The following is a 57,671-nucleotide window of genomic DNA, read 5'->3' on the forward strand; positions in this document are numbered from 1 at the left end:
ATTTCTCCACCAGTTGCCTGTCAGCTACTAAGCGACTTGGTTCTTACTTAGATCGGACTTCCACCGACTAGCAATTAACGGCTTGCTGGGCACGCGTAGTATAAAAAATAGACCTACAAAGTAGGTCCATCTGACACTAATTCTCTGAGTAACTGTTTCATCGCTTTTCTAGCTTCGCCAACAATTTCTTCTATTTCTAATTTAGTAGGATTGTCTAGATGTATGCCAACTAAGACAGCAACAGTTTTCCCTAGAGCCTGACTTGCTAGACCTGCTAATTCGCAGGCTAACTCAGTCTCTTTATGACCGGGTAGGGTTAGAATCCTAACTGTTGGTGCTTTCTCATCTTCTATTGAGGCTAATGCCACTGCCCCGATATGTGCTGTACCTCCTGTAACCTCAAATACAACGTCTTCTCCCATATAGGATATCTTGATCTCGATAGAGCTGGTCATATTATCCTCCGATCTGAGACATTCTTCTCAGCGTAGGGGTGTGAGTCTGCCTTTCATCATTAAGGGCTTGAGCCATTTCATGATTCTTTGGTTTATCCCCTAAAGCCTTGAAGAACATTTCCTTTAGAGCTTGATCATCACCAATATATTTCCGCACATTCCGTTCATCAGACCAGTATAAGCATGATTTAATGCTTCCATCTGCCATTAGTCTTAATCGATTACAAGCTTCACAAAAATGATCACTTACAGGATGAATCAATCCAAAGCTCCCTTTGGCTCCCTTAATTCTGTAATTTTCCGCTGGACCATTACCATAAATATGCTCCGACGCTTCTACCTCCCATCCCTTTCCTTCACATTGTTCAAGGACGTGGCTTAAGGGCATGTATGAGCTTTTCCAGCTATCTGTTTGATGACCGATAGGCATATACTCAATAAACCGTATCTGAATAGCACGAGAAAGACTCATCTCCAAAAAATCTAAAATTTCATCATCATTTATTCCTTTCATCAAGACAACGTTTAGCTTAAGAGGAGTAAGGTCCAGCTTCTCACAAATATCTATGCTCTGAAGGACACGCTTTACAGTCCCCCCTCTAGTAATGAAAGAGAAGCGGTCTGCTCTAAGTGAGTCTAAGCTAATATTGACTCTGGTTAAGCCAGCTTTCTTTAAATCTGCAGCTTTTTGACCAAGAAAGATTCCATTTGTGGTCAAAGCTATGTCTTCGATACCTTGAACATCTGAGATCATTGATACGATATCCACAATATCCTTTCTTACCAGTGGTTCTCCTCCAGTAAGTCTAATCTTCCTTACACCTAACTCCGCCAGAACCCTAACCACTGAAGCAATCTCTGTAGCAGTGAGAATATTCTCTGAAGGCTCAAAAACCATCCCTTCTTCAGGCATACAGTATACACAGCGCAAATTACAGCGATCTGTTACAGAAATTCTAAGGTAGTCATGAACTCTACCGAAGGAATCTTTCAATTTGTCTTTCATCCTGCGCTCCTCCTTCTGCCTATATGTGTATCGCTTCACATATTGGAGCGTGCTTATAGATTTAACTTTTACTAAAGTAAATGCGGTAGAACAGCTTTGCCGTCACGTCATTCGATACAAAGCATTCTTCCTCGTTATCTGACTCCATGTACGTTTGCTTTTGATCAAAAATAGGGACAGAAAGGAATTGATTTGGATTTAGATAAAATTGCAAATACGTGCCCTCTGACGTCGTCTGTACTTTATGCAACGTATAATCCGCTGGCTTCGTTTGTTCTTCACCGGAATAATCCTCAATCCACACTTTCATTTGTCTACCAATGTATGCTGACAATGTGTGTACCCATTCCATAACCTACACCCCTATTTCTTCTTTTTTCTTACAATGCAGGCATTCCCCTGAATCCTCTTTCAATTCAACCTGTATACGGTATCCTTGTATCCAACTTAGAAAGAGAGATGGTGCTGAAGCTTGCAGATATTGGACAATCTCTTCTTCCCTTTGCCATTTGCCAATGCCATTTAACTCAACGATTACAATATCTACATTCTCTTTTCTTTTTAACTCTGTGCTCCAATTCACTTTGCCCGTAAATAACTGTTTAATGGTAGCTTCAATCTCTTTTTTAAATTGGCTACCTTCTTGCTGCTCACGTATAAAACATAAGTCAATAAAGAATTCAGATTTCATGGTCTCACTTCCTTTGTTGGATTTCTAAATGCCCGTTTTTATCAAACTTCAATTGTTCTTTGTTCTCATCCTTCTATGACATTTATGACTGGAGTTCAACCAAGCTATTCTTCACTCTTTGCTTTTCTTGATGCTGTAGCCACAAAACTAAAATCAGACTACCTAAAGCTAATTGTGAAAGAGCCATAAAACCAATCGCATAATGTCCTGTTATACTGTATAGCATGGATAAAATTAACGGTGGGAAAAATCCCCCAAGTCCACCCATAGCAGAAATTAATCCGTTAGCAATACCTGCTTGTTTGGAGAAATACAGAGGAACTAGCTTAAAGATAACTCCATTCCCAACCCCTGCGCAGCATGCAATAGTTAAGCAGCCTAATGTGTAAATAAAAATTGATGGAGCAAAGGAAAGTACGATAGCCGATACAGTTAGACCAGCAAAAACGATTGTTAGCAGCATGAAAGGATTCTTCTTATCTCCTAGCCATCCGCCAATAGGTCTAAATACAGTAGCTAATACAATAAATCCAGCTGTGCGCAAGCCTGCATCTACTTTTGTCAGATCAAAATGATTAACAAGAAAGTTAGGTAAGTAGACGGTAAAAGCTACAAACGCTCCGAATGTAATGAAATAGAAGAGACATAGTAGCCATAGCTTTTCGTTCCGATATACACTCTTAATTTGATCAGATAAGGAAGCGACCACCTTCGGTTCAGCTCGATCTCCCAAAATGAAATTTAGAAGGATGAAGATTCCTATCAGGACAAGGTATAGAAGAACTGTATTTTCCCAGCCGATCTGAGTAGCAATAACTGGTGCTGCAAACGCCGTAATAGCAGTACCGATATTCCCCACACCATAGATTCCATTTACAAAACCATGTCTTTCCTTAGGGTAATATTTAGGTAAGGAGGTTACCCCTACTGAAAAAATGGCACCACCAACACCAAGAAATAAACCACCTAGCATAAGATCGAAAAAGGATGATGCTACACTAATGTAGTAGATAGGAGCTAAAAGCACGATAAAGCTGATCAGAAAGATCGTTCTCGCTCCAAAGCGATTTGTCCAGTAGCCGATCGGTATCCTTAATACAGACCCAAACAACACAGGAATCGCTGTCACCCAGGCAAGCTGTACAGAAGTTAATGCAATATCCTCCTGAATAAATGGAATTAATGACGATAAGATAACCCAAACCATAAATCCTAAGCTTAAACTTAGTGTCTGTAAAGGCAGTTGAATTTTTTTAACGTCCATATCCCTTAGTTTCCTTTCTATAGATCATATATGAGACAGGAAAAAGAAGTAGGTTAAGAGCTGCAAATAAAAGAACGAGTTCGTATTTTTGATAAAAGAAATGATTGACGACATACTGTGTGCAAATAATGTTAAGAAATAGCACAACACTTAGCAGAATCACACCCCTGTAGCTACGTTTCATAGCGCTTCACCCCTGTGGCAAAGATTTCACTTCCTTCAACATCGATAGTAATCTCCGGCAAAGGTCTTCTAGGTGGTCCAGCAGTTGGTGCACCAGTTGCTACATCGAAGAAGCCATGATGACAAGGACACACAAGTTGTTGATCATTACCATCCCAGAACACAGGACATTTTAAATGTGTACACGCATTCTGATAGGCCTTGTATTTCCCTTCTCCCAAGCGTATAAGTAGTGCAGAGTCATGCTCCTTGGGGTAAGCAAATTCTATCGCTTCTCCTACCTTTAAAGACTGTACATCTGTTATCTTTTTAATCGCCTCATTTCGCTCACCTAAGCCCATAAGCTCTTTGGCAGCAAGGGCTCCCCAGGGTAGAGTAGAAACGGCAAATAATCCTGCTGCTCCAACAAGTGTTTTCATAAACCCTCGTCGATCTAAGCTACGTTCATTGTTTTTTTCTATATTATGTGTGTAATTATCTTCATCAAATGGGGGCGTGCTATTCTTTTTGTTATTCTCCATTTTAATCCCCTCACTTTCTTTTTTTAGATCCTTGTTTAAAATAGCTTCTGCTGTCCCTGTAGAATTCCAGGTAAGCTAATTTTCACATTTGTTTCTCCCTCTAAAGCATCAAAAGGCTGATGACTAGACATCCATTTTCCTAATCGATACTGCTCCTGCTTCTCTGATAGCTCGTCTTCGGTAATCCACTGTAGCGTATTTGTTGGACAAACAGAGGCACACATTGGAGGTATATTTTCCTTCGTACGGTCATAGCACAAATCACATTTGTACATCAGATTTTGTTCTTCATCAAATTTGGGTATTCCATAGGGACAAGCGATTGTACAGTTCTGACAACCAATACACTTTTCTACTAGCGCCGACAATACGGCCCCTTCCTCAGTAATTTGAATCGCTTGAGCAGGACAGCTACGCGCACAGGCTGGATTCACACAATGGAGACACATTAATGGAATCGTTTGTCTATCCACTTTTGGATTCACATCATAGACATAATTCCGGTTTCTTTCCTCATGACCTCCACACTGTGTACATGCCGCTAAACAGCTACGGCAGCCGATACAGTTCTCCATTTCAATGTACAGTAAGCTTTTCATTAGATCGTCTCCCTCTCCTGTTTATAGGACTCTTTTATAATTTGAGCGGCACACGCTTTAAATTCAGGCATTCTAGACATAGGGTCAAGAGCCGGAATGGTCAATAGGTTTATGGACTGCTCGTGACCGAAATGATAAGGAACAAAAATCGTATCCTTACGAATCGCTTCAATCACCTTAACCCTAAATTTGGCTTCTCCACGTCTTGTTAGTAAAGTAACAAATTCATCATGCTGAATATCGTACTGTTCAGCTGTCTCTGGATGTACCTCAACATATGGCTCAGGACACATATCTTTCAAAAATGGAATTCGTCTCGTCTGATTCCCTGAAAGATAATGATAGACAACCCTTCCAGTCGTTAACCTTAGAGGATATTCATCACATGGCTCCTCCGCTGGTGGTCGATAGGGCAGGGCACATATTTTAGCTTTCTGGTCGGCATGATAAAACTTTTTATCTAAGAACATGTATGGCGTTCCGGTATCATCCTCATCCTTACAAGGCCAAAATACACCATCCTGCTTGTCGATCTTATCCCATGTGGCTCCGTAATAATCAGCGTTTCCACCCTTAGTCGCTAGTCTGAACTCATCGGCAATCTGTGAAGCCGTTTTTAAGTGCCTAAAGTATTGTCCTCTCCCTAAGCGTTCTGCCAGTTCAATTTGGATTAACCAGTCTGGCTTAGATTCTCCGATTGGCTCCTGAGCTTTATTAATCTTAATAATTCTTCCCTCTAAGTTCGTTACGGTACCTTCATCCTCAGCCCAGGTTACAGAAGGTAGAATTACATCCGCAAACTCAGCCGATTCAGAAAGGTAAATATCGGCACAAACCATGAAATCTAAGTCCTTCAAAACGGAACGAACATAATTTAGATTGGGAGCTGAAACGGCAGGATTAGAGCATAACAAGTACAGCCCTCGTATGGTCTTCTTCTCCATTAGCTCAAACATTTCATAGGCAGATACACCAGCTTCAGGCATTTCCTCTGGTTCGATGCCCCAAACATCGCACACCTCGCGTACATGCTCTGGATTAGTAATTTTACGATAGCCTGGTAGAAGGTCAGATTTCTGTCCATGCTCTCTTCCTCCTTGACCATTTCCTTGACCAGTAAAGGTAGCTACTCCAGACTTAGGTCGACCAATTTTCCCTGTAACTAAACACATATTTGTGTAGCCTGAAACGTTATCTGCTCCTTTATGCTGCTGTTCAATTCCTCTAGCAAACATCACAATGGCGTTTGGTGCCTTCCCGTAAATTTCAGCTGCTTTAACTAACTTTTCAGGAGCTACACCGGTAATTTCGCTTGTATATTCAGGAGTAAATTGACTGACGACCTCCTTCGTATCCTCAAACCCACTGGTATGTTGTTGAATAAATTCCTCGTCGGTGTAGCCATTTTTGATCAGTAAATGCACCATACAGTTTGCTAACGCTAAGTCCGTACCAGGCTTTAGATCCAAATGGATGTCTGCACGCCTTGCTAAAGGTGTTTCCCTTGGATCTACGACAATCAGATAGCCACCACGATTCTGTACCTCCCACACTCGAAACATAGAGGTTGGATGACATTCTGCTGTATTACTTCCTGCAATAAACAGACAATCTGTTTGATGAACATCTGTCCATGGTAGTGTTGAACCACGATCGACACCAAAGGTACGCAAAAAGCCTGCTGCGGCACTAGACATACAGAATCTTCCGTTGTAATCGATATATCTGGTTTGGAGCCCTACTCGAGCAAACTTTCCAGTTAAGTAGCATTTTTCATTCGTCATCGATACGCCACTAAACACAGATAACGTATCCTTCCCATGCTGCTCCTGAAGCCTTTTAAATTTCCGAACAATTAAATCATACGCTTCTTCCCAGCTTGCCTCTCTAAATCCCTCTTTTGTTCCCTTTAACGAGGCATCATCTCGAATTAGTGGTCGAAGTATTCGATCCTCATGATTGGTTTGCTGGTAAGCTGTGACACCCTTTGGACACATTTTCCCTAAAGTTACTGGCCAATCATACCTAGGCTCAACACCAATGATCTTATTACTACTCGTATCAACCCGTAGATTCATTCCACACTGCATGCCACAGTAGGAGCAATGAGTTGAAATGAGCTTTTCCTTTGGATGATATTTATTTGGAACGGTTTTATAAAACTTATCCTTTAGCATTCTGGTTAGCCTCCCTATACTTGATTTCATGAGTTGGGATACCGGTAAATCGAGACATACGGTATTTACGTCGACATGGAAGACAAAGCTCAGCTAAATGAAAGCCTTCGTCCATCTTAAAGTGAATTTGATTAGCATCTAGCACCTGAATTACATCGTTTGACTGTTCTGTAGAAACAAATTCAGCTTCGCAAACCTTACAAGTCTTCATTTGTTGCTCTGCATAATGCTCGCGATAATTCTTAGCAAACACACTCATCGGTCTAAATGGAATATGAGCAAGCTTCCCAAATGGGAGATAAATCAGTGTAATAATGACAGACCACTGATGGATTAGAGTGATAACCGGATGACCATAGCCATGAAGAAAGATATTGCTTCCTGTCAGCATTAGCCCCGTTATACTTACAAAAAGTAAAAGGTATAGAGGAAGGAAATCATAAACAAAGTTCTGCTCAGCTCTAGCCTGCATATTTTTAATTCTTCTAAACAAAGCCATGAAGACTCCTGCAATAACCATAAAAGCTGTAATATTTAGAGCATTATAAAACAGATAGGCAATAAATCCGTCTGCCTTAATCCTCATAAGATCAAAGCCAAACGCCACAATGGTATACATACCGTTTTCACTCATAGTAAAATACATCCAGCCAAACACTAAAGGAAAGGTAACCATACAGGATAAAATACATCCCCATCCCAGCAAAATGTGCTGTGTCCAACGATAGATGCCCCTATTCCAAATGAAGCGATAGGTGGCTAAATGCTCTACAGTCGTTTGTGGAGTTTTTTTGCGGAACAAAAGCTTTATCCCTTTTTTTAGGATGATTTTCGCAGGAGGTCTTTCAGCCCAAGCAATAAATCGATAAAAGAATCCACCAATAAAAGCAATGGTCCCGACAATATAGCCGTAAAGCATTAAATCAATATGTGTAAAAAAACGTGATCCGATATATATAGAAATAAATAAGGCCACAAGAGTCAAACAGAACATCATAGCGAATTTTGAAGCAAAGGCTCGGTTCATAATCTACGTCTCCTTTTTTGTCGTAATTATTCTTACTTCTAATAAACCATCCAATAGATACCATCGCCGTGACAAATGTCACAGGAAATCCCTTTCCAAAAATAGCGTTCAAACAATGTCCACTTTAAATATATTTTTTGGAAATGCTATCACTTGATTTCCAGTAAAAATATTTGCTTATTTTTTGAATGTACCGCACCAATCAATTTAAAAATAGAAGAGAAAGAATCAAAAATTGAACTACACCAATAATTTCTATGATCCCGGCCCTGGATGGTTTCATAGGCTTACCACCATATACGAAAGCTTTTATTGTGCTGAAAATATAGGGGACGACCATTCCTAAAAACCCAATGAGGATAGGTACAAGTAAAATACCGATATGATAGATTTTGGAATAGATGTGCCAGCGCTTATTTTCTCTTTCTCGAAATAGTGTCTTAACAAAAAAGGCACTCCCCATAAAATGCATAAAGCTAAACAAGACTAATACAACCATTGTCTTATCCCAGCCACCTCCACCTACTAAATAAGCGGCCGCAGCCCCTAATGAAAAGATGAGGATTGCACTACAATCATTAATAAGGGATCTTTCTTTTCTACGAATGACATACGCAATATTAATAGAAAACAAAAAAATAAATACTGGGGCAAAATAAAAAAGCTCAGGAAATTGAACAAGAGGTACAATAATACATAACGCAGCAACAGAACCATATGCCATGGCCCACTTAATTAAGCTTTTACGACTTGATTTTCTTTTTACCGCCTGAAGTAGTGGATACGTAGCCAAGTAAAGAAAAAACCAAGCTAAAAACAGAGGTATATGAACCCACCACGGATTAATTACAAACATCCCCAGTAAAAAAGGAACACTCACCATAGCCCAGCCACCATGCTCATGAGGTATGACCAATCTCTGCTTTTTCATAGCTCGACCTCATTTCTATTTTATTTGTCAGCCCTATGGTAATAAAAAGAAAAAAGGGGAACTGTGAGCCCCATCACATTTCTGCATCACGCAAGAGCGTGATTCATTAGATGTTCACAAACCATAGCTTCTTGATTTTCTACTGTGCTAAGCTATACTAGGGGAAATACTAGTCGGAGGAATGAAAATGGTTAAAAAAGATGAAATAAAGGATAAAATCATTGATATTTCATTACGCCTTTTTAATACAAAAGGAATTAACGGAACATCAATTCAAGATATTATGACAGCTACAGACTTACCTAAAGGGGCCATTTATCGCCGATTTAAAAATAAGGATGAAATTGTACTTGCTTCATTTCAAAAGGGTGGCGAAATTATTTGGGGGCAAATGCTACATGCAGTAAAAAAAGCAGACACAGCTATAGATAAACTTATTGCCGTATCTGAAATTTATCAGGATGCCGTGCACAACCCACCAATTGAAGGTGGCTGTCCATTATTAAATGTCGCCATTGAAAGTGACGGTACATTTCCAGAGCTACAAAAAAAAGCAGCTGAGGGTTATCAAGAAACCGTTGCTTTTGTCCAAACCATTATTGAAGAAGGAAAACAAAATAAAGAATTTCGTCAAGATGTTGACTCCCAGTCGCTAGCCTCTTTTATCGTCTTCTCCATGGAGGGAGCCATAATGGCTAGTCGTCTATCCTCTGATAATATCCATGTTCAACATAATATTAGTCACATGAAACAGCTCCTTACGCACTACTCTGATTAAGAATTTTATTTGATAATGCTCGCTAGCTAATCGTACGTCACTTTTTCTTCAAATATTGTTATTGAACACTACGTATCCTTACCCTATAATAAAAATAGAAATTCAGACCGAACCGTCCGGTCTGAATAAATTAAAATGTTTCATTACGTTTCGCCTTTCAATCTCACATTTACCTAAGTAAAACTATATTGATCAAATTATAAGGAGATTCTTGATGAAAAGAAAATTATTGATTTCCGCTCTACTATTCATAGCTATGATGTGGGTTATGCATACCCTTTCGAAGAATTTTATGGTTGATCCATCCTTTACTTCTTTTTTAGCCAATAAGGACGTTGCTCTTTCTAATCAATCCTTATGGACACTAATGATTCAGATTCATATTGGCCTAGCTATCATTGCCTTAATCACAGGACCACTAGGGTTAATAAAACGCTTGCGAATCAAAAATCTTACCTTTCATAAATGGAATGGCAGACTCTATGTCCTTTCTATTGTACTAAATTTTATACCAGGAGTTTATGTAGCATTCTTTGCCTCTGGCGGGTTACCTAGTACTATTGGCTTTTTAGTGTTAAATACTCTTTGGTTGGTCACTACACTTAGAGCATACATAGCCATTAGAGCTAAAAAGGTGGAGGAGCACGTTACTTGGATAATTAGGAGCTTCTTTCTTTCCTTCGCTAATATGACGATCTACATCATTCTTGCCATCACTCATCATGGCTTCGACCTTGCGTACGGATTATCTTATACGATAGCCGTATGGCTTTGCTGGATGATCAATTTACTGTTAGCAGAATGGCTGATCCGACGAAAAATAATGATTTGATGAACAAAAAGGCTGTCCAAAGTCAGTTGACTTCATGACAGCCTTTTATATGTAGAAATATTATTGCAAGCTTTTAACTAAATAGATAAGCAATTCATCATCCACCATAACCGTTTTACCTGGTTCAATGGTTTGATTATTGGATACCGCTCCTTTACCATCTAACACATAGCCTCGCTTACCATACATTAATTGGGCTGGCCCGTAATCTTTGTATAGTCCAACTCCTAATCCAATAGTTTTAGAAGTGGTCGCTGCTTTACTTTCTAGCTCATCAAATAGTAACGAAGCAATATTTTTCCTTCTATACTTTGGAAACACACATAGGTCATTAATTTCTGGTATTTTTTCATGTTGGAAATAGTGATACTTAGATTCATAAAGCAAATGACAACATCCTGCAACTTTCCCATCATAATAGGCTATCAATGTCACTCTTTTGCCCTCTTCGTTTTCCCTCAGGCACTTACCATAGTAGTTATCTTCCCTATACATGTTGTGTTTCGCAAATTCCTGTTCTAGTAATGATGCCTCTTCTAAATGTCTAAGTTGTTTAATCTCTATTTTATTTATCATAAATGATAATCACCCTTATATATTAACTCTATTTTTTAATTAATGAGTGTTATAGATCAATAAAGGTAGCCACTCTATCTAATTCCTCTACCATAGAATTACCTTCCCAGTCAGTTACTAAGCCAAATGGTTGGCATATTATTTTCTTTCCTCTATAATCCACTATCCCATAACGTTGATGAGTATGTCCGAAAATAACATATTCGATATTCTTATAGTTATCCAATAATTCTCCAATTCTCTCACTACCCATATACGCATTGCAAAAATTCAACTCTTCATTATCAGTGTGCCAGGTGATAAAATCTTTGTACGGGATAAAATGATTAATAAAAATAACTCTATCGCTTCTATGATTATCAAGTTGATGCTGCCACTGGTTCAGCATTTTATCCACCACTTCTTTATCATCCATTTCCCAGCGAGCATATATGGAGTCCTTCCGAAGATGCTTTTTTTGTTCTTTGAAGTGATTCATTGTTACATGACTGTATCCAAGCGAATAATCATACCAGCCCATACCACCAATCATTGTATAGTCACCAATTTTGATAGGACTGCTAATGCAACTCTCATTTTCATTCATTGAGTGATAGGCTTCCCACGAACTATTTGCTTCTTTAGGAACCCAAACATCATGATTACCTGCAATGAAATAAACAGCTCTTCTTGTAGTTTCTTTAATTTCTTCAATTAATTTCAGTGCTGCTGTGGCATCACCGGCTAAATCACCGGCTAAAATAAGGACGTCGTATATTTGTCTGTTTAACCATTTCAAGTAATCTGATTTCACATTTCCATTTAAAATTTCTTTATTGATGTCAAGATGTAAGTCCGACATGATAAGTGCTCTCATTGGTATCGCCTCCCTGTTGTGTTCAGTATAAGGAAGAACGATAGATAAAAAAAATATTTGTTTTTTAGCAATAGATAAATTTTATTTATACTTTCCTAACAGAAGCTTTAATTTGTTAATTCTTCTTTTACCATGGTAATGAAGTTTTTGACCATTGGAGAATTCGGATCGTTTTTCCTCATACACAGACTTATTGGTTGCTCTAGATGCATGTTTTGAATACTCACTTTTTCAATTTGCCCACTTTCTAGCAAATCTTTTACGGCAAACTCTGATACAAGGGCTACACCATACCCAGCTTTAACCGCCTCAATCGATTCGCTCAAGCCTTCTATTTCTATCCCCATTTTAGGTTCTTGAATAGATTCACGTTCACACAAGGATACCAGCTTTTTTCTTGTAGCACTTCCCTTCTCTCGAAAGACAAACGGCTCTTTCATCACAGTAGCAAGTGAGACAGATCTTCCTCCAAGATGATGCCCCCTTGAAACAATGAAAATGAGTGTATCTCTAATTAAGGGAATCACGTCTACTTTCTCTTCATATACTTCACTGCAGACAAAAGCTATGTCAACCGAATAATCTAGCAATTGGCTCATAGCTACTTGAGAGCTTCCCTTAAACATTTGCACGTTAATCATGGGGTACTTTTTTTTGTACTGAGCCAGCCAACGAGGTAGAATTTTCATAGAAGGTAACTGAGTTGAACAAACTCTCAGGCTTCCCTGATGTCCAGTCAGGATCTCACCCATCTTTTTTTCAATCTCTGCTTCTAGCGAAAACAGTCGTTTGGATTCTACCGCTAGTGTTTCACCTGCCTCGGTTAATTGAATGTTGCGTCCATTTAATGTAACCAGCTTTAAAGCTAATTCCTTTTCCAGATTTCTTAGCTGAGCTGTGACAGCAGGCTGACTAAGTAGTAAATTTTCTGCTGATCTTGTTACACTTCCTGTTTTGGCTACTTCTGTAAAGATACGTAGAGCATGTAAATTCAAGTATAATCCCCCATCCATAAATTATATTTATTGATTTCTAATTATTATTTATTGGAATTTATATATTAGATGTCTATATTCTATATATGAATGATTCATTAGTAAAGGAATCTTTCGGGGGATGAGTATGTGCCATAGGTTGAAGGATTTATTAAGTCTCCCTTACCATAGATCAACTGTGGTGGTCATGTATTGTCACTTAAGTGCATCATGGGGTAATAAGGCATGTACTCCTTTTACTCCATTCACGATTTGAGTAATTCTAAGATCAATAACAGAGCTACCTAAAGCCATCGCTTCAACACGGTTCAAGCCGTACAATTCCCCCAAAAGAGTTAACATTCCATCTAATGCCTGAACTGTCGCCTCATTTAAATCTTCAGCAAAACCGAACGTTATCCACCCAGCCGGTGTATAGGCACGAGGCTTAGTGAGTTCTATATCATCTCGAACAGTCAATGTTAGTTCAGCTTCTTCCATTGGACACTCTATGGCTTGACCGCAAACTTCGCCATCACCTTGAGTAGCATGTCCATCTCCTACTGAAAAATAAGCACCGTCAATTGAAATTGGAAGATACAATTTACTTCCGACAATAAGCTCTTTACAGTCTATATTTCCTCCACAAAATCTAGGTGGGGAAGTTGAATGGATACCCGTTTCTTCTGGAGGCATACCTAGCACTCCTAAAAAAGGATTTAATGTAACGGTGAAGCTTCTACCATTAATATCGCATATTCCTTGATTAGCAGTATGATCTAGCTTCCAGTCTAGGGTTATTTCCTTAAATTCAGTCAAATGAAGCATTTGGTTTTGCCAATTAGGATACTGTCCAGCTGATGTCCAGCCATATGATCCCGTCTTGAGGTGTTTTATTTCAACTTCTAATGTCATTCCTTTTTTAGCACTTGGAATATAGATTGGGCCAATTAAAGCATGTCCATTATCTATATCAGCTCTTCTTGTAAAGGGTCTTGTTCTCTCCTTATAAGACCCTCCGTTTCCCCAACCAGCATCCAACGTTTTAAAACGTATCGTATCCCCTGATTCAATAGACAGTATAGGCTTAATCTCAGCAGTAAATGAACCTATAACAGATTCCCTAGTTAGTTCAATATGATGAGTTGTCATTGCAATCCTCCTCAAGATATTTTTTATTCCTTACACCTTTGGAACAAATATATTCCTCAGACAAAAAACTAAATAAAACCTCCTTCGAGCTTAAAGAGTTACTATATGGAATTCGCCTTCTATTTTGATTTAAGCTTTAGTTGCTTCAAAAAGGCAGTAACTTCAGCAGGTCTTTGGAAAATAATAACGTTCTTTTCACTACTATATTTCTCTAGCTTATCTAAGATGGCTGGACGTTTATCCCTTCTAAAATTCCAAATCCACTTTAAAAATTCCAAGTCTAGCTTTTCCGGACAGCCTACAGTCATATCTGGCCTAGTTTTTCCGTGATACTTCACCCGTCGCTTTATAACACGATATATGGTCAACCATCGAGGGAAGTCAAAGAAAATGATTGTATCTGCAGCTTCCATTCTTATGTCCATCGTTCGTCCGTAATTTCCGTCAATGATCCATTCATCAAGTTGAGACAGCTCAGCTTGAATTTCATCCCATTCGATATCCTCAGTTGGAACCCAATCCGGCTTCCAAAATAAAGAATCCAAATGGTAGACTGGAAGCGTTGTAACCTCTCCTAGCCTCCGTGATAAAGTAGATTTACCAGATCCTCCTGAACCAATTAACATCACTTTTTTCAAGATATATGCTCTCCTTCTGCTTGATTCTTGCTCTGACGCTTGACCATTCTACTAAATTTTCAATTAATTAACAAGAGTTATTATTCATTTAACTCCGTAAATTACTGTATATTCTCTTCATGCGTGTTTCCTGTAACCCATAATGCATTAAATACCATGGAATAGCATCATTTTACAAGTGAAATTCTTTATTATAAACTGAATTCATAATCTACTAATTGTAATTCAACGTGAATTCTATATTCTATTAATGGATCAAAGAAATGGGGAACATTATCATGGATTTAAAATGGATCAGAAGCTTTGTAACGGCAGCTAAGTATCAGAACTTTCGCCAAGCAGCAGAGCAGTTGTACCTAGCTCAACCAACCATTTCTGTACACATCCAACATTTAGAGGAAGCGATCGGTTCTCCATTATTTGAACGAACGGGTAGAAATGTTATTCTTACCCCTACAGGGAAACGGTTTTTGCCTTATGCCGAGCAGCTTCTAGCAACATATGAAAGTGGTATTCAAGATATAGAAGGCTATAGACAAGGCTACCATCGTAAGCTGTCATTGGCTGTTTCACCGCTAATTGCTGCATCTGTCTTACCTTCCATTCTTCGGCGCTTTGTAGAACAGTACCCTACAATTGAAGTCCAGGTTCATGTCCGTGAATCGAAAGATATTGCTGACGACGTTTTTAATGGAGCTGTGGATTTAGGGCTTTCGAGAATGCAAGCCAAAGGAGCGCAGCTTCAAAGTATTCTTTTATATGAAGATCCTGTTATATTAGTAGCTGGTTACGATGGTGGGGAGTTGGAAGGAACACCACCTCTAGATGCTGATCAGCTTTTATCAGCAAGTTTGATGCTGACTTATCATCATCCTGAGTATTGGGATGGATTGCTCCTACAAATTAAAAAAACATACCCTAGGTTAAGGACTATGATTGTCTCACAAGTACACATAGCTAAAAGATTTATAGAAGAGGGACTTGGGATCTCATTCCTGCCACGATCAACGGTTAAAAGAGAGCTTTTAGAAGGAAGATTATTAGAGGTTGATTTCAAGCTGTTTGCCCCTCCAGTGGCAGCTACCTACTGGATTCAGAAATATGAAACTGAGGAGATCGCAACATTCAAATCCTTTTTAGCATACTACTATCCTTCTATTCTATAAATCAGCATAAACTAAATGTAACCATTCAGCTAATTGAATAGATCTTGGGGCAAATCCCTTGCTATGTAACTGCTCAAGAAGCTTTGGTTGACAAGCGTAGTATTTACTTTTCATCTTTTCTGCAAGATGTTCTCGTCCGCTATTTATGAGTCCTTGATATATGCTATCTTTATCCTGTTCGTCTATATACATGATATCAAGCAACACTATTCTGCCTAGTGGTTTAAGAACTCGTTTCATTTCATCCAAAGCTAAGCCCTTCTGTTCATCATTTAGATGGTGCAGAGCGTAGCTTGATACAATAAAATCGAAGGAATCATCCAAATAGGGAATAGCCAAAAAGTTACCCAGCTTCGTTTCAGCCTCTGGATTCTTTTCTCTGCATTTAGCTAGCATTTCCATGGATTGATCTATAGCACACATGCGAATGTTTTGTTGAATAAAAAGTTGAATTAAATTCCCTGTTCCAGCCCCGATATCTAAGCCTATCTCCTCAGCTTTTGGAGCGATCATGGAAATAACACTATTTAAGCCCTGCTCATAGTTAGGATGGAAATGGGCATCATGACCCGGTGTATACACAATTTCATCATGAATTTCCGCCTGCTGATCGTAATTCCATTTGTCCTGCCAGTTTTTACGTACATCTCTCAATCTTTTAGAGCCATCTGCTAGCTTAAAAATATCCTCCCACCCTAATGTGCTTTTACGCTCGAAAACATGAATCATCTGATCCATCGTTTGAATAAGCTGTTTTAGCTCTGTCCATTGAGAGTAAAGCATATATCTCTGTATATCTAAAAGGGCTAAAGCATCCTGATGAAGAGCACTATCTAATTTTTGTAGGATATGCTTAATATCCTCTACAGAAACTCCAACCTCTCTAAGAGCAATAATCATTTGAAGCCTTAAGGCATCCTGCTCATTATATTCCCTATAATCATTTTCTCTGTCTCTTAATGGCTGTATTAATCCCTTTTTTTCGTAGAAGCGTAGAGCTCTCGGAGTGATTTGTAGGGATTTGGCTATCTCATTAATTTTCATAAGCTCGTTCTTCCTTTATCGTTACTAAGGATGCTTACTATGCTTGCTATATTTTGTGTTCTCTCTTTATTTCCTCTAAAAGTACGGTACAGCTTCTATCCACCATTTCATACACTTCTTCAAAGTTACCTGTAAAATACGGATCAGGTACATCCTTCACGATTGATTGTGAATCATAGTCTAATAGTTTTATAACGGTATTGCTTTTATCTTCTCCGAACAATGCCATTAAATCTTGTTTATTTTGCTCATCCATCGCTACGATATAGGTAAATTCATTTGCGTCTGCTTTCAGTACTTGTCTAGCCTTCATGCCCTCGTAGCTTATTTTATGTATATCAAGTATGCTACGAGTGCCTTGATGAGGCGGTGCGCCAATATGCCAATCCCCTGTCCCAGCAGAATCAACTTGAATGCTGTGATCTAGTTTATGTTCCTTTACCTTTGAGCGAAAAATAGCTTCTGCCATCGGTGAACGGCATATGTTTCCAAGACATACGAATAACACTTTAATCATTGATGCCCTCTCCTACTCTATCTATTAATTTGTTCATTCCTAATATAAAGCCAATTATATCATGATAACTAAATATAAGTTTACCCTTCTCCTATTCATTTAGTCGCTGAGCAGGGTGACAGCTTTGGATCTGTGCAATCGTTTCAGGATTTTCAAGAGCAGATATATCCCCAGTATCTAGTCCTAAATAAGCACTTCGAATAACTCTACGCATGATCTTTGCATTCCTTGTCTTAGGCAGGTCTGAAACAATGTGAATGCTTTTAGGACTTAGTGCTTTTCCTAGTCTTTTCTGGACCAACTGAAATAGCTCCACCTGTAAACCATCTATTTGCTCCTTATTGGCTTGCTCTTCCTGTAGCACAACAAAACAAACAGCTGTCTCACCCTTAATTTCATCAGGAACTCCAATTGTCCCTGCTTCCTTCACTTTTGGGTGCTCAATCAAAATCGACTCCATCTCAGCTGGCCCCATCCTTTTACCTGCAATGTTTAATGTATCATCGGAACGACCGGTGATATACCAATGACCTTCTGTATCCTGGTGAACCCAGTCTCCATGAAGCCATATATTTTCCCAACGCGACCAGTATGTTTGCTCATATCTTTCTGGCTCTAACCAAAAGCCGTTCGCCATCCCTACCCATGGAGCTTTTAAGACTAATTCTCCAACCTCCTCTGGCTCTTTCATTTCTGTCCCATCCGCCTGATAAATAGCAGCAGCCATTCCTGGTAATGCTGAATTAAAGCCAGTTGGTGCAATCGGTTTTACTAGGACATTTCCGAAAATACCTCCAGATATTTCTGTGCCCCCTGAGTAATTAAAGATAGGAATCTTTTTATGACCAACTGCTTCAAAAAGCCAGAGCCAAGGCTCAGGATTCCAAGGTTCTCCTGTAGAACAAAATACCTTTAAACTAACTAGGTCAAGCTGCTCTAAGTCATCCTTTGTTACCTTACTCATCATGCTTCGAATCAATGTTGGAGAAATACCTAAGTGGCTGATTCTCTCTTCAGCAACATGTTTAAATAAAGCCGTGTTTGTTGGATAATCTGGTGATCCATCATAAAAGACCATCGTACTCCCATTCAACAAGACCCCATACACTAGGAAAGGTCCCATCATCCATCCCATATCTGTGACCCAAAGCATTTTATCCTCTTGTTTTAGATCCATACAAATCCCTGCATCAAAGGCTGCTTTAAGAGGGAAGCCTGTATGAGTATGAACAATACCTTTTGGACGGCTTGTTGTTCCAGAAGTATAGATAAGCATAAAGGGGTCCTGACTATCCATCTGCTCCGTAGCATCCAAAGCCCCAGCATTAATCAGTTCATGCCATGACATTTCACGTAATCCTTCATGTTTGGATTCCATGTCTTCGCTACTTTTCTTTGAAACTACGATTACCCTCTCAACTGTTGAGTTACTTTGAAGATGATCAAGAGCTTCGTCAACTACAGCCTTCATTTTAATAGACTTTCCTTTACGTGTGAATGTATCAGCTGTAACAATCATTTTAGGCTCTGCTGCCTCTATTCTTTTCTGGATACCATCGACAGCAAAACCGGAGAAAATAGGAGTAAAGATCGCTCCTAGCTTAGAACATGCTAACATAGTGATTAACGTTTCCGGAATCATAGGCATGTAAAGTAGAACGACATCCCCCTTTCCAAGCCCCATACTCCTCAAGCCAAAAGCCGCTCTATTCACAAGCTCTGAAAGCTCTGCATAGGTCAGCTCTATTCTTTCTCCAAGTTCATTTAACAAGATGATGGCAGGCTTATGCCATACCTGAGCATGATTACGCCACTTCTCCAGTGCATTTAAACAAACATTTGTCTTCCCCTCTTCAAACCATCGTACCCAGGGTGCTCCGTGCTGTGTGTTCATGATTTCGGTATATGGCTCATACCATCCTAATTCAATTTCTTTTTCTACCTCAGACCAGAACCAATCTGGTTCATGAACGCTTCTATTATATAACTCCTCGTAATCGGAAACACCTAGCTTTTTCATCCAGTTATACATTCTGGTTTGTTTCATTGAATTCTCTGTAGGAAACCACACAGCCTTTGTCTCCATTATTGACATCCTCCCTTGTTTTAGTTGGAATGATACGCATTGTATGCGCTTACATCATAGATTCGTTTAAAGGGGATAGAGTCATGCTTGCTCCCATCCCCCGTTATTCTACTTGGCTATCTTCAATATTATTACACACTCTTTCTAATGCTCGTACAGCATTTTACGAGTCATTCCACCGTCAACAACTACATTTGTTCCCGTAACAAAGTCATTTTCTGGATTCGTTAGATATTGGCATGCTTTAAAAATATCACTAGGCTTGCCCACACGTTGAGCAGGATGTTGAATATGATCAATCTGACGAAGCTGATCATACTCTTTGGTTTCAATCCATCCTGGACTAATAGCATTCACACGTATTCGATCTGGCCCTAAGGAGACAGCTAACGCATGAGTTAATGCCACTAATCCTCCCTTGGAAGCAGCATAAGCTTCAGAATTAGCTTCGGACATGAGAGCCCTGGTCGAAGCCATATTGACAATTGACCCACCTTGCTTGTTCCCTTTCATACGCTTAGCCACTTCTTTTGAAAACAGAAAAGCACCTCGTAAATTCACATTAAGGATATGGTCCCATTCTTCGATCTTGAGCTCATAGACATTTTTCCAGCGTGACAATCCTGCATTGTTTATGAGTACATCAATCTGACCAAAATGCTCAATCGCTTGCTCTACGGCGTGCTGAATATCCTTTTCCTTGCTTACATCACATTGGACAAATAAAGCTTTGCCCTGCTGTCCTTGAATCAAGTCACATACTCTTTGACCTTGCTCCACTTCTAAATCGAATAATACAACTTTAGCCCCTTGCTTTGCGTATTGAATAGCAAGCTCTTTTCCGATTCCTTGACTAGCTCCTGTTATAAGTACAACCTGATCCTTTGCCTGCAATGTGTGTTGTCCTCCTTAAGAAAGGTTCATTCATTATTCGTCATCTTGCTTTGTTAAAATAAGTGGGCCATCCTTTGTAATAGCTATGGTATGTTCATATTGAGCAGAAAGCTTCCCATCTGCCGTTCTAGCTGTCCAGCCATCGTCTTCGATGTAATAGTCATACGTCCCTACATTAATCATCGGCTCTATAGTTAGGACCATGCCTTCCTTTAAGCGCACTCCTCTTCCTGCTGTCCCAAAGTGTAAAACCTCAGGATCTTCGTGCATAAGTCTTCCAATACCATGACCAGTGAAATCTCTTACTACAGAATACCCTTTACCCTCAGCATAGGATTGTATAGCATGACCAACATCTCCTAAGCGATTCCCTACCACAGCTTGCTCTATTCCTAAGTACAAAGCTTCCTTAGTTACCTGAAGTAACTGAGCGGCTTCCTCAGAAATGTCACCAACGGGGTAGCTCCATGCTGAGTCGGCTAACCAGCCATTACGATTCACGACCATATCTATCGTCACAATATCACCGCTCACTAATTTATTTTTAGTTGGGAAGCCGTGACAAATCACATCATTGATCGAGGCACATGTTGCGAAGGGATATCCTCTATAGCCCTTCTGCTCTGGTGTAACTCCTTGCTTTTTCAAATAGTCATCAACAAAGTGCTCTATATCTAGAGTCGTAACATCAGGTTTAATAAAGCTTCGTAGCTCTTTATGACAGGAAGCTAAAACCTCTCCCGCCTCTTGCATAGCCTTAATTTCTTCCATTGACTTCATTGTTATCATATTTTAGATACCACCTCTCCTTCTTTTCCATCCTATTCGTTTCGCAATAGAGGTGACTCTATAACGTATCAAAAAATCCTAGTTGTCTAGGGGCCAGGCCCTCGTATTCAATTCCGAGTAACTGAATCATTTGTCTAGCATTATCTGCCGCATCGCCGCCAGAATTATTATTAAACAATACAACGACATCCTTAGATTTTTTCGCCAAGAGCAGCAAATGCTCCTTCCATTCCAAGAGCTCTTGCTCATTATAACGATAGAGGTAACGCACCTCTCGCCAATTCTGCTGACCCGACTGATTCCAACCATGTACATTTCTTCCATGGAAACGAACTAGTGTGCAGTCAGGATGGGTGGCTTCAAGAACAGTTGGCACAGAACCGCTTCCTGCCTGTGGCTCATCACATACACTATGGAACCAGCCCTCCTGCTCCATGAAGTGTAATGTTTTATCCCTCCACTTAGCCTCGAACCAGGATTGATGGCGAAATTCCAAGGCAACTGGAATATCACTCATATGTTCCTTTGTCCATCTCAATACGTCTACATGAGCTTTTTTACAGTCAAACCAAGGAGGAAATTGAAACAGTACGGCACTAAGCCTATCTTCCTTTATGACTGGCTGAATGGACGCCTTAAACACTTCAAACATCTCTTCCTTTGATGAAAAAGGGATCTCTCCTCTTTCATGTCCAGTCATCCCCTGATAAGCCTTTATGACAAAGCGAAACCCTGGTGGAGTTTCACCTATCCATTTCCTATAATTATCTACCGATTGAATCGCATAGAAAGAAGAGTCCACTTCAACTACTGGAAAATAGCCACTATACGTTTGTAGCTTATTTTTACCACCCGATCCGCCCGTATATAGTGAATCATGGTCTCCCCATCCCGTAAGTCCTATATCAATCATTTTATTCTCCTTCACACGTCTGTTCTTTCTTGCTATTGTTGAACCGTTCCGTATGATAAAATAGTACCACGTACACTAGAAATAGAAAAGAAAACGATACATGAATGGCTATGTATTTTTTCCAATTTTAATGAGGTGACATAACGTGCTAGAAGAGATTAAACAACAGCTTTCTTTACCACAAGAAATTATTCAGCATATAGATCAAACAAGAGAAGTAAGAGCAACTTACTCCAAGGAGGATGCAGAGCTCATTGGTCAGAGTGGTTACACAGCACCTCATAACGATATTCTTTATGATACGGTCGTAGCTAGCTCTCTTAACAAAAACATTCTTCTGCAAGGACCTACTGGATCTGGAAAAACGAAGCTAGCGGAGTGGATTTCACATTTATATCAGAAACCAATGCATATGATTAACTGCTCAGTAGACCTGGACGCAGAAGCGATGTTAGGCTACAAAACAATCGAATATAAAGGAGATCAGGCACACGTCGAATTTATCCCTGGTCCTGTTGTTCAAGCCATGAGAAAAGGACATCTCCTTTATATAGATGAAATCAATATGGCGCGCCCTGAGACTCTTCCTATATTAAACGGAATATTGGACTATAGACGTAGTCTGACAAACCCCTTTACGACTGAAGTCATAAAAGCTAAGGAAGGCTTCCAAGTGATTGCCTCCATAAATATTGGCTATATTGGTACTGTTCCATTAAATGAAGCTTTGAAAAATAGGTTTATTATGATCGATGTACCTTATCTACAAGGAGATCATTTGAGAAGCTTAGTTACAGCTCAATCAGGACAGAAAGATGCTAAATTGATCAATATCCTCGTACAGCTTTCAGAGGATCTAATATTTCAAGTGAAGGCAGGTCAACTTTCTGAGGAAGCTGCTTCCATTCGAGCTTTGTTAGATGCGGCTGACCTAAGCGTCTATCTTCCTTTAGGTAGAGCGATACAAAGAGCTATCATTGATAAGCTTGAGGATGAACGGGAAAAGGCTATTATTCAAAATTTAGTAGAAACCCTGATCAAATAATTAAGTAGAAGCAACGAAAGGGCGTGAAGACTTGTGAAATACCTTACATTTGTTGAAAAAGACGTGGATTCCTTTTTCATGATGCAATGTATGGATCTAGCCCGGTCTTTAACGAAGCAAAAGGAACTACAGGTAGACTATAATTATTTATCGTACTATCACCCTCAGGATCAGATGTTATATATGAGTCGATTTTGGGATCCTTTTCCTGATCAAAAAAAGAAGCTAGGTTTAAAAAGTGACTTATATATCCAAGCGTTAGGTTTTGCACAAGAAACCGATTATTTATCTATCCTTGACTATAGTCGGGCTTCAGAATCTCTATCCTTTAGCAGCTTCGCCAAACAGTTGTTAGCCATGGTCGAAGAACTCAGATTACTTGAGCCGTGTGTAAGAAAAAGACCCGGGATTGAACAAGCAATGCTTATCAGAACTCAAACGTATCGCAACTACTATCAGGAGCAGCTAACCCGCCATATTGAACGACAAAGGTGGGCAGAAGCTTTGCTGTGTGTTCTCTATATCCGTTTAACCTCTGATGGTGCTTATTCTGTGTTAGATATCCCTTTTGAACTGGATCAGATATGTGAACCATTAACTACAGAGCTTATACAGCTTTATGAGTGTGATTCGACTAATGAAGCGGCTCGATTATGTATGAAGCAGTGGCCTAGATTGGAAGCTTTTTTGAAACAGGATATGCATGTTCAATACTTCATGCTGTTTACTCATCAGCTTCAGGCAGCTTCTACGGACAATATTGATGACCTGACACGGAAAAACCAATTAAAAAATGAAGATTCCATTGAGCAGACGAATGCTGAAGAAAGTGAAGCACATGAAGATAAGCTTCCCTCCTGGCATCGCGAAACGTCAAAGCCGACAGAAAGCTTTCTACAGTTTGAGCTTGAATCGGGAACCAAAATCCATTTACTTGGTCAGGGAATAAGAGAAGCAGAGGACGGAGATCAGGCACTTGGTTCTGTACAGGCATCTTCTCGTGCATCTACGGGAAGCGATTTTACTGAGCAGGAGCTACAGCAAGCAGAAAGAGACGTTCAGGAGAAAGACCATACCCACGGTGGTAAAGCATACCCTTATGGGAAGGCAAATCAATTTGCAGTCGTTCGATATCTCTCAGCTCAAGAGCCTTCTATAGAAGATCGCCAGTTATACGCTCAATACACTCGGGAGGTTCGACCGTGGGTACGAACCCTACAAAACACGATAAACAAAACACTTGAACATAAGCAGCATGCTCCTTTTAGAGGGCTTCATGTAGGACGCCTACAGCGTAACCTACTCCCTCTCTGGACAGATAAGCAGCCACGTTTATTTTATAAAAAACAGCAACAAAGCAACGAACTAGATGCTTGCTTTGCTTTATTAGTAGATTGCTCCTCCTCTATGCTAGATAAAATGGATCAAACGAAAAAAGGAATCATTCTGTTCCATGAAGCTCTGGCAGCGTTAAAAATTAAGCATTCTATTCACGGATTCTGGGAGGAAGCAAGCCAATCTACGGATACCTACCAGCCTAATGTTTTATTTAATGCCTTGTCCTTTGAGCAATCCTGCTGGCCAAATAGTGGACCAGAAATTTTACAGCTAAGCCCTCAGGAGGATAACCGTGACGGGTATATGATTCGACTTCTTACAGAATCCCTCCTGAAACAATCAGAAAAGCATAGAATCCTTCTAGTATTTTCTGATGGAGAACCCGCTGCTACAGGATATGATGACCAGGGCATCGTGGATACGTATCAAGCTGTTCTTCACGCTAGAAAACAAGGCATAACCGTTATTGGTGTATTTTTATCGACAGAGGACATTCAGCCTCAGGAGCAGCAGGCTATGAAAAATATATACGGCAAGCAGCATCTTTTAATCAATGATGTTGCAAAACTACCTGAGCATATGGCTCCGTTACTAAAACAATTGATTCTAAAGCAGATCGTTTAGCTCAACTAGTTTATTGACAGGTAAGGCTGAATCTGAATCAAATAATATAAAAGCTTTATTAAGAAAGGCTTCTATCGAAGTCCTCTCGAGGAGGTTGCCTAGTCCAGCATTAGAAGAAGCTTTCACACATAGTGCGCAGTTGACGCTAAGCAACTAAAGTTGCAAGTCGTTCTGTGTCCTAGTCAGAATTTATAAAACTTGAAGAAACCATTGTATCAGATTTTATAATTATAAATTCTTAGACTGTTAAAAAGGACCGCCTCTAATATATAGAGACAGTCCTTTTTAGCCGTGTGTTAGACCTATTTGCGCTTAGTTGACAGTTATCTAAGGATTCGAATTGTAAATGGGTAACGATACCTTACCCCATCGTTTGCCCTTAATGAAGCAATCACAACAAATATAAAACCTATAATAGGAATTAGAAAGAGTCCAATTAAACCGATTAACACGATGATAAGCATAGCAGAAATCACCGTATAGATGAGCAAGCTAATCTGAAAATTCAAAGATTCAATCCCCTGATCTGCCACAAACGGATAATCATTTTTCTTTAGAAGATAAACAACTAATGGACCCAGAAAGTTTCCACCAAAAGGTAAGAGAAATATGGCAAAAGCTGATAAATGACATAATGTTCCCCACATCCGCTCTTCTTTAGATAATTGGCTATGACTGAAATGATCCACAATCATCTCCCCCCTTCTTCAATGAAATACTTGTGTAAGTAGTAGTATATACTAAACGGTGTGAAAAATCATTCCGCCCATTTCTTTAATCATCTTGTCCTAAATCAACTTTAATACTTAATCTATATCTATAACAACTATTATATTCCCTAATTCATTAGCTCTAAAACATAATATTTTATGAGAGTAGTTAATCCCCACTTATTACTATTATTCCAATAATGCCCTTGTAAAAATAAGATATTCATGCTAATGTAAATAAATTAATTCGTTTTTCGAAGTATCTGAGAGGGTCCTGTCACGATGAAAAATTGGAAAAAGAATTTATGGATACTTTGTGCAGGTCAATTTTTATTTATGGCCTCCATGAGTCAAATTATTCCCTTCCTCCCTTTGTATTTACAGGAGCTTGGTTTAACTGATTCAGCCGAAATTAGTAAATGGTCCGGTCTGATTTTTGGCTCACAATTTTTAACCGCCCTTATCTTCTCTCCCATTTGGGGAAAAATAGCTGACCGCTATGGCAGAAAAATGATGCTCATTCGCTCTGGTATTGGGATGGCCATCGTTACCATACTTATGGGATTCGCTACCAACCACATTCATCTCCTCATCCTTAGAATTATTAATGGGACGATTTCAGGATTTATTCCTGCCGCTATTGCATTAACAGCTACGAATACCCCGAAGGAAAGAACCGGATATGCTATTGGTATCCTTCAATCTAGTGCTGTAGCAGGATCGATTTGCGGCCCTTTGATTGGTGGAGTCATGGCTGATATCATGGGCTTCAGAGCCATTTTTATGTACACAGGCATCTTTGTTTTTCTGGCTACGTTAATTGTTATCTTTTTTGTACATGAAAAGTTTGAACGCAAGGAAAATGAAGAAAAAACGAGCTTAGTACAGGATTTTAAAGTGATTATTGCTCGAAAGCCTATTCTATCCTTCTTTTTTATCGGAACGCTTATTCAGCTTGCTATGCTAGGAACAATGCCATTGATCCCACTATTTGTACAGGAGCTTACTGATTCCTCACAATATCTTGCCTTCCTAGCCGGTCTTACAGGAGCCGTAATGGGCTTTACAAATATGCTCGCCTCTCCTCAGCTCGGGAAGCTTGGTGATCGACATGGGGCCCAGCATGTACTCTTTTACTCCTTGATTGCAGCTGCTCTAATAACCCTACCACAAGCGTTCGTTCTTGATTTATGGCAGCTAATTGCCCTGCGTTTTCTACTAGGAGTCACACTTGGTGGGATGCTACCGTCTCTCCATACACTTGTACGACATTATGCTCCAAAAGGAATGGAAAGCAGGACGTACAGCTATGCTACCTCCGCTACTTTTTTAGGAAATTTTATAGGTCCCATTGCCGCAGGGCAGCTAGCCGCTCAATTTGGTTTACGCAGTATCTTTATCTCTGCTTTTATTTTGCTTCTTTTAAGCGCTTGTTGGGTGAAATATTTGCTGAATGTACATTTTCAACAGCAAGCTAAAGAGCAGATTCATTAGTTGGTTCATTATTATTTCCATACTTGTTTTAACCAGAAATACGCCAGTCGCTTCATAAAGATGAAGCTGACTGGCGTATTTTTTTGAAATAACCATGTAAAAAAGTTAAATAAAATAAATATACTTTCTTACCATTTCGATCCTCCACCCTTTGATCCACCAGAGGATTTCGATGAACCTCCCCAGCTTGAGCTTCCTCCAGTGCTTTTTGAACCACTACTCCAGCTAGAGCCTCCACCAGAAGAGCTTGAATTATTCCAGCTAGAGCCACCTCCACTGCTTGCTCCACTTGATCGGTTTGAGCTAGAGCCTGAATTCCCCCAGAATGATGAGGTAGCAGCCGCCGCTTTATTAGCTCGGCGTAGAGCAGCCTCTTCTTCCCTGAGTCTTTGAATATTACGCTGGCGCTGACGCTCCATTTCCTGAGCATGCTCTAGATCCACCTTTTGCTGATAGTCTAACTTCATTCTATCTATCAGACCTTCTCCTTCTGCAACGAAAGACAGTGCTTTTGGATATTCGCATTCCTTCAACGCTAATTCTATTCTTCCACATAGCGTTTTAAATTCACTATTGTAATAAGATGTCTTGATTTTTGATCGATAACGCTTTACAGCTTCTGAAAAAGCTGAGGCTAGATGCTGATAGGATCTCTCAGCTTGATTTTTTTCTTGTACCGTTCTTTCAATTTGATTTTCAAAATTCTCTACCTCACGACTATATTGTTTAACAGCAGTATAAAGCTCTTCTACATGAAGTAGAGGCGCTTCAAGAATTTGGTCAATGTCCATTTTTACATCTCTTATAAACTGCTCTGCCCCTTGAAGTAATTGAACACGTTCAAGCTTATGTAGCTGAATACGTGATAACAAATGTGAAAAAGAGATATAGTGTTCTTCAAATTCCTTCTTCAGAAGTTGACTTTTTGCATCCAACTCGTATTTAAGATGCAGGATATTTAACTGGATGCTCGAATTCTCTTCTAACAACAGAATTAACTGAGTCAGATGCTTTTCTGCTCTGAAATAAAATTGAATCATAGGATCTAAACCATGTCTTACGTCTGGCAAGGTTTGCTTAATTTCTAAATGATTAGCCTTTATCGTGTGTATAGTCTCAGAAAGCTTCTTCCAATGAATCTCGTGGTATTCTCTTTGTACCTTCTGGATTTCTTCTTCTAGCTCTGTAACTCCGTATAAGTCAAATTTTTGTTTCTCCATATCAACCTGATTAAGCGTTTCTTTTCCCCAATCTCTTGAAGCAATAGTCGCCTTCACCTCATCAAATGAATGCTTAAGCCACTGATGTATGTTTTTTAACATGTGTGTAGATGCCTTGATATCTCCTTGCCTTAGAGCATTCTCTAGGTTCGTATGCTGGCTCTGAATATTTTCAAAAGCAGAGAAAGGATTAATTTCTGATAAAATCAGATTTTCTTTATTGATGATTTGTTCGAGTTCCTCTCTCTTACTTTGTAAGAAATCAGGTAGTCCTCTAAACTCCTCAGTTTGAAGACCAATAAGCAGGACTTCCTTTCTCAATACTGTAATTCTAGAAGGAACACCCTCTAATATATCCTTCGCATACAACGGATCAAGCTGAGCAGACTGACTTGCCTTTTGGACAATTCCTCTCAAATCCTCTGCTCTTTTAACAATCTGCTCCAGGGGAAACGGATTGTTCTCTAACTGCTTACGTAAAAGCTCATCTACCTGCTCCATCTCTTTAACAGATGCTTCAATCACAGGTAAGACTTCATTTTCAGTCCCTTTGTAAAGGTCAATAGCGGATTGGACAATATCAATGAATTTCCGGAACTGTACGATTTGGTCATTCAACTCTTCCAGCTGTTTTTTGGTTTTAGTGCGTGATGAGAAGAATGAAAAGCTAACGCCAGCAAGTGTTCTCGAAAATTTAGTAGCTTCTTGTAGGAGCTCATAAAAGGTATCCCTTGATTCCTTAATAAATGTCTCTGATTTACCACGTGAGAACTGAGCAAGCGGCTCGATCTCCTGCTCAAGCTGATGAATGGACACTAATATTGCCTGGTGATCACTTAAAATCTTCTTCTTTCTCTTTTTAAGCTTCAAATATTCGACTAACATTAAAATCAGCTTATAACTTACCAAAACTAGCGCAATAAGAACTAGTAAGGACAGGAGAAGACTCGACTCTGAAACATCTGGAGCATTTTCACCTGTTGCTACTTGTTCAGGTTGTACAGGTTCAGCGACTACAGGTGCTACTTCTATTTCATCGTTACTCTGATTCAAAAGAGAAAGCTCTTTTGTAACCATAATTACCCCTTGCTTAATATTTCCTTCAGCTGCATGGGGGATAAAGTGTTGGTCAAGGAACACCGTATATGGATTCCCAGCTCCAATATACCCTTCCTGCAAGGAAAGCTCCTGAAACGCCTTGTCTAACCTACTACCCTTTGCTATTTCAATATGTACTTCTCTTTCTTCAGCTGTAATGACCATTAATACATCATTTTCTGTAAGTTCCCATTTATCAAAAACAAAAGTAGACAGAGTTGATATAACACCACCATCTAGATTAGGGATTGTATACAGATATAGGTCCATTGAAGAAATATTAATTACTTTCTCAATTGCAGATCTTTGGGCTTCATTAAGCATCTGGGCGTGATCATTAATGTACCCTTGTGAATCATGAACAACTGCCGCTTGGGCTGGATTTGTAAACACTAAAATGAGAAGTACTATTGTTAGTACTCCTGAACTGAGTCTTTTCTTATGACCCATTTAAACACTTCCTCTACATTTATCCTTGTTGAATTTATTATAATCTATAAAGTAAATATTTGGTGTGGTTTTCAATAATAATTATTTTTAAAAATGTGGAAGCTTTATGTACTTTATGACAATTCTAGCTGTAGTGCTGTTAAAACTCTTTCACTAAGTAAAGGAAACAATTTAATACGGAAAAAGCTATCCTTGAGTAGGAACATCTACTTTTGGACAGCTCTCTCTTAAAGCGTCGACTGTATATCATTTTAAGTCAAAGGATTTAAATCCTCTTCCCCTGTCAAACTAGAAATCATTTCAACAAGTAGCTGAATTTCCTGCTCGATATCCTTGAGACTTGCCGTTTCAACTGGTGAATGCATTAGCGTAGCGGTAGAGATACAAGAGCAACAGGTACACCCTGCCCCGTATATCTGATTTTATCAGCGTCCGTTCCTGTACTTCTCGGTGTTAATTCATACTGAAGGTTCATATCAAGCTGTTTTGCTGTTTTCTCTAGGAGTCTGTTTATCTTTATATTAATCGGAGCTCCTTTCGCTAAAACAGGCCCACCATCTAAGCGTATATCTCCATACTTATTACGATTTACACTTGGATAATCTGTTGCAAAAGTAACATCACATGCGATTGCCATACTAGGCTGTACTCCAGCACCAGCAAAATAGGCTCCTCCCATATTTGTCTCTTCATTAACTGTACTTGCTGCAATCACACACACAGACAGCTTTCTATCAGATAGCTGTCTTAGCACCTCTGCCACAATGAAAGCACCTGTCCGGTTATCTAAACCACGCCCACTTAATCTATTATTCATTAACCATTCAGGCTCTCTTTTATAAACAATAAGATCACCTATCTGAATGTACTTTTCTATTTCTTCCCTGTTCACAGCTCCACAATCAACAAACAAGTCCTCAATGGCAAAGCCGTCCTTAATCCCTCCATGATGCTCGGCATTAGCTCCAATAACCCCAGTTATCGTTTTTTCATTGCCTAACACCGTAACATTCATTCCAACGGCAAGCTTTTGACTAATCCCTCCGACTTTGTCAAAGTATATGAAGCCTTTCTCATCAATCCGATTCACTACGAATGCTATCTCATCGGAATGGCCAGCCAACAGTACCTTAAAAGGAGCGTTTGGATTCAGAATTCCAAGCACATTACCTGCCATATCCGTCTTCACTTCATGGGCAAAGCCTTGCACATAGCTCATCCATTTCTTTTGAATCTCCATTTCCATTCCTGATGGAGAAGGAGTCTGTAAAAGTTCAACTAAAAAATCCGTTGCTTCTTTATTCATAGAGAACCTCCTATTTTCTGATCCTGCGCTATTTTGCGTTTAGCCTTTGAAATGATAATGACCGTAAGCATAATACATACTCCACCAATGGCTTGAAAAAAGCCAAAGGAAACGTTTAACCACACGACAGCAGAAATGGCTGCAGCTAAAGGCTCAGCGGATGAGAGAATACTCGTTTCAGAAGGCTGTATATACCTTAGGCTCTCCATATACATGTAAAAGGGAACCAATGTCCCAAAAATGACAACAAAAAAAACAAAACCTAGAAGAGTCATATTCCAATCAATGTTAAATATCTGCCAAGGTGGTCGTACGATAGCAAGACCAACAGCACCTATCATCATTCCCCATCCAACAACCATTGTAGATGACCATTTTCGCAGCAACGGGATTGGATAGAGTGTATAAAACGCCAAAGCAAGTGCTGAGGCTAAGCCCCATAAGACAGTTTCCTTAGAAACGGCTAATTCTGTAAACCTACCATTTGTAACGAGTAAGGCTACTCCACATAAGGCGATTCCAACAGCTAGCAGTTCATAGCCAGTAGGCCAGCGTAAAGCACGTAGAGCCACATAAATCGTAATAAATAATGGTCCTAGGAATTGTAAAAGAGTTGCTGTAGCAGCATCTCCTTCAGCAATCGCTACAAAAAAAGTATACTGGACAGCAAGCATACCTAATAGGCCAAAAATAATAAGCCTATAGTTAGAAAATCGGTCTCTCCAAACTCTCCATATACTCCCTGACCCTTCCCTCCATCTAGCTAAGAGTAAAAGCAAAATACCTGATACAAACAAGCGAATAAATACTAAGTCATCCACTTGGATGACAGTCTGTTGAAATAAAAACTGGGCAGCTGTTCCAGAAAGTCCCCACAGAACAGTTGCCGCTAAAACCATCCATATCCCCTTAACGCGAGACAACATGAACAGGATTCCCTGCAAGGAATGCTTGTACATTCTTTACAGCTATCTTTAGTAATCTTTGACGTGCTTCTAAACTAGCCCAAGCGATATGCGGTGTAATCACTACATTAGATAGGCCGATTAATTGGTGATTCTCTGTAGGTGGTTCTACAGATAACACATCTAGACCTGCTCCGGCAATTTTCCCGGACTTTAATGAATAAGCGAGCGCTTCTTCATCTATCAGCTTTCCTCGAGATGTATTAATTAAGTATGAGCTTGATTTCATTAGAGCAAGAGTTTCCTTGTTCATCAGCTTTTCCGTTTCTTGCGTTAACGGGCAATGCAAGCTGACTACGTCAGATTCTGCTAGAAGCTCTGCCAAAGGAACATAACGGAAATTCTCAAACGGAATATCCGTACTCGTAGTACGACGATAAGCTAATATCTTCATTCCAAAAGCTCTCCCTATCTCAGCAACCTTTGCTCCTATCGTACCGTAACCCACAATTCCCAATGTCTTCCCCGAAAGCTCCATTTGGGGCTGTACTGAAAAAGTGAAGTCAGGGCTACTCTGCCATCTTCCTTTATGAACCTCTAAATGATGGGCATGAACAGCATTAGTTAACTCTAGTAAAAGAGCAAATGTCACCTGAGCTACTGAATCAGTGCTATAAGCTGGAATATTGGTTACTGTAATGTTTAATTTAGCTGCTGCATCAACATCCACGTTATCATAGCCTGTAGCAAATACTCCTATATACTTTAGATTTGGTAGCTTTGAAAGAATATCCTCTCTTAACGGTGTTTTATTTGTAAAGACGATCTCTGCCTCTTTTGCTCTTTCTTCGATTAAATCAACAGGAGTACGATCAAAGACACTTAGTTCCCCAAAACTGGCTAACTCATCCCATGATAAATCCCCTGGATTTAGTGTATATCCGTCTAAAACTACTATTTTCATAGCTTCACCTCATCACTATCAATTAATATATAACTCCGTATTAATCTATTTTAGCTTGTCTTGTGAAACTACACAATCAACTTTATTTTCATTTATTTATCTCAAATTAAAGATATTGTACAAAAAAATATGGAATATTGTTTTTATTATTTCTCTATGTGAATTCACTTTCTATCTATATGTGAATTTTCTTTATTGATAGCGTAAAATATCTTGTGTAAATGAATAGATAGAAAAAGGAAGACCTTTTCTTGTAGAATTGAGTTACCACACAAAATTCACAGAAAAGAGGTCTTCCCTATGAACCAGTTTACAACAGATATCATTCAAGCTCTAGTCAAAAAAGAAGATATTAAAGAAGTTTTTCGCATTCACTTAGAAGCTGCTGTTAATACATTGCTTCAAACGGAGTTATCAGCTTTCCTAGACTATGAAAAGTACGACCGAATTGGATTTCATTCAGGTAACTCTAGAAACGGCTCCTACTCCCGTAAACTCCACACGGAGTTTGGAGACTTAGAAATCAGTATCCCTCGTGATCGTAATGGTGAGTTTAAGCAACAAACCGTTCAACCTTATAAGCGCTCAAACGACACCCTAGAGGCGTTTGTCATTCATATGTTTCAAAAGGGAGTCACGATGTCCGAAATCTCTGATTTGGTTGAAAGAATGTACGGGCATCACTACACACCACAGACCATTTCGAATATGACTAAAGCGGTCGGAGAGCAAGTAGCAGCTTTCAAATCACGTTCTTTAGCTTCTCGCTACGTATGTGTTTATCTTGATGCGACTTTTATTGCTCTGAAGCGTGACACCGTCTCTAAAGAAGCCGTGTATATCTCTGTTGGCATCCGAGAGGATGGATCCAAAGAAGTCCTTTCTTTTACGATTGCTCCGACGGAGTCAGCTTTTGTCTGGGAAGAAGTATTACAAGACCTTAAAGAACGTGGAGTTGAAGATATCCTCCTTTTTATTTCAGACGGATTAAAAGGTCTTCAGGAACGCATCTCTACAGTCTTTCCTCGTTCTAAGTATCAGTCTTGTTGTGTCCATGCCGCACGGCATATTGCTCACAAAGTTCGAGTAGCTGACCGTAAGAGCATCTGTGCAGATTTTAAGAGAGTATACCGATCTGATTCGCGTCATGAAGCGCAACAAGAACTAGAGACCTTCGTCAGCAAGTGGCAGTCAGCTTACCCTAGAGTAACAAAGGCTCTGAGTGATAACCCTTACTTGCTTACATTTTATGACTTTCCCCGTGAAATTTGGAGAAGTATTTATTCGACGAATCTTATTGAGGGATTGAATAAAAATATTAAGAGATACAGCAAAAGGAAAGAGCAGTTTCCTAACGAAGAATCTTTAGAACGCTTTCTTGTTTCCCTAGTTGAACCTTACAACCAAAAGTTCTCCGCACGATGTCATATTGGGTTTGATCAAGCACGGGCAGAGCTAAGTAGTATGTTTACTGAAGAATAAATACATAACCATTTTACAAGAAACCGAATCTTCTATTTACACAAAATTATTGACGGTACCTCTTTATTTCTCTACGTTTTATTCACTTTCTTTTCTACTCTTATACAAACTATTAAGTCATTCTATAATCAAATCAAGTATAAAAATATAGCTATGATGCCTCACTATCGTTAACGCCTTTTCCTATTTTCTTAAGTAGCTCTATTGCCAATTTCTTCTCCTCAGGATCTAGACTGGATAATAAATCATGAATGGTTTCAGTATGTTTAGGGAATATTTCGTCAAACAAGTCATTTCCTGCTTTAGTCAGTTGAGCAAAAGTCACTCGTCTATCCTCTTGGCATGGTATCCGAATTAATAGTCCTTTTCTTTCAAGCTTATCGATATTATATGTAATACTTCCACTTGTAATCAGAACCTTTTCTCCAATCTGCTGCAAGGGAATACTACCTTTTGTGTATAGGACTTCAAGAACCATAAACTCTGAAGATGACATCCCATATTTTTTCATATCCTTCATTGCTACATCTAAGATAGATTTAGCTGCCTTGGATAAAACCACAAACAACTTTAAAGAAACATTCTCTTCTCTCTCTGACATTCTCCTCACCTACCTGATTAAATTAAGTATTCTCTGGAGCTTTCTATATTTCGTATTTTTTAAATCTTAATTTAAAGATAACTATATTGTCACACTTTGTCAAGAATTTTTATTTTTCGAAGCTTTGTGTCACATCCTCTGTGGATTCTAAGAACCTTTTTCTTTGCTGTGGAGTTGGTAGCATACATTCTTCTTTTTTTCCAAACCACTTATATCGTCGCTTAGCAACCTGCTCATAGATTCCATCTCGTATCACTCGAGGAACAATGATTCCTATATACAGCAGTCTCCACCAGCCTCCAAGATCACGAAACACTCTAAGAGCTGCAGAGGATTTGATGAATGCCCTTGAATGATCAACATAAACAAACGTATCCATATCGATATGAGCTAATCCTACGCGCTCCAGTAACAGCTTGCCAGCCTCAGACTGCAAGGAAGCAAAATAGAAGATTTCCTTTTTATCATGCTTTATGACAAACTGTACGAGTGAGTTACACATATTACAAACACCATCAAAAAGCAGAATAGGCTTGTTCATGCGCTCATTCATCTCCTTCACCCTTCCTTTTCTCCTTATCTTCTATAAGCTTTATGTCATACTTGATACGTAAAAAAGGATATCCAAACAGCCACATCTGATGAGTAGCATATAATGTTCCGCTTTGTTCTACAGCACGTACAATAAACTGCTCATGAAGAGGGAGCCTAAGGATCATCCACCCGAGACTTAGGTAGATTCCTTCATCTCCACGAAAAGGCTGCCTTGGTAAACTACTTAGAACAAGTCCTAAAGATTTATTCCTTGTTCCGTCCACTTCTTTCCCTTTCTCATCCTCTACCTCTAAAGGATCTAACCGTAATATCCCTGTCATCTGACTAAATGGTAATGGTAACGCAACATTCATATATGTTTCCTTCTGGTTAATTTCTTTATAGGATGAGTAAAGAGCTACAAAGATCGTGTCTCCTGAGCTTTTATTTGTGCGAACCCATGCACGGACCTGATTTCGACCATCCATGTTGTCTTGAATGGGGACAAGCACACTATCTACGACTAATGGGTCTGCCTTGTGGGGCAGGATGTGCAATTGTCCAAGCTTTTTACTTAGCCTACTATAAAGCTTAGAAAAAGCTCTAAAACCCTTTCCCCATTCGGTTGTAGACTTGACCGTAAAGCTTAATGTGTCTTCATAAAATCTACGAATCAAAGGATGAATGTTATCAAAATGAAGGCTTCCATCTGATCTATTGTAGGTACTCATTTCATCTACAATGCCCTTCAGATTATTCCTATACGGGTCAATATACTTATTTTCTTGGAGTAACCGCTTCCCAAGCAGCTCATTTCCCCTAATCCTACTAAATGGGATTTCATAGAATGACTTTCTCGAAGGCGGGGCAATCAGTCCCCAACCTATTAAGCCTAGCAGGACAAAACCAAAGGCATTCCCAACTCCATGAATTAGGGTCATATCAGGAATGGAGATCGTCATGATGTGTTGGAGTCTTCCCCAAGCATATATCAGCGCAAAAAGCATAGTTAATACTAATGTAGCAGCCGATGAACGTATAAGAAGTGTAGCCCACCCATGTCCACGAAGAACCTTTACAGTTAAGACCAACCATACATACCACCATAGTGCCAAGACAAATAAAAGCACAAATATAAATTCAAGAACAACCGAATAAGTAATCCCCACAGCAACACCTAACGGACCTAGAACAGCAAATACAACAAGCCAAGCATATTTTCTCTGCCTTTTCTCTTGGATCGTTAAAAGCCTGCCTAATAATCCTACGAAAATAGGGACAACAAAAGCCGAATAGTGAAAATGAATAGCGGTAAGCGAAATAATTGTTGAACCGAAATCCATAACGTTTATCCCCAAATGATAAATGGCTGACCAAGCACCACCCATAAAAAGGTACAAATATCCAATATCAATAGACGATTCTTCTGAAAAAGAAAAGACACCACGCTCTGCCAAACGAATAGCCCCACAATAGGCAACAAGGCCTGTAAAAAAGAGCCAAATGATTGAAGATATAATACTTATCCAAACAACGTCAATGAAAAATGCCCATGAACCAATGACAGCAGCATATGGAGCTATACGACGCACAACATAGAGAACTCGAGCCTGATTCCCCTGGCTATGCTCTGTTTTAGTTACCTCTAACGCTAACGGAACAACAATTAAATAGGAGAAGACCAGAAGTGAATCGATTAAAGCTATAGGAAAAATAATAATTAATAAAAGCCAGTAGCTTAAAGCGAAGCAATAGTAACCCCATCCCTTCATCTTCTTTACTCCTCTCTATGAAATCGACGCGGTAGCATATAGGAAGGGATGTTAGATGAAGAAATAGATTCAGATTCTACCGTGAATTCTCCTTGGTATCGTATAATCGTTCCGAACCAAGGCTGTTGAACATGGACATCAATAAGAAATAAATCCTTTTGGTCATCATACCTCTCCTCAATAACTCCCTTACCTAGGAATGGAATTGACATAAAACGGTTTAGAAATGGGATAAAAATTCTCTGCTCCTTCGTCAGCATCCTTAGCCCTCCACACTCTGTTACCTCTAATGTAATGTTTGTTAACCAGCTCTGATCAACTCCAACATAGTCATTAATCGTCTTTTTATCTGAGTGAAGAACCATCGTTGCATCAAAGCATCTAGTGATATGTGGAAAGTAAAAGCGACGAATCCAGGCCACTGACTCTCTTCCGTATGGGTCCTTAAAGGCTACATTCTCCATTGTAAAAGGGATGTTTCTACCTCGTTCAGGAAAAGTAATATGCTTTTTTGAAAAAGCACTCATCAAAGGCTTCATAAATACCTTTCCACCTTCAATTCTATGCATAACACCTTTACTTTTAAGAATCCTCTCAGTCTGGCTTTGTAAACGGAACTTTTTTTGTAGTAAGGGATGAAGTCCGTTAAATCGGTTTCCTAGAGCTTGTTCATAAATCGACCTCATCTTAATTCTTTTCCTTCCTCTTACAATTTGAAGCCTTTGGCACAACGGGATCAATACAGATATACATAACCGAAAAGCCCAAGAGTAATAGATTTAAGGTTAAAGGGTTAAAAGGCGCGAACCATACTTCAACGTTAGCTACTCCGCTAACTATAGTTAGAAGAACTAAAGCGCCAATCTGAACAACATACATCCACCGTTTACTCCAAAACAGTAACAATAAGCCAAAAGCAATCTCTACAAGACCAAGTGCATACAAGGTTCGAAGCTCATAGCTCCCACCTAATCCTGCCTGTTGTAAAAGCTGAAGCTCCCCAAATTCAGGATACAAAATCTTTGGAATTAGACCCTGATAGAGCCAAACAAAAGCCACAATTAATCTTATCAGCCAGTGAACTAGAGTGAGACGAATTGACGATAAAGGGGGTAAGCCGCGCTCTAGCCATAAACGTAAGCAATCAAAGCTCCAAGCCGTTGCCCAGCCCATTAAAGGACGAAAAACAAAATAATCGAAGAATCCTCCTCCTATACCAAATCTAGTTTGATAATCATACTTGGTTTTAAAGAGGATGCCCTGAGACGTGGGTTTATATTGCCAATAGCCTCTTCCCACTGAAATAAGAGATAGCTTCTGGTCACTCCAAAATTTCAACGAAGACGTACGCTCTCCTTCCTTACCTTTAAGTTCCTTGATGCTTTCTCCTTCACCTGCTATTGAAGCACCAAACCCAATTTTTGTTTTGTATAAAAAGCGTTGAGGATCTTCATCATGCTTCTTAGGGAGATAATGAATCTCACTAAACCTTAAATCCCATTTCTCATGATACTCAGGTAGCTGTGTATACATCCAAAGCTTATCCATATCTGCTTTAATAAGGCTTTCTACATAGATAGATTCTCGTTTCATAGCCTTCACCTGAGCTTTCCTTCTCTTTTCTTTCATTCTCTACTATATTTGTGTCTATACATAAACATTATACCACATAAACCTTCCCCACATTTAGATAATACTTCCACAAATACAACAAACCATCCATATGTTTTTATGAATGGTTTGATCGTATATGTGTGTAGTTTGATATAACAAATGGTGTGCTATACTTCAATTTATACAGAGTGTAACTATTGACCTTGGTGGAATACTCAGTTCAACATAATTCTCGTGAACGATATATTGATCAAACTCCTTTACTGTAACAGCATTAGGTTGATCAAATGTGTTATGGGCATCTAAGCTTTCTCCAGATAAGATCGTTGCAGTTAACGCTTCAAGATCCTGATGTAACCCTTTAAACTCTAAATCCACCTTTGTTTCATTCTGGTGATGAAGATGACAAACACTAACATGAATTCGCCCATCTTCACTTTTCGACGCTGTTACACTTACCGCTTCAAGCTCAAGCTCGAACTCCTCAATCTTCTCGACAACTGACTCCACCGATAAATATGTGGCGTCCTGATGAACCTGATACATATCAAATACATGATAGGTAGGGGTGACTATCATCTTTTCACCATCCGTTAGGATCATGGCCTGTAAGACATTCACCATTTGAGCGATATTCGCCATTTGCACACGAGTACAATGCTTATGAAATATGTGAAAATGAAGCGCCGCAGTTAACGCATCACGTATTGAATTTTGCTGATAAAGGAATCCAGGATTAGTTCCGAGCTCTACATCATACCAATTACCCCATTCGTCAATGATCATTCCAACACGCTTTTCAGGATCATATTTATCCATAATCGCCGAATGCTGTGTAATCAATTCATCCATAAAAAATGTTTTGTGTAGACCAAAATACCATTCCTCCACAGAGAAATTAGTGGCTGATCCCTTCACCTTGAAGAAATCGCCTGGTGACGTATAATGATGTAAGCTCAGTCCGTCCATGTAGGAGACAGCTTCCCTCATTAATACTTCAGTCCAATGATAATCAACGGAGTTCGCTCCACCAGCAATTTTATATATCTTATTCTCCCCATACTTACGCACATAGGTCTGATACCTGCGGTACAAATCCGCATAGTACTCGGCTTTCATATTACCACCACAGCCCCAGCTTTCATTCCCTACTCCGAAATAAGGTAGCTTCCACGCTCTATCTCTACCATTTTCCTTTCTCCAATTAGCCATTGGTGATTCGCCATCCAAAGTCATATACTCAACCCACTCAGACATTTCCTGTATTGTGCCACTTCCTACATTTCCACATATATACGGCTCAGCCTCTAGAAGCTCACATAATAGCATAAACTCATGTGTACCAAAATGATTATTCTCGACCACCCCGCCCCAATGTGTATTAATCATTCTCTTTCTCGCTTCCTTTGGACCCACCCCATCCTGCCAGTGATATTCATCAGCAAAGCAGCCGCCTGGCCAACGCAAAACAGGAATATTTAACTTTTGTAGGGCCTTGAGCACATCCTGACGTATCCCTTGAATATGGGGAATAGAAGCCTCCTCCCCAACCCAGATACCTTCATATATACACCGACCTAAGTGCTCAGCAAAATGCCCATAGATATTTTTATTAATCTTCCCTTTCTCAATGTCAGTATGAACTGTAATCTTGTTATCCATGTTTCCCCTCATTTCATAAGGATAATAGATTATCTTAACGCAAACTCTAGCTTTCTTTAGTACCTTTCTCTTTCACATTAGATTTAAGAGTATACTTATTAAAGGCTATCCAATCCACATTCAATAAATTAATCTATTTTGCGTATCGGCGATCCCAGATTTTCGATAAAAATACGAATTGATCCGATCACACCATTCTTTCGCGTGCTCCGATTGCTCTATCAATCTACCTTTCACATGTTCGAAGATTACTGGTTCAATCTTGTCTTCAAGAGTCAACCACTGAACTAAGAGCTGATGAGCACATTCCGCCCCTTCAAAATGAGTATCATAGATATGCTGGATCACTGTTTTACCCGAGTGAAGAACATGCGTGTAAGACACATGATGGAAAAATAACAGCAATTCATCAGGACAGGAACCTAATGCCTCGAAGAGCTGTGCATTTTCGGTATGATACTGTTCTGTGTAACCAGTTCCATTCTTCTTTGTTCTGTTAACCCCAACTCCCTGATGATCAGCATAGTGATACGTTCCCCAGACAGAGTACTCGTATCCGTCTACATTTGGACCATAATGATGCTCTGGATTGACCATCCAACCTACACCAAGTGGAGAAGTATACTGTTCATAGATGCTCCACGAATCTAGTAGCATTTGCTTGATCAGTTGAACAGCATATTTATCAGCTGTTAGAGTTAAACGAATCCACTCATCAGCAATAGTCTCTGAAGATAAGGTCGTATTCCATATGAGCCGACCATAGCCATATAAGTTAGCTTGGGCAAGCGTATGCCCCGTCCAGTTGGAATCAGCACCAACATTAGCTACGGCTGTAATTCCACTGTACCTGTACCCATACGTGTCTCCGGACATAATATCTTGTACTAGAGTTCCCTTTCCCTTTGCATACGTATCAAAACCTAGGATTTCCTTCCACTGTGGTAGTAAATAGCAGACATGCTTTTGCTGACCCGTATATTCCTGAGTGATCTGAAATTCAAGGATCTGATTTGTGTTTGGCATCGATCCAAATAAAGGAGATACAGGCTCTCGAACCTGAAAATCCATTGGTCCATTTTTTATTTGTAGTACCACATTATCAGCAAACTGACCATCTAGTGGCTGAAAATGATCATAAGCGGCTCTCGCTCGATCTGTCCTCCGATCCCTCCAATCCTGCATACAATTGTAAACAAAGCAGCGCCACAGTACGATTCCACCGTAGGGCCTGAGGGCTTCTGCCAGCATATTAGCCCCATCCGCATGTGTCCTGTTATAGGTAAAAGGACCAGGACGATGCTCAGAATCCGCTTTAACTAAAACACCTCCGAAATCTGGAATAACATCATAAACCTCTTTTATTTTTTCCTTCCACCATAGCTTTACCCTCTCATCTAATGGATCAGCTGTGTCCAAGTCCCCAAGCTGAATGGGACTAGCATAATTGATACTTAGAAAAAGCTGAACGCCATAACGGCGAAATATGCTAGCTACCTGACCAACTTCTGCTAGATATTCGGATGTTATCAGCTTTGTTTCAACAGCATGAACATTCACATTGTTGATAGTAATAGCATTAATACCTACTGAGCTTAGCAATCTAGCATAATCCTTAATACGCCCCTTATCCGCTACAAACCGATTTCTTTCAAAAAAAATAGACTGACCAGCATATCCCCGTTCAATACTACCGTCCATATTATCCCAATGATTCAGCATTCTAAGCTGATTTTTAGGTGACTCTACAATCTTTAAGCCATCTAAGCTTTGCTCCATTTGAACTAGCCTTAACAGATGAAAAGCTGCATAGAGCAATCCACTCTCAGAGTTTGCCAATAAAAGCAACCCCTTTTTCCCTCGAAATAGAAAGCTTTCTAACACATATCCGTCTGTGCTCTTCTGTCTTTTTTTTAGCGCCTCTATTTCATCCATGGATACCCTTATATCCTGTTCGGGCACAGGATTTTGTAATTCAGTAGCCCTTGAAGCCATCCGTTCATCTGACAAAGCTGCCTCTATTTGTTCAAAGGTGGCAAGCCAAATAAAACCATCTAGCTTAACCTCTGCATCAATAGAGGGCTTAGTCCCCACCATTTGCTTAATCCCCTGCTCTAGCTCCTTAACTGCAGAGCTCAAAATAGAGGATTCATCTACTAAACCCGCAGCGCTCCCCTCTTTCATCAAGACAATCTGTGTAAACAACTGATTGTATTCCTTTAAGCGCTCCTGATCTTGGACTAAATGATAGCGAAGCCATCCTTGATCCCAGCATTTCTCAAGCTGCATATCTTTTAAGCCTCCCTCTCATGCCGACTTAAATTCATAGCCCTCATCCTTCTTCAAGCCACAAAATACTTGTTACACCACGAGGGTAATACTTGCTCCCACTAATCTCTCCACTTATAATCTGATCACTCCAGCTCCATACAGATAAAGTAGGGTGTGTAAGCCAAGCAACATGCGCTGCATCCGCTCTTACTCCTTTTTCATCCCAAGGAACCCCGAGAATTTGACGAGCAATAAATTGAGATAAATAGATTTTACTTAACCATGAGTTGTTACTCGTTGAGGAAATTTTCCAGCCTCCATCTGGAAATAAGCAAACCCTCTCCTGTAAAACAGTATGAAGATGCTTTTCAAGCACCTGTATATATGAGCCAAATTTACCCTCCCGGTGCAAAGCCTCCAAGTTATTTGTAAAATAAGGAAAAATTAATCCTTCGATAGCCGGGATGATCTTTGAATCGTTTCCTTCCCCAATAACAGCCGGAATGTACCCGTCCTCTGTCACATGAGATACGATTGTTTGGACACATTTTTCAGCCTGCTCACCTGCAAGCTTCGCCAGTTCAGGTCGATCATAATTTTTGAACAGCTTTTCCAAAGCAACATAAGCAGCCCAGCACTTTCCCGCCAAATAGATATTGTTCCTAGCTTGACCAAGAGAGACATCTAAGCTGTCATACGTTGTGATTTCTGCTCCACCCATGGTTCGGCTACTATCTAGGCCCATGATTCCATTACGATGCTCAGGCTTAGGGTGATCTCGATTAACCATACTCTCAAGACACTGTTCAAAAACGCTCATACGCTTCTCTAGCCACTCTTCATCCCTTGTTTGCTCCACATATACAGCACCACATAATACCCAATTCACAAGCTGTTCCTGTGTCATATGGGAAAAACAACCCGAAATTCCATACAGCTCATACGCTGAATAACCCGCTCTAGAAAACGTATTTGCTACACCCATATCGTGGGTAAAGCTAATTCCACCAGGATACTCCTTCTCCTCGCCAGGAAAGCGAACATGATCCGTATAGCTGTACCTTGTAACAAACAAATCTAACACATTTTTCACTGTCCAGGGGTTCATCTTCATCTCATAGAAGAGCTGATCGACCGTCAGATCAAACGTATTCATCATCCGATATTCTCCCTCATTTATCACCCATAGAGGTTGACCATCCTGTTCTAGCAACTGAGAACAACCGTAATAGCTTCGTATTGAATGGGCCAGCATAAAATGCTGATCCTCAGATAAAGCTGGAGAACTGAGCTCCTTATTGGCCCGTTCAGAAAGCCCTTTTAATTTAGCAAAATGCTCAAGAGCAAAGTCACCAACCTGTTCAATACTGCTAAAATATTTCGTATACAGATAGCGTGTACTAAGACCTACTGTTGCCGTCTCCGAGCGAAAGAAGCACAACGCAAAGCGATACGTTTTACAGCTTCCAGCTGGAGTGTCCATAATCATAGCAGCTGTCCGTCCTAAGCCAAACGTCCAATTTTCTTCAAGCTTATTTAATAGAATATCCTCTAAGCTAAAATGCAGCGCTGATTTCACATTCGTATCTAATGAAGCAATCGCTGTAAGTCCTCCTTGCCCAACTCCTCTCAAATGCTCTGAAGTATCATCAAGCCTTCTCATAGCGCTATAAGGATCTGTGCCCTCATACCCGAAAAAACCGCGCCGTGCTTCCATCCCCTCTGTATTATCTACTGTAATCTCCACTAAAACAGCAGGTACAATCGCCAGCTTAAGCTTCTCCTCATCCGCCTCCTGTGGATCTGGAATCTTCTGAACAGGTGAATAAATGGTGAAGGTTAAATCACCTGCCTTCCATGTATCAGTGGCTACATTGAACTCTCTTATTATTGAGCTGTCAGGAAAAGGAACAAGAATCTCTGGTTTATTTGGATCAGGGTCAGGATTCTCAATATCAAAGCGCTGTGCCTCATTGCCCTGTACTCCATGATAAAAAGGTAGAGTTTGATACACCCCCTTCTCCTTACTCTCCAACCCAATATACACATTCTGCTTTGGAGACCTCCCTAGCTCTAAATCAAACCCACCACCTGCGCCAGGGAATCCCAAGGTAAAGCTAGCAAATGCTCCAATAGGAGCATGATGAGCATTAAAAAACATATTTTTAGGCATTTCTCTACCCCCTCTTTTTTCCAATCCGCTTCCATTTCTCATTCCTCTATATTCATCTATCCTTACTATCCTTTGACTCCACCTAAGGTTAACCCCTTTACAAAGTACTTTTGTAAAAAAGGATAGACCATAATAATCGGAACGCTCACCACAATTGTCATAGCTGCCCGTATTGATGTTGGTGTAACGATATTAGCTCCTCCGCCCTGGCCAGAGGCAAACACATCTGCTGCTGACCTTGCAGTCAACGAAGCGTTGGAATTTTGTAGAATTTTCATCAGTTCATATTGCAGCGTACTTAAATGTGGTTGAGCAGAGTTATAAAGAAACACATCAAACCATGAATTCCATTGAAATACAGCCACAAAGAGAGATACCGTAGCAATAACGGGTAGACTTAAGGGAAGGGCAATTTTAAAAAACATCGTCCACTCACCAGCCCCATCAATTCGTGCTGATTCAAAAATACTCTCTGGTAACCCATCAATAAAGGAGCGTATTACAATTAGATTAAAAACTCCTATAATCCCGGGAATTACATAGATCCAAAATGTCCCGATTAAGTTTAATTCACGCATTAATAAATAAGTCGGTATCAAGCCACCATTAAAGTACATCGTTAACACAAAGGCAATTGTCATAAACCTACGCAGAACAAAATATTGCCTGCTAATTGTATAAGCCACCATTGCTGTACAAAACACAGAGAGTGCTGTTCCAATAACGGTCCTTAATATAGAAATCAATCCAGCTTGTAGGATAGCTGCCTCACCAAATACATGCTGATAGTTGTACCACGTAAACTCTCTTGGGATAAGCCCAATTCCGCCTCTAATCGAGTCATTAGCGTCATTAAGAGATATAGCAAGTGTATTTAACAGCGGGTAAAGCATCACCGTACAAAGGAAGATCATAAACAGAGTATTAATCGTATCGAAGATAACATCATCCCATGATTTCCGCCTTCCGAAGCGTCCTAGTAGATTTGGGCTTAGCTTCATGCTCTCCCTCCTTAGAATAATCTGGCTTGACCTAATCGCTTAGCTATTGAGTTGGCAGCGAATAGAAAGATAAAGCTAACTACAGTCTTAAAAATTCCAGCTGCTGTAGCGAGAGAAAAGTTCCCCATCGAAATCCCATATCTCAATACGAATATATCCAGGTTTTCTGCGTAATCCATATTCATAGGATTCATAAGAAGATATTGAGCCTCAAAGCCAGATTCCAGAATGTAACCCATGTTCATGATTAACAGGATGACAATAACTGGTCTCATTCCTGGTAACGTAATATACCAAATTCGCTGCAGTCTTGAAGCCCCATCAATTTCAGCCGCTTTATATTGCTCAGAATCAATCATAGCGATGGCAGCTAAATAAATAATTGTATTCCAGCCAACATTTTTCCAAACGTCTGAAACGCCTATAATCCCCCAGAAATATTCTCCTATTCCTAGCCAGACAATAGGCTCTTTAATCAGACCTAAGTTGACGAGAAGAACATTTACGATACCGTTCTCCAAGGAAAGGGCATAAGAAACAATACTTGCTGCAACCACCCAAGAGAGAAAATGAGGCATGTAGCTGATCGTCTGGACGATCTTTTTAAAACGAAGCTTCCGTATTTCATTAATTAACAGCGCTAAACCAATCGCTGTAACAAAGCCTAATACTAAATTAATCATACTCATCCCCAGAGTGTTTCGTAGCACCCGATAAAAGGAGGGATCAGTAAATAAAAATCTAAAATGCTCAAGTCCGGCCCATTCCTGCTCTAAAATAGGGCGTGCTGGACGAAAGTCCTGAAACGCCATGGACCAACCATATAGAGGTACATACTTAAACACAAACAACCAGATAAGAAATGGGACACTCATCAATAGCAGCATTTTTTGCTCCGACAGTCTTTTAAGGAAAAGCTTAAAGCCCTTTGGCCTCTGTGGAGGTATAGACTGCAAGGGTATTGGTTTTATTGTTTTTGGTGTTAGTGTTGAAGGTGTCTGATTGGACATTCCACCTCTCCTCCTATCCAGCTTGACATAGAAATGTTTGAAAAAAGAGGACGTGAGCAGCTACATCATTAGTCACGTCCCATCTTTATCTAGCTTTATTGTCCAGAAGCTTGATCAATCCTCTGTTTAACCACGTCTGTCATTAAGCTCTCAAACGCTTCAATGTCTAGCTTATTGTATTCTGTTACAAAAGCCTCCCACTCCTGTTCAAAATCGGCTGGTGAAGCAAGTACAATCCGCGGAAAATGTCTCTTCTTCAAATCATCACTACGTTGCTCAAAGATCTGAGCAGCTGAGCCTTGCTCAATATTGGCACTCCAGGCAGGGAACCAAGGACGCTCATCTGGTTCAGCAAACAAATCAGCAAACACATCAAGCCCATACATCCCAAGGATATCTAAATCTCCTTCTCTATATGCCGCTCTAGCGACCTCAGCCTGTCTTCTAGGCTCCACAGCGTTTCCGTCTGAGAATTGTCCGTTAAGACGTGGCCAATTCCATTCGAAATACCACATTCCCAGATCTTCTTTGACACTGCGATCTTCAAGTAAAGCGATTTGATCATTCGTCCGATAGAAACGTCCATCATCCCCAACCTCATAATGCTCACCTTCAAAGCCCCACATAATAAGACGTTGATTCTCTTCCTTGATCATATTGTCAAAGTATTGAATAATACGTTCAGGGTTATCGGCACTTACCGTAATTCCGACTCCACGATTACTTATAAACGCTGGTGGATCCAAATACTGATCCTTTTCCGTTTCTTCAAACACGATTGGAAGGGCCATGTAGCGATGATCATCATTCCCCGCTAACAAAAGGTTGTCGAAGGCTTGGTTGACCTGCCAGCCGTAATCGAAGAAGCCTAGGACACGACCAGATGTAAGCTTGGCTAAGTATTCATCATAGTTCGCTACGAACGCCTCACGATCGAACAATCCTTTACTATTTAACTCATTGAGCTTCTGCAAGTATCGCTTGGTATACTCTGAATTGGCGTATACTTTCGCTTCAAACGTATCCATATCGACAATGACATCCCCATCATTCGGATAGCCTGCTAAATGCATAGGTGGATTTGCTAGAGCAAAGAATCTCCAATCATACGTTAAAGCTGTAAAACCGATAGTGTTGCTTCCGTCACGTTGAGGATACAAGGCGTGATACTCCTCAATCAGGTCAAAGTACTCTTCAAATGTCGTAATTTCAGGATAACCGAACTCCTTAAGTACACTACGCTGTATCCAGAACGCCCCTTGATCAATGTTAGGGTTTGGAATATAGTCATGTGTGGCTCCAAAAGGAATGTAATAGATCTTTCCATCCTCCTGCCTCATTAAATCCAGATAAGGTCCATAGGCCTCTAAGATGTTTGGACCGTATTCTTCTAGTAGATCATCGAGGGGGATAAATGCACCAGCATCTAGAAGAATATCAATAGCTACATCAGGGCTGATCATATCTGGATACTGTCCACTAGCTACCATTGTTCCAATTCTCGTGTTCACATCACCAACGATATGTTCCACTCGAAAGTTAACACCCGTTTGCTCCTCAAATAACTTTCCAATCCTCGTTTGGTTCGTATCAATATCCTTTCCAGGTGTTTGTGCATTAAAGAAGGTATAGGTTACTGGTGAAGTATCATACTCACTAGCTTCATTTCCCTCACTCTCATCTGTTTCAGTTTCACGTACCGTCTCCTCCTGTGTACTGCTTTCATCACTTGAGCAGCCCACAAGCACTAACATAAAAACAAGTGATAGAATGAAAAACATCGTTTTTCTTTTAAACAAAGTGACATCCCCTCTCTTTATTTATTACATCCATTTTCCCTGTAAGCACTTTCAATTCATCATTCATGAAAGCACTTTCATTATAGCCCCTATACGAATCTTTGGTTACCCATTAAACTATAGCTTCAACTTAGAAAATTATAGATTTAATTTTCAGATATTATTTTCAGCTTGTCCTCCAGCTAAAATTGCTCAGATCATTAAAGCTGACTTCAAAGGAGCCTTTCGTTCCACTCACCTAGTGGTATAAAAGGCTCCTCTTTACTAATTGATCCCCTAATTCGATCTTCTGTCTAACCCTTTTCTTTGCTGCCTAGGTAGACGAATATGTATAGTCGTCCCATTTTCATTACTATCAATCCTTAGATCAAAATCATTCTGATAATAGAGCTTCAAACGATAATACACATTTTGTATCCCTATATGATCACCCATAGATTCATCGTTGTATAGGTTGTGGAGAAGCTCCTCGAGCCTTTCATTAGTCATCCCAACGCCGTTATCCTTTAATATAAATAACAGCTCCCCTTCTTTTAATTCTACTTGTATTTGAATCTTCCCATTTCCTTTTAAAGGCTCGATCCCATGTATACTCGCGTTTTCAATGAAAGGCAAGAAGGTCATATTAGGGATCATAAACGAGTACGCCTCTTCATCCACAATCATTTCATAGCTAAGCTTATCATCAAAGCGATATTGTTGAATCTCCAGGAAGCACTCAATCAAATGAAGCTCCTCTTGGACAGTCACCCAATCCTTATCCCAAGAGATAGAGTTGCGGAAGATTTTAGCCATATTATGAATAATTTTAGCTGTTTCATGCTCATCCTTAATTAGACTGCGCATCCGAATAGTCTCTAACGCATTAAATAAGAAGTGCGGTTTAATCTGACTCTTTAAGGCACTCAGCTGTGCTTGTTTCTTTTGCAAATCTAGCTCCTTTTTTTGAATGTTAGCGATATACACCTCATTAATAAGCCGATGAATCGTTTGTGACATACGATTAAATTCCTGTGTGAGTTCACCAATCTCATCTTTGTCTCCATGGTAGGGAATACTCTCAAAGCTCTGCTTTTTCATCCTTCGCATATACTCAACAATTCGAGACAAGCGGCTCGTGAGTGACCTAGAAATCCAGACTATAATAAGAGTTGGAATAAGGAAATTCAAGCTGGTTAGTAAGACCATAAATCTTCTTGACCCATGAAGCTCATCTAGAATCTCTGACTCCGTTATGACACCTTTAATCTTCCAATCCTTTAAATAGTTTTGAGCTAAATGCTTATCCTCTACTAACAAAGTATCCTCAGCAAGCGTAATATCTGACATGGGGGTAACTTCTCTTTCCCAATCCACACTCTGGTCGGTCGTATACTCGACATGTCCTTGTCCATTAATCAAATATACATTCCCTTGGAACGTTACGTTTTCAAAGATTTGCTCTAGCATATCTGGGTTAAAATCTATTTTCAAGATTTTCTGGTGACTTTGATAGGAATGGAAAAAATCAAGCTCCCACACAACACTCAAAACACCTCTCATCCCACCCGTGGATGTACGAATTACGAATGGATGTGACACTTTACTAAGCTCCTGGTACCAAGCTGTTTGCTGCACTGAATCCGTAATAGGATGTACGCCTCCAGAAAAAATCATGCTCGAATTGTCTGTATAAAACGCTATCGACTGAATCGCTGGATTAAGTGTTCGGTAACGATTTAGTGTGCGTAAATGAAGATTATACGCTTCCACATATTCAATACTGCTTTCATATTCGGTATCAAAAAAATCATAAAGCAAGCTATCAGTATAAAAAGTGGTAGACACCTCAATGGCATTCCCAACCACGTGAAGAAAATCATTTGAGATCTGATCCAAGATTAAAGAAACATCATTAATCTTTTGCTGCTTAATATCGCTTGTAGTCATGTGATAGAAGATAATATTCGTTAAAACAATAGGCAAAAAAACAGAGAGAACATACAAGATGATCAGCTTATTTCTCAATTTAACATGATTAAAGCCCAATCTAACGTCCAACATAGCTCCTTAACCCTACTCCTTGCTTTTTTGCAAAAGCTGATTTCTATACTCGGTAGGGGTAGTTTGATTTATTTTCTCAAACTGAGTGACAAAATAATCAGTACTTCCAAAGCCCACTTCCTTAGCAATCTCATAAACCCTTTTATTGGTTTGCCGCAGGAGCTTCTTTGCTTGATCTATCCGAAGGTTTAATAGGAACTCCTTAAAATACATGCCGTACGTCTTTTTGAATAACTGCCCCATATATACTGGATTCATATAAAAAGTTTGAGCAATTTTCTTTAAGCTAATATTGTGATGATAATTCATTTCTACATATTTTTTAATTTTATGGATGTCTCCCTTAAGCTTTTCCTTACGCAGCTCCTGAATAACCTCTGCTACCTCAAGAGCAAAGTTTGTAAACAGATGCTTTAGTGTCAAGGCTGTAACATTATAGCCTTCCCATTGCAGCATAACAGCTTTAGTTTTAAACAGCATTTCTTCTCCATCCATACTGCGTACTGTTTTTATCAATCCATGTATACAGCGATTAATAGATGTTTTAATAGATTTAGGAGCGAAGCTCTTTTGCTGAAATTCAATAAATATTTGCTCGATCATGCTCTTAATCTCAGCGGCATTGTTTTCTTCAATCTGCTCCATCAGACCCATAGTTAATCTATGGTCTAGCTCATTATAAATAACAGAATGCTGGTTGACCTCTGTATATAGCAGAGTATTCGACGTATCGATGTATTTGTAATCTCTAATTCGATTTACAGATTCAATAGATTCCTTCCAAACTGATAAGCTTTGTACTGGCTTTCCTACATATACCGTGCATTTTTGCTTTAGGTCTTCATCCATTCTCTGGACAATTCTAGTAGATAGTGACTCGATCCTCCCATGGTACGCTGATAAATGCTTTGAAGTGATAAGTAAACCAAAGGCATGGTCTGAAAGCTCATGTAAGGCAAAAATAGTGTGAGGAGATAGAAGTTTTTTTAAAATTGGACAGATTTGTTTCTTCCCTATGTGGTTCTTTTTCAGCTCTATATTTTGCTGATCAGGTAAAACGTCATTAAGCTCAATAAGCACATAGTACAGCTCAGAGCATTGCTTAAGATCAAGGATTTTTTCCCAATCGTCCATCTGCTTATCATCTAACGTATCTAGAACGATTTCCTTAAACAAATGCTCTGTAAATACCTCCTTCTGCGGCTGCTCCACTTGTGTACCGAAGCGTACTTTTTGCTTGTGTCGCTTTATCGTAAGCTTTGATAAACTCTTTTGCAGCTCATCCTTATCGATAGGCTTTAAAATGTAGTCTAACACACCGTACCGTACAGCCTTTTGGGCATAGGCAAAATCATTATGACCACTTACAATGATAAAATTCGTTTGCAGCTCCAAATTTTCTTTTATTTCTCGAATAAGCTCTAATCCGTCTACCACTGGCATCTTAATATCTGTGATTACTAGATCAGGAGCAGCTTGCTTGATAAAATGAATCGCTTCCTCTCCATTCGTAGCTTCCCCGCATACCTCATAGCCGCATTTCTCCCAATCAATTAAGCTGCGTAATCCCATCCGCACAAATTTTTCATCATCCACTAAAAGCACTTTATTCATAGGAAACACCTTCCCTAGCTTATTTTGCAAGCGTTTTCAGAAAAGAAGAAAATGATTATGTGCCCCGTACAGACCTCTATTAAACTAAGTATACGGACTTTTTCTAGCTTTAAAACCCAAAGTTATAAACGTGTTACCCCATAAACTATAGATGTTTTGTTGTTTTTTATCTCATCTGTCATTACGCTTAGATCCTTACAAACATTCGCTTAATTTATGTTTTGTTCCTTCATTTTTTCCTTTTTACTCTCAATATTTTTTATAGCTAATAGACCTACATGCATCAAAACAAGCCCTACCGCAGATACACTGAAGAACGGAATGAGACCTGGTATCCAGAGAAATAGAAGGACGAATAATATAAGTGCTACAAACATCGTGATCGTTAGCACTGGATTCACCACACCTATAATAAAGGCACTTTTAAAATATTGAAGGAAAGGCAGCCTGTAATGTACGTACACAGGGATAATGTAACAAAGAGTTACAGAATAAATCATACCTGCCACGAAAAGGCCGACAAGCAAAATAGTATGGATTATGCCTTCCACACTAGCTAAAAAGAGAAAGTCTACATACAAAACAAAACCTACGACAATAAACACTAGAGCAAATTTATTTGCTGTCATAAACTCTTGTTTAAAACAATCTAGAAACGTTCGAAAAATAGGGACCTCCGTCTCTCCCATTAGCCATTTGCGCACAACGGTAAATAAACCAATCGTAGCCGGCATAAAGCCGAATACACCAAGACCCGCCACTGTAAAAAGCAACCAAAGTATATTAATATATGCCATTCTCATAATCCATTCACATATGCGATAAAAGCCACTTGCCATCAACTAAACCCCTTTTCACCTATCTATTATTATTTAATTGCTCCTAGAATACGTATGACCTCATCAATATGTTGACTCCGCTGAATGACTACGGCAGCCAGTGCTTCCGTTGGTTCAATGCCGAACTCCTGTATCAGCCATGAATCCTGATGAATTGGAATAGCGTATAGGTTACGTTCGCCTGTGTCTTCATCAATCAAGATAAATGGCTCTAGTCCCTCATCTAATACATCTTCTACAGCTTGCTGGTCCAGTTCACTATGTTCCGCTTGAAGAAGGGAATTAAGTGGAGCTAGGCCGTAAGGATCAAGAACGATCGGTAATAGGGATTGATCTACAATGTACATATCCGTATCACCCGCCATAATTTCAATCGTTACTTTCTCAAAGGAAACGGGATACATTTGAACCTTGATCTCCTTTTCAAATTCGTTCCCAAGTACTTGTGTAGATCGTTGTATCATTTTTTCCTGCATGGCCCTTTCAAGCTGTGCAGGAATCTCGCTCAAAAACATGATATCTATTTGCTCCGCTTTACCGTTTCTTCCTCCGCAGGAAGCTAGTAAAAGGATTAGTATTCCTAGCAAAAGAACATAACTTAACTTTTTATACATGGTGACCTTCAGCCCCTATGTTAAGTTTGGTAGGACTATCAGACTCATTCCTTCCCTTTTCATCATACACGCAACGTCCTTGGAATTAAAGACCATAAACTATAGTTTCTGTCTAAAAGATCTAAGCATGTTTAGCATTTTTACACGCTCTGTCACAATTTCTTTATTTTTTATAGTAGGTCCTTTACTTTTCTTGATTTTAGGGAAGTTTGATTTGAGCTATAATGAAAAAAAATTTGGGGAGGAGTTTGATGGAAACAATTATAGTTGGAAAGCAAGCTCAAGGGAAGTACCGAAAGAATTGGAAGGTGTGTATAGGTACAGGGAGACTAGGTCTTGCACTGCAAAAAGAGTATCAGGATCATTTGCGTCTGCTTCAAGAACAGATAGGCTTTTCCTATATAAGAGGGCATGGACTTTTACATGATGATGTTGGTATCTATCGAGAGTTTGAAACAGCTGATGGTCATGCAAAGCCCTTCTATAACTTTACATACATTGATAGAATCTTTGATTCCTATTTAGAGCTAGGAATCCGACCATTTGTAGAGATTGGGTTTATGCCTAAGCTGCTAGCTTCTGGAGAGCAAACGATTTTCTATTGGAAGGGAAATGTCACTCCGCCAAAGGATTATAGCAAATGGAAGGACTTAGTTCAGGCTATTGTCACTCATTTTATTGCACGCTACGGAGAAGAGGAAGTCTTAAGATGGCCTTTTGAAATTTGGAACGAGCCCAATCTGATCAATTTTTGGCAGGACGCCGATCAAGCGGAATATTTTAAATTGTATCTAGTGACTGCACAGGCGATTAAAGAAGTGCATCCTAGTATACAAGTTGGTGGTCCAGCGATATGTGGTGGGTCTGATCATTGGATTACCGATTTCCTATTGTTTTGCAAAAATGAAAGCGCTCCCGTAGATTTTGTCACCCGACACGCCTATACTTCAGCTAAACCGCACAAGACTACACCTGAATTAGTTTATCAAGAGCTGAATAATAACACGAGTATGCTAGAGGAGTTTAAACAGGTTAGGGAAATGATTCAAGCCTCTCCCTTCCCCGACCTTCCTTTTCATATAACGGAATATAATACGTCCTATAGTCCAATAAACCCCATCCATGACACTACATTAAATGCAGCCTATCTAGCTAGAACATTAAGTGAAGCCAGTGATTACGTTGATTCCCTCTCCTACTGGACATTCAGTGATGTTTTTGAGGAGCTAGACGTCCCAAAGGCACAGTTTCATGGAGGGTTCGGACTGATCGCTTTAAATGGAATCTTGAAGCCTACTTTTCACCTGTTCCGTTTCTTTAATTCTTTAGGTGAAGAACTCCTATATCGCGATGAAAATATAATTGTAACACGTAAGCCTGATGGCTCCATTGCTCTAGTCATTTGGAATCTTGTCATAGAAAAAGGAGATGACTTCAATAAAGAGGTTACCATAACCCTCCCCTTAGAATTCAGGGATGTATTTATAAAAAGAGATACGATTGATGAAATACATGCGAACCCCTGGCGAGTTTGGAAGGAGTTGGGCAGGCCACGTTTTCCAAGCCAGCAGCAGATTCAAATGCTACGGCAGGTTGCAGAGCCTCACGTTAGAACCCTTAGGAAAACGACAGAAAATGAAACACTCAGCTTAACTCTTACATTGTCCAAAAATGAGGTAAGTCTCATTGAATTCATTCCTGTTTATGAAGAAGCACAGCCTTACATTGACCTAGATGATAGCCAAATGACTTCATATAGCTAGACTTATGTAGCCATACTTCTAATTTGGAGGATTGAACATGACTAGTCAAAAACAAGGAGCTTTCTATACCGGTAGATACCGTAACGTATTCAAAGAGCACGGCTACTCTGAGGATGATATCAATGATCGAGTTCAGAAGACATGGAAGGATATTTTCTATGGTGATCAGAAAACAACCTTTTATTATCCAGTCGGGGAAAATAAAGCATATATTTTGGATACAGGAAATCTGGATGTACGTACAGAGGGAATGTCCTACGGAATGATGATGGCTGTTCAACTTAATAAAAAGGAAGAGTTTGACCGATTATGGACATGGGCTAGGGAGCATATGTATGTTACTTTTGGGGAAAATGCAGGTTATTTTTCTTGGTCATGTGCTCCCGACGGTACAAGAAATTATGATGGACCTGCACCTGATGGAGAAGAATATTTTGCTTTAGCGTTGTTTTTCGCCTCCCATCGTTGGGGCGATGGAGAACATGAGCCTTATGTCTATTCGCATGAAGCCAAAGAGCTACTGAGAACCTGCCTCCATAAAGGAGAAGACAGCATTGGACAGCCGATGTGGGAAAAAGAGAACAAGCTAATTAAGTTCGTACCAAACTGTAGCTTTACTGATCCGTCCTATCATCTTCCACATTTTTACGAGCTTTTCAGCCTTTGGTCGTATCCTGAGGATCGTTCATTTTGGCAGGAGGCTGCTCACGCTAGTAGACGGTATTTACAGAAAGCCTGTCATCCCGTAACTGGCCTAGCTCCTGAGTATGCTTTTTATGATGGTAGCCCTAATCATGTAAATGGATTTGGCCACTTTTATAGCGATTCCTACAGAGTAGCTGCTAATATAGGGCTGGATTATGAATGGTTTAAGAAGGACGAATGGCAGGTTACGGAGGCAAACCGAATTCAAGCCTTTTTTGCTGATAAGGATCCACTGGATTATCGTCGCTATACAATTGAAGGTGACCCCTTTGAAAAAAAATCCCTTCATCCTGTAGGCTTAATTGCCACAAACGCAATGGCTTCATTGGCTGCAACCGGCCCTATAGCTAAAGCCCATGTGGACCTTTTCTGGCAGACTCCTGTTCGCCAAGGAGAACGACGCTACTATGATAATTGCCTTTATCTATTTGCTATGCTAGCACTAAGTGGAAACTATCGGATTTGGATGCCTCAGAAATCTTGATATGAAACTTATTTTACACTAGATTTATTACTTGTTTTTATAATCGTTTTTTACTTGATGTATTCTTAATATAAACTATTTTGAATCGTTAATTAGTATTTATTTCTAGTTCTTAATACAAAACTATTTTTGAATCCTAATCTCAATTTGAAACTCAATATAGGTTAAGATCATAAGCTCGAAAAACTCACATGGATATGTTTTTATAACCACTCTAGCCATCAAAGGTGCCATCAGAAGCCAGATTTCTAAAGTCTAAAGCCGTAGATCTTTGATGGCTAGATGCCTTCTCCTATTCAAAGCTTATAAAGATTACTCGTAAAATTTAGTGCTAATATACACTTATTTTAGCTTTTAAGTAAGAAATTTCAGTAAATAACTGCATCTATACACTTAGTAATTGGAATTCCACGGATATTTTATTATTAAAGAGGATTTTTAGTGTATTTTTGCACTTAATTACCTTT

The 57,671-nt window shown here is 39.6% G+C and carries 49 protein-coding genes and 1 pseudogene; 9 read left to right on the top strand and 41 right to left on the bottom strand.

Features of this window, described 5'->3' with window-relative positions:
- Nucleotides 1–113: 113 nt before the first annotated feature.
- The 10 genes from lpdD to J2S11_RS16410 all read right to left on the bottom strand — a co-directional run bounded on the left by lpdD (nt 114) and on the right by J2S11_RS16410 (nt 8,854).
- The gene (gene lpdD, locus J2S11_RS16365) at nt 114–455 is read right to left on the bottom strand and encodes a prenylated flavin chaperone LpdD (RefSeq protein ID WP_307396334.1); all 342 of its coding nucleotides are present in this window, start codon (nt 453–455) and stop codon (nt 114–116) included.
- 1 nt (nt 456) lies between these two features.
- Nucleotides 457–1,461, bottom strand: a complete 1,005-nt coding sequence (moaA, locus tag J2S11_RS16370; protein ID WP_307396335.1) for a GTP 3',8-cyclase MoaA — start codon at nt 1,459–1,461, stop codon at nt 457–459.
- A 61-nt stretch (nt 1,462–1,522) separates the two neighbouring features.
- A complete protein-coding gene (locus J2S11_RS16375) occupies nt 1,523–1,813 on the bottom strand; it encodes a hypothetical protein (protein ID WP_307396336.1) in 291 nt (96 codons plus the stop codon).
- A gap of 3 nt (nt 1,814–1,816) precedes the next feature.
- The gene (locus tag J2S11_RS16380) at nt 1,817–2,152 is read right to left on the bottom strand and encodes a hypothetical protein (protein ID WP_307396338.1); all 336 of its coding nucleotides are present in this window, start codon (nt 2,150–2,152) and stop codon (nt 1,817–1,819) included.
- An 82-nt stretch (nt 2,153–2,234) separates the two neighbouring features.
- Nucleotides 2,235–3,416: a nitrate/nitrite transporter gene (locus J2S11_RS16385; protein ID WP_307396339.1), complete on the bottom strand. Its 1,182-nt coding sequence runs from the start codon at nt 3,414–3,416 to the stop codon at nt 2,235–2,237.
- A 173-nt stretch (nt 3,417–3,589) separates the two neighbouring features.
- Nucleotides 3,590–4,120 (bottom strand): Rieske (2Fe-2S) protein, encoded by a 531-nt coding sequence (locus J2S11_RS16390; RefSeq protein ID WP_307396340.1) that lies wholly within the window; start codon nt 4,118–4,120, stop codon nt 3,590–3,592.
- Between the two features lie 35 nt (nt 4,121–4,155).
- A complete protein-coding gene (locus J2S11_RS16395) occupies nt 4,156–4,719 on the bottom strand; it encodes a 4Fe-4S dicluster domain-containing protein (RefSeq protein WP_307396341.1) in 564 nt (187 codons plus the stop codon).
- On the bottom strand, nt 4,719–6,896 hold the full coding sequence (locus J2S11_RS16400; protein ID WP_307396342.1) for a molybdopterin oxidoreductase family protein: 2,178 nt from the start codon (nt 6,894–6,896) through the stop codon (nt 4,719–4,721). Before J2S11_RS16400 ends, J2S11_RS16395 begins: the two co-directional genes overlap by 1 nt.
- Nucleotides 6,883–7,923, bottom strand: a complete 1,041-nt coding sequence (locus J2S11_RS16405) for a hypothetical protein (protein WP_307396343.1) — start codon at nt 7,921–7,923, stop codon at nt 6,883–6,885. The genes J2S11_RS16400 and J2S11_RS16405 overlap by 14 nt, the downstream gene beginning before the upstream one ends.
- 202 nt (nt 7,924–8,125) lie before the next feature.
- A complete protein-coding gene (locus tag J2S11_RS16410; protein WP_307396344.1) occupies nt 8,126–8,854 on the bottom strand; it encodes a YwiC-like family protein in 729 nt (242 codons plus the stop codon).
- Between the two features lie 187 nt (nt 8,855–9,041).
- On the opposite strand from J2S11_RS16410, the gene J2S11_RS16415 reads away from it, so the two are divergent.
- Complete coding sequence (locus J2S11_RS16415) at nt 9,042–9,632, top strand: TetR/AcrR family transcriptional regulator (protein ID WP_307396346.1); 591 nt, start codon at nt 9,042–9,044, stop codon at nt 9,630–9,632.
- A gap of 214 nt (nt 9,633–9,846) precedes the next feature.
- On the top strand, nt 9,847–10,464 hold the full coding sequence (locus J2S11_RS16420) for a DUF2306 domain-containing protein (RefSeq protein WP_307396348.1): 618 nt from the start codon (nt 9,847–9,849) through the stop codon (nt 10,462–10,464).
- Between the two features lie 60 nt (nt 10,465–10,524).
- On the opposite strand, the gene J2S11_RS16425 is transcribed toward J2S11_RS16420, so the two are convergent.
- The 5 genes from J2S11_RS16425 to J2S11_RS16445 form a co-directional block, all read right to left on the bottom strand.
- Nucleotides 10,525–11,040 carry a GNAT family N-acetyltransferase gene (locus J2S11_RS16425; RefSeq protein WP_307396349.1) on the bottom strand — a complete coding sequence of 172 codons (516 nt, stop codon included), beginning with the start codon at nt 11,038–11,040 and terminating at the stop codon, nt 10,525–10,527.
- A gap of 49 nt (nt 11,041–11,089) precedes the next feature.
- The gene (locus tag J2S11_RS16430) at nt 11,090–11,896 is read right to left on the bottom strand and encodes a metallophosphoesterase (RefSeq protein WP_307396350.1); all 807 of its coding nucleotides are present in this window, start codon (nt 11,894–11,896) and stop codon (nt 11,090–11,092) included.
- Nucleotides 11,897–12,003: 107 nt separating this feature from the next.
- Complete coding sequence (locus J2S11_RS16435; protein WP_307396352.1) at nt 12,004–12,891, bottom strand: LysR family transcriptional regulator; 888 nt, start codon at nt 12,889–12,891, stop codon at nt 12,004–12,006.
- 195 nt (nt 12,892–13,086) lie between these two features.
- Nucleotides 13,087–14,022, bottom strand: coding sequence for an acetamidase/formamidase family protein (locus J2S11_RS16440; RefSeq protein WP_307396354.1), 936 nt, complete (start codon nt 14,020–14,022; stop codon nt 13,087–13,089).
- Between the two features lie 119 nt (nt 14,023–14,141).
- Nucleotides 14,142–14,660 carry a DNA topology modulation protein gene (locus J2S11_RS16445; protein WP_307396357.1) on the bottom strand — a complete coding sequence of 173 codons (519 nt, stop codon included), beginning with the start codon at nt 14,658–14,660 and terminating at the stop codon, nt 14,142–14,144.
- A 278-nt stretch (nt 14,661–14,938) separates the two neighbouring features.
- Between J2S11_RS16445 and J2S11_RS16450 the strand changes: the two genes are divergently transcribed.
- Nucleotides 14,939–15,826, top strand: coding sequence for a LysR family transcriptional regulator (locus J2S11_RS16450; protein WP_307396359.1), 888 nt, complete (start codon nt 14,939–14,941; stop codon nt 15,824–15,826).
- Here J2S11_RS16450 and J2S11_RS16455 read toward each other — a convergent pair.
- From J2S11_RS16455 to J2S11_RS16480, 6 genes are all read right to left on the bottom strand, one after another.
- Nucleotides 15,821–16,870, bottom strand: a complete 1,050-nt coding sequence (locus tag J2S11_RS16455; protein ID WP_307396361.1) for a MerR family transcriptional regulator — start codon at nt 16,868–16,870, stop codon at nt 15,821–15,823. The two genes, J2S11_RS16450 and J2S11_RS16455, sit on opposite strands and share 6 nt — an antisense overlap.
- Nucleotides 16,871–16,916: 46 nt before the next feature.
- Nucleotides 16,917–17,387, bottom strand: a complete 471-nt coding sequence (locus tag J2S11_RS16460; RefSeq protein ID WP_307396362.1) for a low molecular weight protein-tyrosine-phosphatase — start codon at nt 17,385–17,387, stop codon at nt 16,917–16,919.
- Between the two features lie 91 nt (nt 17,388–17,478).
- A complete protein-coding gene (locus J2S11_RS16465; protein ID WP_307396364.1) occupies nt 17,479–19,473 on the bottom strand; it encodes an AMP-binding protein in 1,995 nt (664 codons plus the stop codon).
- A 144-nt stretch (nt 19,474–19,617) separates the two neighbouring features.
- The gene (locus J2S11_RS16470; protein ID WP_307396366.1) at nt 19,618–20,367 is read right to left on the bottom strand and encodes an SDR family NAD(P)-dependent oxidoreductase; all 750 of its coding nucleotides are present in this window, start codon (nt 20,365–20,367) and stop codon (nt 19,618–19,620) included.
- 33 nt (nt 20,368–20,400) lie between these two features.
- A complete protein-coding gene (map, locus tag J2S11_RS16475) occupies nt 20,401–21,156 on the bottom strand; it encodes a type I methionyl aminopeptidase (RefSeq protein ID WP_307396368.1) in 756 nt (251 codons plus the stop codon).
- Between the two features lie 58 nt (nt 21,157–21,214).
- Nucleotides 21,215–22,069, bottom strand: a complete 855-nt coding sequence (locus J2S11_RS16480; protein ID WP_307396369.1) for a DUF72 domain-containing protein — start codon at nt 22,067–22,069, stop codon at nt 21,215–21,217.
- Nucleotides 22,070–22,214: 145 nt separating this feature from the next.
- On the opposite strand from J2S11_RS16480, the gene J2S11_RS16485 reads away from it, so the two are divergent.
- Together J2S11_RS16485 and J2S11_RS16490 are read left to right on the top strand one after the other, a co-directional pair.
- Nucleotides 22,215–23,114: an ATP-binding protein gene (locus J2S11_RS16485; protein WP_370875553.1), complete on the top strand. Its 900-nt coding sequence runs from the start codon at nt 22,215–22,217 to the stop codon at nt 23,112–23,114.
- A 33-nt stretch (nt 23,115–23,147) separates the two neighbouring features.
- Nucleotides 23,148–25,076: a vWA domain-containing protein gene (locus J2S11_RS16490; RefSeq protein WP_307396371.1), complete on the top strand. Its 1,929-nt coding sequence runs from the start codon at nt 23,148–23,150 to the stop codon at nt 25,074–25,076.
- 323 nt (nt 25,077–25,399) lie between these two features.
- Here the strand turns inward: J2S11_RS16490 and J2S11_RS16495 are convergent, their stop codons facing one another.
- Nucleotides 25,400–25,765 (bottom strand): DUF4870 domain-containing protein, encoded by a 366-nt coding sequence (locus J2S11_RS16495; protein ID WP_307396373.1) that lies wholly within the window; start codon nt 25,763–25,765, stop codon nt 25,400–25,402.
- A 303-nt stretch (nt 25,766–26,068) separates the two neighbouring features.
- Between J2S11_RS16495 and J2S11_RS16500 the strand changes: the two genes are divergently transcribed.
- Nucleotides 26,069–27,280 carry an MFS transporter gene (locus J2S11_RS16500; RefSeq protein WP_307396375.1) on the top strand — a complete coding sequence of 404 codons (1,212 nt, stop codon included), beginning with the start codon at nt 26,069–26,071 and terminating at the stop codon, nt 27,278–27,280.
- Between the two features lie 128 nt (nt 27,281–27,408).
- Here J2S11_RS16500 and J2S11_RS16505 read toward each other — a convergent pair whose 3' ends face one another.
- The 4 genes and pseudogenes from J2S11_RS16505 to J2S11_RS16520 all read right to left on the bottom strand — a co-directional run bounded on the left by J2S11_RS16505 (nt 27,409) and on the right by J2S11_RS16520 (nt 33,223).
- Entirely contained in the window at nt 27,409–30,048 is a 2,640-nt protein-coding gene (locus J2S11_RS16505; protein ID WP_307396377.1) for a TPM domain-containing protein, read from the bottom strand.
- Between the two features lie 251 nt (nt 30,049–30,299).
- Nucleotides 30,300–31,354: pseudogene (locus tag J2S11_RS16510) on the bottom strand (M20/M25/M40 family metallo-hydrolase).
- Entirely contained in the window at nt 31,351–32,280 is a 930-nt protein-coding gene (locus J2S11_RS16515) for an EamA family transporter (RefSeq protein WP_307396378.1), read from the bottom strand. The pseudogene J2S11_RS16510 and the gene J2S11_RS16515 overlap by 4 nt, the downstream one beginning before the upstream one ends.
- The gene (locus tag J2S11_RS16520; protein WP_307396379.1) at nt 32,264–33,223 is read right to left on the bottom strand and encodes a D-2-hydroxyacid dehydrogenase; all 960 of its coding nucleotides are present in this window, start codon (nt 33,221–33,223) and stop codon (nt 32,264–32,266) included. The genes J2S11_RS16515 and J2S11_RS16520 overlap by 17 nt, the downstream gene beginning before the upstream one ends.
- Before the next feature lie 300 nt (nt 33,224–33,523).
- On the opposite strand from J2S11_RS16520, the gene J2S11_RS16525 reads away from it, so the two are divergent.
- Complete coding sequence (locus J2S11_RS16525) at nt 33,524–34,705, top strand: IS256 family transposase (RefSeq protein ID WP_307396381.1); 1,182 nt, start codon at nt 33,524–33,526, stop codon at nt 34,703–34,705.
- 151 nt (nt 34,706–34,856) lie between these two features.
- On the opposite strand, the gene J2S11_RS16530 is transcribed toward J2S11_RS16525, so the two are convergent.
- From J2S11_RS16530 to J2S11_RS16600, 15 genes are all read right to left on the bottom strand, one after another.
- Nucleotides 34,857–35,306 carry a MarR family winged helix-turn-helix transcriptional regulator gene (locus J2S11_RS16530; RefSeq protein ID WP_307396382.1) on the bottom strand — a complete coding sequence of 150 codons (450 nt, stop codon included), beginning with the start codon at nt 35,304–35,306 and terminating at the stop codon, nt 34,857–34,859.
- Nucleotides 35,307–35,415: 109 nt separating this feature from the next.
- On the bottom strand, nt 35,416–35,859 hold the full coding sequence (locus tag J2S11_RS16535; protein WP_307396510.1) for a thiol-disulfide oxidoreductase DCC family protein: 444 nt from the start codon (nt 35,857–35,859) through the stop codon (nt 35,416–35,418).
- Nucleotides 35,852–37,612 (bottom strand): YndJ family protein, encoded by a 1,761-nt coding sequence (locus J2S11_RS16540; protein ID WP_307396384.1) that lies wholly within the window; start codon nt 37,610–37,612, stop codon nt 35,852–35,854. The genes J2S11_RS16535 and J2S11_RS16540 overlap by 8 nt, the downstream gene beginning before the upstream one ends.
- A 5-nt stretch (nt 37,613–37,617) precedes the next feature.
- Nucleotides 37,618–38,298, bottom strand: coding sequence for a DUF4166 domain-containing protein (locus J2S11_RS16545; RefSeq protein ID WP_307396385.1), 681 nt, complete (start codon nt 38,296–38,298; stop codon nt 37,618–37,620).
- Between the two features lies 1 nt (nt 38,299).
- Nucleotides 38,300–39,205, bottom strand: a complete 906-nt coding sequence (locus J2S11_RS16550) for a DoxX-like family protein (RefSeq protein ID WP_307396386.1) — start codon at nt 39,203–39,205, stop codon at nt 38,300–38,302.
- 195 nt (nt 39,206–39,400) lie between these two features.
- Complete coding sequence (locus tag J2S11_RS16555; RefSeq protein WP_307396388.1) at nt 39,401–40,888, bottom strand: alpha-N-arabinofuranosidase; 1,488 nt, start codon at nt 40,886–40,888, stop codon at nt 39,401–39,403.
- 120 nt (nt 40,889–41,008) lie between these two features.
- On the bottom strand, nt 41,009–43,177 hold the full coding sequence (locus J2S11_RS16560) for an alpha-glucuronidase family glycosyl hydrolase (protein WP_307396390.1): 2,169 nt from the start codon (nt 43,175–43,177) through the stop codon (nt 41,009–41,011).
- 43 nt (nt 43,178–43,220) lie between these two features.
- The gene (locus tag J2S11_RS16565) at nt 43,221–45,332 is read right to left on the bottom strand and encodes a glycoside hydrolase family 52 protein (RefSeq protein WP_307396392.1); all 2,112 of its coding nucleotides are present in this window, start codon (nt 45,330–45,332) and stop codon (nt 43,221–43,223) included.
- A gap of 65 nt (nt 45,333–45,397) precedes the next feature.
- A complete protein-coding gene (locus J2S11_RS16570; RefSeq protein WP_307396394.1) occupies nt 45,398–46,333 on the bottom strand; it encodes a carbohydrate ABC transporter permease in 936 nt (311 codons plus the stop codon).
- Nucleotides 46,334–46,344: 11 nt separating this feature from the next.
- Nucleotides 46,345–47,343: an ABC transporter permease gene (locus tag J2S11_RS16575; protein WP_370875554.1), complete on the bottom strand. Its 999-nt coding sequence runs from the start codon at nt 47,341–47,343 to the stop codon at nt 46,345–46,347.
- Between the two features lie 95 nt (nt 47,344–47,438).
- Nucleotides 47,439–49,142 (bottom strand): ABC transporter substrate-binding protein, encoded by a 1,704-nt coding sequence (locus J2S11_RS16580; RefSeq protein ID WP_307396396.1) that lies wholly within the window; start codon nt 49,140–49,142, stop codon nt 47,439–47,441.
- 276 nt (nt 49,143–49,418) lie between these two features.
- Nucleotides 49,419–51,185 carry a sensor histidine kinase gene (locus J2S11_RS16585; protein ID WP_307396397.1) on the bottom strand — a complete coding sequence of 589 codons (1,767 nt, stop codon included), beginning with the start codon at nt 51,183–51,185 and terminating at the stop codon, nt 49,419–49,421.
- Nucleotides 51,186–51,197: 12 nt separating this feature from the next.
- Nucleotides 51,198–52,799 carry a response regulator transcription factor gene (locus J2S11_RS16590; protein WP_307396399.1) on the bottom strand — a complete coding sequence of 534 codons (1,602 nt, stop codon included), beginning with the start codon at nt 52,797–52,799 and terminating at the stop codon, nt 51,198–51,200.
- A gap of 209 nt (nt 52,800–53,008) precedes the next feature.
- Nucleotides 53,009–53,638 (bottom strand): YesL family protein, encoded by a 630-nt coding sequence (locus J2S11_RS16595; RefSeq protein WP_307396401.1) that lies wholly within the window; start codon nt 53,636–53,638, stop codon nt 53,009–53,011.
- 29 nt (nt 53,639–53,667) lie between these two features.
- Nucleotides 53,668–54,252 (bottom strand): hypothetical protein, encoded by a 585-nt coding sequence (locus J2S11_RS16600; protein WP_307396403.1) that lies wholly within the window; start codon nt 54,250–54,252, stop codon nt 53,668–53,670.
- A 251-nt stretch (nt 54,253–54,503) separates the two neighbouring features.
- Here J2S11_RS16600 and J2S11_RS16605 point away from each other — a divergent pair, with 251 nt between their 5' ends.
- Entirely contained in the window at nt 54,504–56,015 is a 1,512-nt protein-coding gene (locus J2S11_RS16605) for a GH39 family glycosyl hydrolase (RefSeq protein ID WP_307396405.1), read from the top strand.
- Between the two features lie 37 nt (nt 56,016–56,052).
- Nucleotides 56,053–57,204, top strand: a complete 1,152-nt coding sequence (locus J2S11_RS16610) for a family 8 glycosyl hydrolase (protein ID WP_307396407.1) — start codon at nt 56,053–56,055, stop codon at nt 57,202–57,204.
- Nucleotides 57,205–57,671: the final 467 nt, after the last annotated feature.

It is taken from the genome of Bacillus horti, from assembly GCF_030813115.1.
Classification (GTDB): Bacteria; Bacillota; Bacilli; order Caldalkalibacillales; family JCM-10596; genus Bacillus_CH; species Bacillus_CH horti.

Excerpts from the sequence above, each read along its gene's own strand:
- lpdD (WP_307396334.1), bottom strand. The coding sequence starts at position 455 with ATGACCAGCTCTATCGAGATCAAGATATCCTATATGGGAGAAGACGTT.
- moaA (WP_307396335.1), bottom strand. The coding sequence starts at position 1,461 with ATGAAAGACAAATTGAAAGATTCCTTCGGTAGAGTTCATGACTACCTT.
- J2S11_RS16375 (WP_307396336.1), bottom strand. The coding sequence starts at position 1,813 with ATGGAATGGGTACACACATTGTCAGCATACATTGGTAGACAAATGAAA.
- J2S11_RS16380 (WP_307396338.1), bottom strand. The coding sequence starts at position 2,152 with ATGAAATCTGAATTCTTTATTGACTTATGTTTTATACGTGAGCAGCAA.
- J2S11_RS16385 (WP_307396339.1), bottom strand. The coding sequence starts at position 3,416 with ATGGACGTTAAAAAAATTCAACTGCCTTTACAGACACTAAGTTTAAGC.
- J2S11_RS16390 (WP_307396340.1), bottom strand. The coding sequence starts at position 4,120 with ATGGAGAATAACAAAAAGAATAGCACGCCCCCATTTGATGAAGATAAT.
- J2S11_RS16395 (WP_307396341.1), bottom strand. The coding sequence starts at position 4,719 with ATGAAAAGCTTACTGTACATTGAAATGGAGAACTGTATCGGCTGCCGT.
- J2S11_RS16400 (WP_307396342.1), bottom strand. The coding sequence starts at position 6,896 with ATGCTAAAGGATAAGTTTTATAAAACCGTTCCAAATAAATATCATCCA.
- J2S11_RS16405 (WP_307396343.1), bottom strand. The coding sequence starts at position 7,923 with ATGAACCGAGCCTTTGCTTCAAAATTCGCTATGATGTTCTGTTTGACT.
- J2S11_RS16410 (WP_307396344.1), bottom strand. The coding sequence starts at position 8,854 with ATGAAAAAGCAGAGATTGGTCATACCTCATGAGCATGGTGGCTGGGCT.
- J2S11_RS16415 (WP_307396346.1), top strand. The coding sequence starts at position 9,042 with ATGGTTAAAAAAGATGAAATAAAGGATAAAATCATTGATATTTCATTA.
- J2S11_RS16420 (WP_307396348.1), top strand. The coding sequence starts at position 9,847 with ATGAAAAGAAAATTATTGATTTCCGCTCTACTATTCATAGCTATGATG.
- J2S11_RS16425 (WP_307396349.1), bottom strand. The coding sequence starts at position 11,040 with ATGATAAATAAAATAGAGATTAAACAACTTAGACATTTAGAAGAGGCA.
- J2S11_RS16430 (WP_307396350.1), bottom strand. The coding sequence starts at position 11,896 with ATGAGAGCACTTATCATGTCGGACTTACATCTTGACATCAATAAAGAA.
- J2S11_RS16440 (WP_307396354.1), bottom strand. The coding sequence starts at position 14,022 with ATGACAACTCATCATATTGAACTAACTAGGGAATCTGTTATAGGTTCA.
- J2S11_RS16450 (WP_307396359.1), top strand. The coding sequence starts at position 14,939 with ATGGATTTAAAATGGATCAGAAGCTTTGTAACGGCAGCTAAGTATCAG.
- J2S11_RS16455 (WP_307396361.1), bottom strand. The coding sequence starts at position 16,870 with ATGAAAATTAATGAGATAGCCAAATCCCTACAAATCACTCCGAGAGCT.
- J2S11_RS16460 (WP_307396362.1), bottom strand. The coding sequence starts at position 17,387 with ATGATTAAAGTGTTATTCGTATGTCTTGGAAACATATGCCGTTCACCG.
- J2S11_RS16465 (WP_307396364.1), bottom strand. The coding sequence starts at position 19,473 with ATGGAGACAAAGGCTGTGTGGTTTCCTACAGAGAATTCAATGAAACAA.
- map (WP_307396368.1), bottom strand. The coding sequence starts at position 21,156 with ATGATAACAATGAAGTCAATGGAAGAAATTAAGGCTATGCAAGAGGCG.
- J2S11_RS16480 (WP_307396369.1), bottom strand. The coding sequence starts at position 22,069 with ATGATTGATATAGGACTTACGGGATGGGGAGACCATGATTCACTATAT.
- J2S11_RS16500 (WP_307396375.1), top strand. The coding sequence starts at position 26,069 with ATGAAAAATTGGAAAAAGAATTTATGGATACTTTGTGCAGGTCAATTT.
- J2S11_RS16505 (WP_307396377.1), bottom strand. The coding sequence starts at position 30,048 with ATGGGTCATAAGAAAAGACTCAGTTCAGGAGTACTAACAATAGTACTT.
- J2S11_RS16515 (WP_307396378.1), bottom strand. The coding sequence starts at position 32,280 with ATGTTGTCTCGCGTTAAGGGGATATGGATGGTTTTAGCGGCAACTGTT.
- J2S11_RS16520 (WP_307396379.1), bottom strand. The coding sequence starts at position 33,223 with ATGAAAATAGTAGTTTTAGACGGATATACACTAAATCCAGGGGATTTA.
- J2S11_RS16525 (WP_307396381.1), top strand. The coding sequence starts at position 33,524 with ATGAACCAGTTTACAACAGATATCATTCAAGCTCTAGTCAAAAAAGAA.
- J2S11_RS16530 (WP_307396382.1), bottom strand. The coding sequence starts at position 35,306 with ATGTCAGAGAGAGAAGAGAATGTTTCTTTAAAGTTGTTTGTGGTTTTA.
- J2S11_RS16535 (WP_307396510.1), bottom strand. The coding sequence starts at position 35,859 with ATGAATGAGCGCATGAACAAGCCTATTCTGCTTTTTGATGGTGTTTGT.
- J2S11_RS16540 (WP_307396384.1), bottom strand. The coding sequence starts at position 37,612 with ATGAAGGGATGGGGTTACTATTGCTTCGCTTTAAGCTACTGGCTTTTA.
- J2S11_RS16545 (WP_307396385.1), bottom strand. The coding sequence starts at position 38,298 with ATGAGGTCGATTTATGAACAAGCTCTAGGAAACCGATTTAACGGACTT.
- J2S11_RS16550 (WP_307396386.1), bottom strand. The coding sequence starts at position 39,205 with ATGAAACGAGAATCTATCTATGTAGAAAGCCTTATTAAAGCAGATATG.
- J2S11_RS16555 (WP_307396388.1), bottom strand. The coding sequence starts at position 40,888 with ATGGATAACAAGATTACAGTTCATACTGACATTGAGAAAGGGAAGATT.
- J2S11_RS16560 (WP_307396390.1), bottom strand. The coding sequence starts at position 43,177 with ATGCAGCTTGAGAAATGCTGGGATCAAGGATGGCTTCGCTATCATTTA.
- J2S11_RS16565 (WP_307396392.1), bottom strand. The coding sequence starts at position 45,332 with ATGCCTAAAAATATGTTTTTTAATGCTCATCATGCTCCTATTGGAGCA.
- J2S11_RS16570 (WP_307396394.1), bottom strand. The coding sequence starts at position 46,333 with ATGAAGCTAAGCCCAAATCTACTAGGACGCTTCGGAAGGCGGAAATCA.
- J2S11_RS16575 (WP_370875554.1), bottom strand. The coding sequence starts at position 47,343 with ATGTCCAATCAGACACCTTCAACACTAACACCAAAAACAATAAAACCA.
- J2S11_RS16585 (WP_307396397.1), bottom strand. The coding sequence starts at position 51,185 with ATGTTGGACGTTAGATTGGGCTTTAATCATGTTAAATTGAGAAATAAG.
- J2S11_RS16590 (WP_307396399.1), bottom strand. The coding sequence starts at position 52,799 with ATGAATAAAGTGCTTTTAGTGGATGATGAAAAATTTGTGCGGATGGGA.
- J2S11_RS16595 (WP_307396401.1), bottom strand. The coding sequence starts at position 53,638 with ATGGCAAGTGGCTTTTATCGCATATGTGAATGGATTATGAGAATGGCA.
- J2S11_RS16600 (WP_307396403.1), bottom strand. The coding sequence starts at position 54,252 with ATGTATAAAAAGTTAAGTTATGTTCTTTTGCTAGGAATACTAATCCTT.
- J2S11_RS16605 (WP_307396405.1), top strand. The coding sequence starts at position 54,504 with ATGGAAACAATTATAGTTGGAAAGCAAGCTCAAGGGAAGTACCGAAAG.
- J2S11_RS16610 (WP_307396407.1), top strand. The coding sequence starts at position 56,053 with ATGACTAGTCAAAAACAAGGAGCTTTCTATACCGGTAGATACCGTAAC.